Annotated in this window: 42 protein-coding genes and 18 pseudogenes (1 of these 60 running past the window's edge); 24 read left to right on the forward strand and 36 right to left on the reverse strand. The window is 65.8% G+C overall.

The window, feature by feature from the left end:
- Positions 1–190 precede the first annotated feature (190 nt).
- The 4 genes from AB0F82_RS32645 to AB0F82_RS32660 all read left to right on the forward strand — a co-directional run bounded on the left by AB0F82_RS32645 (position 191) and on the right by AB0F82_RS32660 (position 1,867).
- Positions 191–559 carry a hypothetical protein gene (locus AB0F82_RS32645; RefSeq protein WP_362634084.1) on the forward strand — a complete coding sequence of 123 codons (369 nt, stop codon included), beginning with the start codon at positions 191–193 and terminating at the stop codon, positions 557–559.
- Positions 560–1,072: 513 nt separating this feature from the next.
- Positions 1,073–1,207: a hypothetical protein gene (locus AB0F82_RS32650; protein ID WP_362634187.1), complete on the forward strand. Its 135-nt coding sequence runs from the start codon at positions 1,073–1,075 to the stop codon at positions 1,205–1,207.
- 74 nt (positions 1,208–1,281) lie between these two features.
- Positions 1,282–1,488: a helix-turn-helix domain-containing protein gene (locus AB0F82_RS32655; protein WP_362634087.1), complete on the forward strand. Its 207-nt coding sequence runs from the start codon at positions 1,282–1,284 to the stop codon at positions 1,486–1,488.
- A complete protein-coding gene (locus AB0F82_RS32660) occupies positions 1,436–1,867 on the forward strand; it encodes a hypothetical protein (RefSeq protein ID WP_362634190.1) in 432 nt (143 codons plus the stop codon). The genes AB0F82_RS32655 and AB0F82_RS32660 overlap by 53 nt, the downstream gene beginning before the upstream one ends.
- Positions 1,868–1,951: 84 nt before the next feature.
- Here AB0F82_RS32660 and AB0F82_RS32665 read toward each other — a convergent pair.
- Positions 1,952–3,014, reverse strand: a pseudogene (locus AB0F82_RS32665) (IS3 family transposase); the annotation flags it as partial.
- Positions 3,015–3,026: 12 nt separating this feature from the next.
- Here AB0F82_RS32665 and AB0F82_RS32670 point away from each other — a divergent pair.
- Complete coding sequence (locus AB0F82_RS32670) at positions 3,027–3,788, forward strand: transposase (protein WP_362634193.1); 762 nt, start codon at positions 3,027–3,029, stop codon at positions 3,786–3,788.
- A 77-nt stretch (positions 3,789–3,865) separates the two neighbouring features.
- Here AB0F82_RS32670 and AB0F82_RS32675 read toward each other — a convergent pair whose 3' ends face one another.
- The 3 genes and pseudogenes from AB0F82_RS32675 to AB0F82_RS32685 form a co-directional block, all read right to left on the reverse strand.
- Positions 3,866–4,306 (reverse strand): GNAT family N-acetyltransferase, encoded by a 441-nt coding sequence (locus AB0F82_RS32675; protein ID WP_362634089.1) that lies wholly within the window; start codon positions 4,304–4,306, stop codon positions 3,866–3,868.
- 168 nt (positions 4,307–4,474) lie between these two features.
- A pseudogene (locus tag AB0F82_RS32680) lies at positions 4,475–4,635 on the reverse strand (IS5/IS1182 family transposase); the annotation flags it as partial.
- A gap of 162 nt (positions 4,636–4,797) precedes the next feature.
- Entirely contained in the window at positions 4,798–5,922 is a 1,125-nt protein-coding gene (locus tag AB0F82_RS32685) for an SMI1/KNR4 family protein (protein WP_362634092.1), read from the reverse strand.
- Positions 5,923–6,091: 169 nt separating this feature from the next.
- Between AB0F82_RS32685 and AB0F82_RS32690 the strand changes: the two are divergent.
- A pseudogene (locus AB0F82_RS32690) lies at positions 6,092–6,256 on the forward strand (IS5/IS1182 family transposase); the annotation flags it as partial.
- Entirely contained in the window at positions 6,187–6,531 is a 345-nt protein-coding gene (locus AB0F82_RS32695; protein ID WP_436842227.1) for a transposase, read from the forward strand. The pseudogene AB0F82_RS32690 and the gene AB0F82_RS32695, both read left to right, overlap by 70 nt.
- Before the next feature lie 31 nt (positions 6,532–6,562).
- Here AB0F82_RS32695 and AB0F82_RS32700 read toward each other — a convergent pair whose 3' ends face one another.
- From AB0F82_RS32700 to AB0F82_RS32715, 4 genes are all read right to left on the reverse strand, one after another.
- Positions 6,563–6,850, reverse strand: coding sequence for a site-specific integrase (locus tag AB0F82_RS32700; protein WP_362634095.1), 288 nt, complete (start codon positions 6,848–6,850; stop codon positions 6,563–6,565).
- A 206-nt stretch (positions 6,851–7,056) separates the two neighbouring features.
- Positions 7,057–8,592, reverse strand: coding sequence for an alpha/beta hydrolase (locus tag AB0F82_RS32705; protein WP_362634098.1), 1,536 nt, complete (start codon positions 8,590–8,592; stop codon positions 7,057–7,059).
- An 887-nt stretch (positions 8,593–9,479) separates the two neighbouring features.
- Positions 9,480–12,014 carry an ABC transporter permease gene (locus AB0F82_RS32710; protein WP_362634101.1) on the reverse strand — a complete coding sequence of 845 codons (2,535 nt, stop codon included), beginning with the start codon at positions 12,012–12,014 and terminating at the stop codon, positions 9,480–9,482.
- Positions 12,015–12,041: 27 nt separating this feature from the next.
- A complete protein-coding gene (locus tag AB0F82_RS32715) occupies positions 12,042–12,815 on the reverse strand; it encodes an ABC transporter ATP-binding protein (protein ID WP_362634196.1) in 774 nt (257 codons plus the stop codon).
- 229 nt (positions 12,816–13,044) lie between these two features.
- On the opposite strand from AB0F82_RS32715, the gene AB0F82_RS32720 reads away from it, so the two are divergent.
- The 3 genes and pseudogenes from AB0F82_RS32720 (at position 13,045) to AB0F82_RS32730 (ending at position 16,053) form a co-directional block, all read left to right on the forward strand.
- Positions 13,045–14,325, forward strand: a complete 1,281-nt coding sequence (locus AB0F82_RS32720; RefSeq protein ID WP_362634103.1) for a sensor histidine kinase — start codon at positions 13,045–13,047, stop codon at positions 14,323–14,325.
- The gene (locus AB0F82_RS32725) at positions 14,322–15,005 is read left to right on the forward strand and encodes a response regulator transcription factor (protein WP_362634106.1); all 684 of its coding nucleotides are present in this window, start codon (positions 14,322–14,324) and stop codon (positions 15,003–15,005) included. Before AB0F82_RS32720 ends, AB0F82_RS32725 begins: the two co-directional genes overlap by 4 nt.
- A 183-nt stretch (positions 15,006–15,188) precedes the next feature.
- Positions 15,189–16,053, forward strand: a pseudogene (locus AB0F82_RS32730) (IS5 family transposase).
- Between the two features lie 19 nt (positions 16,054–16,072).
- Here the strand turns inward: AB0F82_RS32730 and AB0F82_RS32735 are convergent.
- The 3 pseudogenes from AB0F82_RS32735 to AB0F82_RS32745 form a co-directional block, all read right to left on the reverse strand.
- Positions 16,073–16,282: pseudogene (locus tag AB0F82_RS32735) on the reverse strand (helix-turn-helix domain-containing protein); the annotation flags it as partial.
- Positions 16,283–17,180: 898 nt separating this feature from the next.
- A pseudogene (locus AB0F82_RS32740) lies at positions 17,181–17,495 on the reverse strand (hypothetical protein); the annotation flags it as partial.
- 358 nt (positions 17,496–17,853) lie between these two features.
- Positions 17,854–18,171, reverse strand: a pseudogene (locus tag AB0F82_RS32745) (transposase family protein); the annotation flags it as partial.
- 855 nt (positions 18,172–19,026) lie between these two features.
- Here AB0F82_RS32745 and AB0F82_RS32750 point away from each other — a divergent pair.
- Together AB0F82_RS32750 and AB0F82_RS32755 are read left to right on the forward strand one after the other, a co-directional pair.
- Positions 19,027–20,682, forward strand: a complete 1,656-nt coding sequence (locus AB0F82_RS32750) for a hypothetical protein (RefSeq protein ID WP_362634111.1) — start codon at positions 19,027–19,029, stop codon at positions 20,680–20,682.
- Between the two features lie 99 nt (positions 20,683–20,781).
- Positions 20,782–21,994 (forward strand): annotated as a pseudogene (locus AB0F82_RS32755) (IS3 family transposase).
- 30 nt (positions 21,995–22,024) lie between these two features.
- Here AB0F82_RS32755 and AB0F82_RS32760 read toward each other — a convergent pair.
- Positions 22,025–22,408 (reverse strand): annotated as a pseudogene (locus AB0F82_RS32760) (helix-turn-helix domain-containing protein); the annotation flags it as partial.
- A gap of 255 nt (positions 22,409–22,663) precedes the next feature.
- On the opposite strand from AB0F82_RS32760, the gene AB0F82_RS32765 reads away from it, so the two are divergent.
- Positions 22,664–23,017: an HGxxPAAW family protein gene (locus AB0F82_RS32765; RefSeq protein ID WP_362634114.1), complete on the forward strand. Its 354-nt coding sequence runs from the start codon at positions 22,664–22,666 to the stop codon at positions 23,015–23,017.
- Positions 23,018–23,176: 159 nt separating this feature from the next.
- Here the strand turns inward: AB0F82_RS32765 and AB0F82_RS32770 are convergent, their stop codons facing one another.
- The gene (locus tag AB0F82_RS32770) at positions 23,177–23,560 is read right to left on the reverse strand and encodes a helix-turn-helix domain-containing protein (protein WP_362634117.1); all 384 of its coding nucleotides are present in this window, start codon (positions 23,558–23,560) and stop codon (positions 23,177–23,179) included.
- A 628-nt stretch (positions 23,561–24,188) separates the two neighbouring features.
- Here AB0F82_RS32770 and AB0F82_RS32775 point away from each other — a divergent pair.
- Positions 24,189–24,994: pseudogene (locus AB0F82_RS32775) on the forward strand (transposase family protein).
- A gap of 142 nt (positions 24,995–25,136) precedes the next feature.
- Entirely contained in the window at positions 25,137–25,388 is a 252-nt protein-coding gene (locus AB0F82_RS32780; protein ID WP_362634119.1) for a transposase, read from the forward strand.
- 132 nt (positions 25,389–25,520) lie between these two features.
- Here the strand turns inward: AB0F82_RS32780 and AB0F82_RS38800 are convergent.
- The 3 genes and pseudogenes from AB0F82_RS38800 to AB0F82_RS32800 all read right to left on the reverse strand — a co-directional run.
- A pseudogene (locus AB0F82_RS38800) lies at positions 25,521–26,459 on the reverse strand (IS110 family transposase); the annotation flags it as partial.
- A gap of 196 nt (positions 26,460–26,655) precedes the next feature.
- The gene (locus AB0F82_RS32795; protein ID WP_362634122.1) at positions 26,656–26,862 is read right to left on the reverse strand and encodes an integrase core domain-containing protein; all 207 of its coding nucleotides are present in this window, start codon (positions 26,860–26,862) and stop codon (positions 26,656–26,658) included.
- Between the two features lie 87 nt (positions 26,863–26,949).
- Positions 26,950–27,620, reverse strand: a pseudogene (locus AB0F82_RS32800) (IS30 family transposase); the annotation flags it as partial.
- 383 nt (positions 27,621–28,003) lie between these two features.
- Between AB0F82_RS32800 and AB0F82_RS32805 the strand changes: the two are divergent.
- Positions 28,004–29,587 (forward strand): MFS transporter, encoded by a 1,584-nt coding sequence (locus tag AB0F82_RS32805; protein ID WP_436842224.1) that lies wholly within the window; start codon positions 28,004–28,006, stop codon positions 29,585–29,587.
- A 22-nt stretch (positions 29,588–29,609) separates the two neighbouring features.
- Here AB0F82_RS32805 and AB0F82_RS32810 read toward each other — a convergent pair whose 3' ends face one another.
- The 5 genes and pseudogenes from AB0F82_RS32810 to AB0F82_RS32830 form a co-directional block, all read right to left on the reverse strand.
- On the reverse strand, positions 29,610–30,056 hold the full coding sequence (locus AB0F82_RS32810) for a transposase (RefSeq protein WP_362634125.1): 447 nt from the start codon (positions 30,054–30,056) through the stop codon (positions 29,610–29,612).
- Between the two features lie 203 nt (positions 30,057–30,259).
- Positions 30,260–30,919, reverse strand: a complete 660-nt coding sequence (locus AB0F82_RS32815; RefSeq protein ID WP_362634205.1) for a hypothetical protein — start codon at positions 30,917–30,919, stop codon at positions 30,260–30,262.
- 183 nt (positions 30,920–31,102) lie between these two features.
- Positions 31,103–31,306: pseudogene (locus AB0F82_RS32820) on the reverse strand (SigE family RNA polymerase sigma factor); the annotation flags it as partial.
- A gap of 24 nt (positions 31,307–31,330) precedes the next feature.
- Positions 31,331–31,477 carry a sigma factor gene (locus AB0F82_RS32825; protein ID WP_362634128.1) on the reverse strand — a complete coding sequence of 49 codons (147 nt, stop codon included), beginning with the start codon at positions 31,475–31,477 and terminating at the stop codon, positions 31,331–31,333.
- On the reverse strand, positions 31,477–32,106 hold the full coding sequence (locus AB0F82_RS32830; protein ID WP_362634131.1) for a hypothetical protein: 630 nt from the start codon (positions 32,104–32,106) through the stop codon (positions 31,477–31,479). Before AB0F82_RS32830 ends, AB0F82_RS32825 begins: the two co-directional genes overlap by 1 nt.
- A gap of 159 nt (positions 32,107–32,265) precedes the next feature.
- Between AB0F82_RS32830 and AB0F82_RS38805 the strand changes: the two genes are divergently transcribed.
- Positions 32,266–32,538: a hypothetical protein gene (locus AB0F82_RS38805; protein ID WP_436842231.1), complete on the forward strand. Its 273-nt coding sequence runs from the start codon at positions 32,266–32,268 to the stop codon at positions 32,536–32,538.
- Between the two features lie 183 nt (positions 32,539–32,721).
- A complete protein-coding gene (locus AB0F82_RS32840; RefSeq protein ID WP_362634134.1) occupies positions 32,722–33,024 on the forward strand; it encodes a site-specific integrase in 303 nt (100 codons plus the stop codon).
- A gap of 3 nt (positions 33,025–33,027) precedes the next feature.
- On the opposite strand, the gene AB0F82_RS32845 is transcribed toward AB0F82_RS32840, so the two are convergent.
- A complete protein-coding gene (locus AB0F82_RS32845; RefSeq protein ID WP_362634137.1) occupies positions 33,028–33,933 on the reverse strand; it encodes a tyrosine-type recombinase/integrase in 906 nt (301 codons plus the stop codon).
- Between AB0F82_RS32845 and AB0F82_RS32850 the strand changes: the two are divergent.
- Positions 33,881–34,587 (forward strand): annotated as a pseudogene (locus AB0F82_RS32850) (Tn3 family transposase); the annotation flags it as partial. The gene AB0F82_RS32845 and the pseudogene AB0F82_RS32850 overlap by 53 nt on opposite strands.
- A 41-nt stretch (positions 34,588–34,628) precedes the next feature.
- Here AB0F82_RS32850 and AB0F82_RS32855 read toward each other — a convergent pair.
- From AB0F82_RS32855 to AB0F82_RS32880, 7 genes and pseudogenes are all read right to left on the reverse strand, one after another.
- A complete protein-coding gene (locus tag AB0F82_RS32855) occupies positions 34,629–35,483 on the reverse strand; it encodes a hypothetical protein (RefSeq protein WP_362634140.1) in 855 nt (284 codons plus the stop codon).
- A 246-nt stretch (positions 35,484–35,729) separates the two neighbouring features.
- Positions 35,730–37,781 (reverse strand): WD40 repeat domain-containing protein, encoded by a 2,052-nt coding sequence (locus AB0F82_RS32860; RefSeq protein ID WP_362634143.1) that lies wholly within the window; start codon positions 37,779–37,781, stop codon positions 35,730–35,732.
- A 379-nt stretch (positions 37,782–38,160) separates the two neighbouring features.
- Complete coding sequence (locus tag AB0F82_RS32865; protein WP_362634146.1) at positions 38,161–39,699, reverse strand: purine-cytosine permease family protein; 1,539 nt, start codon at positions 39,697–39,699, stop codon at positions 38,161–38,163.
- Positions 39,665–40,024, reverse strand: a complete 360-nt coding sequence (locus AB0F82_RS32870; protein ID WP_362634149.1) for a hypothetical protein — start codon at positions 40,022–40,024, stop codon at positions 39,665–39,667. Before AB0F82_RS32870 ends, AB0F82_RS32865 begins: the two co-directional genes overlap by 35 nt.
- A gap of 316 nt (positions 40,025–40,340) precedes the next feature.
- Positions 40,341–42,095, reverse strand: a complete 1,755-nt coding sequence (locus tag AB0F82_RS32875) for a serine/threonine-protein kinase (RefSeq protein WP_362634202.1) — start codon at positions 42,093–42,095, stop codon at positions 40,341–40,343.
- A gap of 117 nt (positions 42,096–42,212) precedes the next feature.
- Positions 42,213–42,770, reverse strand: a pseudogene (locus AB0F82_RS38810) (transposase); the annotation flags it as partial.
- Positions 42,751–42,882 (reverse strand): hypothetical protein, encoded by a 132-nt coding sequence (locus AB0F82_RS32880; RefSeq protein WP_362634152.1) that lies wholly within the window; start codon positions 42,880–42,882, stop codon positions 42,751–42,753. The pseudogene AB0F82_RS38810 and the gene AB0F82_RS32880, both read right to left, overlap by 20 nt.
- 670 nt (positions 42,883–43,552) lie before the next feature.
- Here AB0F82_RS32880 and AB0F82_RS32885 point away from each other — a divergent pair.
- Positions 43,553–44,764, forward strand: a complete 1,212-nt coding sequence (locus AB0F82_RS32885) for a hypothetical protein (RefSeq protein WP_362634155.1) — start codon at positions 43,553–43,555, stop codon at positions 44,762–44,764.
- 632 nt (positions 44,765–45,396) lie between these two features.
- Here the strand turns inward: AB0F82_RS32885 and AB0F82_RS32890 are convergent.
- A protein-coding gene (locus tag AB0F82_RS32890; RefSeq protein WP_436842229.1) for an IS5 family transposase occupies positions 45,397–46,187 on the reverse strand; the annotation gives its coding sequence in 2 pieces (ribosomal slippage) (positions 45,397–45,869 and positions 45,869–46,187; 792 coding nt in all).
- A gap of 140 nt (positions 46,188–46,327) precedes the next feature.
- Between AB0F82_RS32890 and AB0F82_RS32895 the strand changes: the two genes are divergently transcribed.
- Positions 46,328–48,301 (forward strand): SMI1/KNR4 family protein, encoded by a 1,974-nt coding sequence (locus AB0F82_RS32895; RefSeq protein ID WP_362634160.1) that lies wholly within the window; start codon positions 46,328–46,330, stop codon positions 48,299–48,301.
- Between the two features lie 392 nt (positions 48,302–48,693).
- Here AB0F82_RS32895 and AB0F82_RS32900 read toward each other — a convergent pair whose 3' ends face one another.
- The 4 genes from AB0F82_RS32900 to AB0F82_RS32915 form a co-directional block, all read right to left on the reverse strand.
- A complete protein-coding gene (locus tag AB0F82_RS32900) occupies positions 48,694–48,846 on the reverse strand; it encodes a hypothetical protein (RefSeq protein ID WP_362634163.1) in 153 nt (50 codons plus the stop codon).
- Between the two features lie 620 nt (positions 48,847–49,466).
- Entirely contained in the window at positions 49,467–49,919 is a 453-nt protein-coding gene (locus AB0F82_RS32905) for a hypothetical protein (RefSeq protein ID WP_362634166.1), read from the reverse strand.
- Between the two features lie 1,071 nt (positions 49,920–50,990).
- A complete protein-coding gene (locus AB0F82_RS32910) occupies positions 50,991–51,908 on the reverse strand; it encodes an AEC family transporter (RefSeq protein ID WP_362634169.1) in 918 nt (305 codons plus the stop codon).
- Positions 51,905–53,059, reverse strand: a complete 1,155-nt coding sequence (locus AB0F82_RS32915; protein ID WP_362634172.1) for a pyridoxal phosphate-dependent aminotransferase — start codon at positions 53,057–53,059, stop codon at positions 51,905–51,907. Before AB0F82_RS32915 ends, AB0F82_RS32910 begins: the two co-directional genes overlap by 4 nt.
- A gap of 307 nt (positions 53,060–53,366) precedes the next feature.
- Here AB0F82_RS32915 and AB0F82_RS38815 point away from each other — a divergent pair.
- Positions 53,367–53,981, forward strand: a pseudogene (locus tag AB0F82_RS38815) (IS630 family transposase); the annotation flags it as partial.
- Positions 53,982–54,098: 117 nt separating this feature from the next.
- Here AB0F82_RS38815 and AB0F82_RS32925 read toward each other — a convergent pair.
- Positions 54,099–55,301, reverse strand: coding sequence for an ISAs1 family transposase (locus AB0F82_RS32925; protein ID WP_362634178.1), 1,203 nt, complete (start codon positions 55,299–55,301; stop codon positions 54,099–54,101).
- Between the two features lie 743 nt (positions 55,302–56,044).
- On the opposite strand from AB0F82_RS32925, the gene AB0F82_RS32930 reads away from it, so the two are divergent.
- Positions 56,045–56,596 (forward strand): hypothetical protein, encoded by a 552-nt coding sequence (locus AB0F82_RS32930; protein ID WP_362634208.1) that lies wholly within the window; start codon positions 56,045–56,047, stop codon positions 56,594–56,596.
- Between the two features lie 201 nt (positions 56,597–56,797).
- Here AB0F82_RS32930 and AB0F82_RS32935 read toward each other — a convergent pair.
- Positions 56,798–57,181: pseudogene (locus tag AB0F82_RS32935) on the reverse strand (transposase); the annotation flags it as partial.
- Positions 57,182–57,262: 81 nt separating this feature from the next.
- On the opposite strand from AB0F82_RS32935, the pseudogene AB0F82_RS32940 reads away from it, so the two are divergent.
- A pseudogene (locus AB0F82_RS32940) lies at positions 57,263–57,671 on the forward strand (IS5 family transposase); it runs 404 nt beyond the window's last position.

Consider the following 57,671-nt stretch of genomic DNA (forward strand, 5'->3'; position numbering starts at 1 on the left):
ATCCGCAGCGAAAGAGGCCTCCGCTGGGGCGGCAGACCCCTACCCACCGCGGCCTGACCACCCAACCCGGCGAACCTTCCCGGTCACAGCACTAGCGGGCCTGATTGATTGACAGTCACAGCGCCGCGTGCGATGAGAGTGAGTGGTCACTACTCAATCCGCCTGCCTGGACTCGTCGTAGGCTGGACGCATGAAATCAAAGATGCTGATAGCCGCCGCGGTGGCGACGGGCGGACTGGCTCTCGTGTCCATGAGTGCCGCTGGCAGCCAGGCCGCGGTGGGCACCGTAGCCGTACCGATCGTCGCGGACAGTTCGACAGTCATCCATTCCGGGGAGGCTTCCGCCACGGTCGCCTGCCCTGCGGGGCACCGCGTCACTGGCGGGGGTTTCACGGTCCTGTCGCTCAACCCAGCCGACGGCGCCTGGGTCACCGATTCCGCTACACATGTGCACTACTCCGCACCCACGTCCACGGGCAGCGGGTGGAACGCCAAGGTGGACAATGGGGTGTCGAACCAGCGATGGAAGCTCCGCGTTCACGCGATCTGCGAGAGCTGAGGGCTGAGAGAGCTCACGGAATTGACGGATTACTCTCACAGCCGAATCTGAGTCGATCACCGCTGCGGTGGGTCAGGAGACCATCGTGCTTCCGCCTCGCCGTGAGGCGTGCCTCCTGGCAGAACAGCGCGAGGGGGTACGCGCCATTGCCCACTGTGCTGGCCGCCGAGGGTTTCGATTACCGCAGTGAGAAGAACACGGTCATCGCGAAGGATCTGCGGGTCAGCATGCGTTCATGGAACGCTAGAGGCGGCCCTGGCGTGAGAACGGCACGGACGGTCTTCGTTGCTCCAGGCCGCGAAGGTAGGCGAGCGGGAGTTCTAGTGTGATGCACCGGAAATTGCGGTCTCAAGTCTGTAGCCTGGTGTTATGACTCGGGGTCCTCGTGCTGTCGATGTTGTCCTATCCGGTGACGAGCGCGTCGAGTTCCTGCGCTGGGCGGGCGGCGCGGTAGCGCCCCGCCTTGCCGAGCGGGCCCTCATCGTCCTGGCTTGCGCGGACGGGGCGCCGAATATGCGTGTGGCGGCGGAGCTCAAGATAACCGCCGACACGGTGCGCAAGTGGCGCTCGAGGTTCGCCGCCCGGAGGATCGCGCCTGGTAGACGAGCCGCGGCCAGGTCGGCGCAAGTCGGAGCTGGTGCTCAGTGATGACGAGCGGGCCCAGCTGAGGCTGGGCAAGGCGGGCGAAGACCGCCCAGTACCTTGCGCTTCGCGCGAAGATCGTGCTGCGTTGCGCGGAGGGCGAGACCAACAGGCAGGTCGCCGCCGAACTCGGGGTCTCCCCGGGGGCGGTGAACCGGTGGCGGGCCCGATTCGTCGAGCAGCGGCCGCCCCGGGCTGGCCGACGAGCCCCGCCCGGGGCGGCCGCCATCGATCCTGTTCGATCGGGTCGAGGGCGGCGTCGTGGCGACCCTGGAATCCGCCCCTAGCAACGACACGCACTGGTCACGCTCCTCGATGGCCGCTCGCACCGGACTGTCGAAGTCGACCATCGGGCGGATCTGGAAGAGGTCCGACCTCAAGCCGCATCTACAGGACTCCTTCAAGCTCTCCACCGACCCTCAGTTCGTGGACAAGCTCGTCGACGCGGTCGGGGCTTTATCACAACCCTCCGGAGCGAGCCGTGATGCTCCGCGTCGACGAAAAATCCCAGGTGCAGGCGCTGGACCGGTCGCAGCCCGTGCGCCGATGATGCCCGGCATGCCCGAGCGCCGCCCCCACGACTACCTGCGTCACGGGGTCCCGTCATCAGCGCCCTGCACCGGCGCCACCGCGCGATCGAGTTCAAGTGGTTCCTGGTCACGATAGACAAGGCCGTGCCGGCCGAGCTGGACGTGCACCTGGTGTGTGACAACTACGCCACCGGGCCTTGACCCCGGATGTTGAACACGTCTATGCGGCTTGGGCCAGGGTAGTTGCTGCCGGTTGGGCATCGTGCTCGTAGGAGATCGGGGACCGCTGGCCGAGGCGGGAGTGCCGGCGGCGGGTGTTGTATCGGGTGAGCCAGCGGAAGGCGTCGAGCCTGGCCTCACGCGCGCTCGATCAGGCCTTCCGGCCTTTGAGTGTCTCCCTCTTGAAGGCGGCGTTGAAGCTTGCTGCGGCGGCGTTGTCCGCGCTGGAGCCGACCGCCCCCGTGCTCTGCCGGACCCCTGCTGACCTGCAGATTTCAGCGAATGCCCTACTCGTATATTGCGAGCCGTGATCGGTGTGCATCACCGCTCCGGCCAGGCCCCCGCGGGTCCGCTCGGCTGCCGCCAGGGCGTCGATGACGAGCTCGGTGCGCATGTGATCGGAGATCGCCCACCCCGCCAGCCGGCGTGAGCACAAGTCGATGACGGTCGCGAGATAGAGCGGCTTCGCACCGCTGACCGGCAGGTATGTGGTGTCGCCGACGTACTTCGTGTTCACCGCGGCCGCGGTGAAGTCACGGCCGATCAGATCCGGTGCCTTCGCCGCGGACTGGTCCCGGGCGGTGGTGCGGTGCCGGCGGCGCAGACGGACTCCCTCCAGTCCGATGGTCCGCATGATCCTCGCGACGCGTTTGTGGTTGATCCGTTCGCCCTCGTCGCGGAGTTCGGCGGTGATCCTGGGGGCTCCGTAGATGCCGTCGGAGTCCTGGTGGACCTTGCGTATCCGGGCAGCGAGCACAGCCGCGTGACGCCGAATCGGCGCTGATGATCGTCAACGAACTGGCAGCGGTTCACCAGCGCGTCTCCCCTGCCAAATACCGGGCCGCCTTGCGGAGGATGTCGCGTTCTTCCTCCAGCTCACGGATCCTCTTCCGTGCCGCGGCCAGCTCCGCCTGAACGTCATCACCGCTGGGCCGGTCAGCGGCCGGCGGCGCGGAGTGGGCGCCGGGGCGGCGCCCGTCGGCGGCCCGGATCCAGTTCCGCAGCGTCTCGGTGTTCACCCCGAGATCGCCGGCGACCGACTTGACCGTCGCTCCCGGCCTCGACCGGTTTCCAAAATCCGGGGGTCAGGGCCCCCGTCTTGGATAGCCCCGTTCACTGGGCTGAGCCCGCGCTGTTTCGGGAAGCTGGTGACCGTGCTGCGACGCGAGGGTGCGGATGCGGTCCGCAAGGGCCGGCCGTGGAGCCTTCCGCTGGAGGACCGGGCCCTGCTGGTCGCGGCGTACTGGCGCACGAACTTGACGATGCGCCAGCTCGCCCCGCTGTTCGGGGTCTCCAAGTCGGCGGCCGACCGCATCATCGACCACCTCGGGCCGATGCTCGCGCTCCAGCCCCGCAAGCGGTTCGCCCAGGACACCGTGCTGATCGTGGACGGCACCCTGGTGCCCACTCGAGACCACACCATCGCCGCGCAGTCGAAGAACTACCGGTACTACACCAACCACCAGCTCGTCATCGACGCCGACACCCGCCTGGTCGTCGCGGTGGGCATACCGCTTGCCGGATACCGCAACGACTGCAAGGCATGGCAGGAATCCGGCGCCAAAGCCGCCGTCGGCAAGACCCTCACCATCGCCGACGACGGTGGTTACCCCGGCACCGGACTCGTCATGCCACACCGCCGGCGCAAAGGCGAAGAACTACCGGAGTGGAAGCAGGCGCACAACACGTCCCACAAGCAGGTCCGCGCCCGCGTCGAGCACGTCTTCGCCCGGATCAAGACCTGGAAGATCCTCCGCGACTGCCGCCTCAAAGGCGACGGAGTCCACCACGCCATGCTCGGCATCGCCCGCCTGCACAACCTCACCCTCGCCGGATAGGCAAGCCGACCACACAGCGGCCAGCCCTACCCGAGGCGACTCGAAGATCATTAACGGACAACCCTTAAACGCTCACTCTAGTCACGCTCCAGCTGAAACTGAGCCATGTGCAGGCCGGGGGCACGCTCAATCGTGCCAATGCGAGCGAAACCGAGACCTTCATACAGCGCAACGGCCGGACCGTTATCGGCACCAGTGCTTACTCGGGCATCCCCGCTGGGAGCCAGATCGACTAGAAGGTGGTTGATCAACCGTGACGCCAAGCCACAGCGGAACCACGCGGGATCGACACAGACGCGGTCAATGTCAACGATGTTCTCTCCGGCCGGACTCTTCCAGGCGACGAAAGCAGCGATCCGTCCGCCATCGGCGATCGCTCCAAGCCAACGCAACGGCTGAGCTCGCATCTCTTCCATGCTCTCCTGCAAGGCGGGGATGCCATCGAAGCCGATTAGTCCAGCCTCGACTGCATAAGCACGGCGCCCAACCTGATGTACGGCCGCCGCAGTCGTGTCCACTGCCAGGTCCAACTCACACACATCGAAGACACGGGCCCCATGCCCATTGGATCCAATTGACGAGATAGGTGACATTCGTCGATATTAGGTCTTCCGCTTTCAGATAGCGACCAGTATTTTCCGCTCCTCCAGCGCTCCTGCGGTTCTCAGACAGAAACTGAGCGCTTTTCATCCTCGGTCTGACTTGGCCAGATGCAAGTAGGGACGGCCTGAACCGGGGGGGGCGATGCGATGATGGAATACCGCAGGCTTCGCAGCCGCCAGCCCTTCAGCGTGGCCATGGCCTGCTCGCCCAGGGCCCGGATCTTCCCATGGGGGACGTTCACCGCCTACCGGCACCTTGGTACGCCTTGTCGGCGAAGCAGATCGCCTCCGGTTCGCGACTGGCCGCGCACCGAGATCGAAGAAGCCTGCCGTGGAGCGACAGCGACAGGGTGGGTTGTGCTGATGAGTCGGCTACCTACCCCGAACCGGACCGATGAGGCGGTGAGTTATTGGTCATTAGCGGCTGGTTCTGGGTCGTAGGGCTCGAATTCGATGTAGTCGAGGGGGTCTTCGTCGCGGCGTCCGAGCGGGGGTAGGCCCTCGGTCGCGAACCGACCGCGCAGCCACTCCAGCAGGGTTTTGGTGAGGTCAATTGGGAGCGATGGACCTTGGTCGGCATGGCGCGGTACAACGATCAATGGCCAGTCGTCCGGCGTGGCACCGTTGGTCAGCCAGCACAGTTGGTCGCCGTCGATGGAGTCGGCGAAGGGCAGGAATCCCCCGGGCTCGGGATAGACGGCCAGCGGGTGATACTCAGGGAACTCGGCTCGCTGCCCCTGGTAGGTCTCCGCGTACCACTCGGCCCACGGTGCGAGCGCGTACTGGTCCTCGTCGAAGGGGATATTGAAGCGCAGCCAGCCGCACCAGGAGCCGGCCCCGTACCGATCCATCAGTCGTACGTACTCGCCGGGCAGACGAGTGCCCAGCCGTTTGTACAGCCAGTCCCAGTTGTGCTTACCGAGCACGGGTATCTCCGGCGGCGGGACGAGCGTGATCAGAGTTTCCAGCCCGCTGCCTGTGGTGAGCGCCGCCCGCTGCTGAGCGGTTGGTTCCGGTCGCCGGGGCGGCGGTGTCCACGGGGTGTCCTCCAGGTCGGTTTGCATGCCACTTCGGGCGGCCACCGGGTGCATGCCGTCGGCCACGAGCTGGGCCAGCGTCGGCACGAGCGGGGTCGCGAAGCGCCGCCAGGGGTCGCGGCCCGCGTTCTCGTCGTCCTGACAGTGCATGACGACCGGCCACTGGTCGGGGTCGTCGGATGCTGTGGTGTCCCAATAGAGGGTGTCGGCGGTACGGGTGGCGCCGAAGGGAAGGACGCCGGGGGCGTTACGCCGAGTCTGCTGGACCCAGGCTCCGTAGTCGAACCAACCGCGGTTGACGCACGGCACGTGAAGCCAGAGCCGGGCGCCAATGTCGAGTGGGCCGTATGCGGCAGCGATGGCCTTGTAGTCGGCGGGAAGGGTCGTCCCCAACCAGGACTCGACTGCCGCCCAGTCGACAGGTACGTCGAAGTCGGCTGGCGGATCGCCGAAGATCTCGGCAAAGGCATTGACGTGCGGGTCTGAAGCATTCACGGGTCTGTAGACCTTTACCGGGAGCGAACGGATGTTGACCGGGAGGGCGGGGAAGCACGTGAGCACCCTCCAACCTTCCTCAAGGACAGGGCGGTTAGGCTGACAACGTGGTAAAGCCCCTGGTAGATGGGTTTTCGACCAAGAGAACCGTCTCCATCAGAGGCTTCGCATGCTTGTCTACCCGTCGGGTGTCGACGTGTCCAGTTCTGCCCTGCGCCTGCTGTCTACCCGTCTGCGGCAGCACCGTCACGCGATCGGCTCGCGCTGGCGGCGTCTGAGCGCTGGCCGCCAGGCCCTGCTCACGCTCGCCCACCTGAGGGTAGGACACACGTATGGGCCGTCGTCCCGTTCCTGCAGTTCGACACCGAGATACGGCGGATCGTCTGCACCACCAACGCGATTGAGTCGGTGAACGCCCGCATCCGCAAGGCCGTCCGCGCCCGCGGGCACTTCCCGAACGAGCAGGCCGCACTGAAATGCGTCTACATGGCCGTCATGAGCCTGGACCCCACCGGCCAGGGACTCAAACGCTGGACCCAGCGATGGAAAGCAGCTCTGAACGCCTTCGACATCACCTTCGACGGCCGACTCTCAGCCGCCCGCCACTGAACCCCTAACGACTCCAGAACCACCGTTAACTTTACAGACCCGGTGCTGCGTGCTCGTGGCCGACCTGCTCCTGGACGAAGTGCCGGTCCCAGCCGTCCTCGATCAGGTGGGTGACGTAGGACCTGCGGAGGGAGTGGAAGTCGAGTCCGTCGTCCAGGCCCAGGGCCTTGCGGTAGGGGATGAAGCGAGAGTTGAGCCGCTGGCAGCCGTTCCGCAGGCCCCGTTCGGAGGGCCAGGCCGCTGGGTTGTTGTCGGTGCCGAACAGCGGGCGGACCTCGGTGAACCACTCGTCCAGGACGTCCGGGGTCCAGTCGAACACGGTCAGTACCCCGCGGTGCTTGGGCGGCGATCCCTTCTTGGCCTTGCCGAACCGGACCTGGCACCGGCTGAACTCGCCGCCGTGCCGGTTGCCGCCGAATCAACAGCTTGATCCGCCCATAATCGACAGAGGCGCGAGTCATGCCGGGCCCGGAGACCGGGACACCCATGGCGGGGCCACGAAGACGGTAACGAGGGCACTTCAAGCTATTCGGAGCAGGTCTGATCGGCCGCGGGCAGATCGCCCGTGTCAAGGTAGGCGTTCACAGCCGCGTCAACACACCCGGAGCCCCGGAACAGGTAAACGCCATGGTCGCGGGCGCCGTCCAAGGTGATCATGCGGGAACCGTTGAGGGCCCGGTGTATGGCCTGGCCCATCTCCAGGATTGCGTTGACGTCACCGGCGGCCTGGACAACAAGGGCAGGCACGCTGTTGCGGATCCGGATCGGAGCTTCGCGCGGCGGGTTGGGCCAGAACGCGCACGGCGTGATGTTGCTGCCCAACGGGCCGAACAGAGGAGCTGCGGCGCGCCCAGCCTCGATGTCGCGCCAGTACGTCTCGACGTCGCGCGACACCGGCGCGTCGGCGCATTGCACGGCTGCCGCGGCGCTGCGCTGCGCGGAGTCCCGGCCGGTCAGTTGGCCCGCCAGCGTGCTCGCGAGGGCCTCTGTCGGCTCGGCGCTACCGGTGTCGGCCGCCTGCACCAGCACCCGGACGGTGGCCGCCAGCTCGACGGCGCTCTCCTCACTGTCGTCGACCAAGAGGTTGGCGATGACCCCAGGGATAATGGTGTCGTCCACCAGATACTGCCCCACCCGTAGTTGCGTGCGCGCGGCGGCCCGGTAGACCCGGTTCACCGTGCTCAGCACCTGCCCGGTCGTCGTGCCCAGATGAAACCGGTCATTCTGCGCCGCAGCCAGTTCGGCCCACTCCCGTAGCGCCGCCCCGCGCCGTGCGGACACCGTTCGGTCCGGGAAGGACGTAACACCGGGGCGGTCCGGATCGACGGCGCTGTCGAGCACCATCCGCCCAGCTCGCTGCGGGAACCGCTGCATGTACTGCGCGCCCAGGTAGCTGCCCTGCGAGTAGCCAAGAAATGACAGCTTGGACGCACCCAGCGCGGCCCGGATGATGTCCATGTCGCGGGCTGCGTTGGCCGTGGACCCGTATGGCAGCACGTCGGCGTTTGTGCGGGCGCACCGGTGGGCCAGGTCCCTTGACTGCGTCACCATGCGGTTGAAGCTCTCCCGGTCGGTGCCGGCGGAGCGCGGCAGCCAGTTGACGGGCCAGCCACAGTCGATCGGCGTGCTGCGCCCGGAGAAGCGGACGTCCATGCCGATGATGTCGAACTTGGCGCCGGTCGCGCCCAGCCCCTGCCTGGCAAGCGGCACGGTGTTTAGCGCCGGGTTGGCCGGGCCGCCCAAGTTGAAGATCAGCGGACCGGCGTAGTGGGCCGTGTCGGTGGCCTTGCTGCGGGCGATCGCGACCGTGATGGTGCGCCTGCCGGGCCGGTTGTAGTCCAGCGGCACGCGGATGTCGGCGCATTGCACGCCAGCTTCGTCCAGCGCGTGGCCGTCGGTATCGTCCACGCCATGCTGGCACGACTTCCAGCCGACGTGTTGATTGTGGTACGGGGCGAGTTTGGCGTCCTGCGTTGTGTCGGCATGTACGGCGGGTACCGCGGCGAGTCCCGCGGTTGTGGCCAGCACCGCGAGCAGCGTGCGCCGCCGTGGTTGGTTCATCGGATTCTCCTAACGAGGGTGCGAGGTAACCGGGTCATCCCGGTGGTGCAGTTGCCGCGCGGTGAGCCCTAGCGCGATTGCAGTGTGGCGGCAGGGCAGCCCGAACCCGGTCCATGGGCCGAGCGCGGGCGCGCCCCGGAGGAGGGAGCTGACGGCCGCGCCGACCGGATCGGCAGATACCGATCGCCTGGTCCAGGGCCGCTACCCGGTCATCCACGCTGCCGTAGACGTTCGGTGGGCCGGTGGCATGAGCAACGACTTCTACGGTCGGCCCTGGCCCGCAGGCTGCGGCGGGGAGGAGACAAGGGAACACTCTATTTGTCAGAGCCCTCCGTAGTCGGTGGCCGTAGCAACACCGAAAAGGTAGGCCAGGAAGGTGTGGCGGCGGATCACGCTCCGGAGCCATTCCGAATCCCGTACTCAGGTACGGTCCGCACCCTGTGCCACCCGCCGGACTCATACGCGGGTATGAGTCCGAACGTGCCTCTGTGGGGGTGAACCCGTGTCTGAGGCTGAACCTTTGGAGTGGACACCCTCCAATGGCTCTTCAGGTGCAGGAAGGGATGCCCAGGTGGGGCGTCAGTCTCCGTACCCGGACGAGTCTCGGAACGACGCCATCGCGTTGTACCGGACCACCGGTGGCAAGCGCACTCGTACAGCATTCGACCAGCAGGGTCCGACGCGAGCGCGGGGTCGGCTTCAGATCACGTAGAGGCCGCGGCAGTGCGCAAGGAACACTCTGGCGCATCCGGCGCTGTCCGTGCACTGGGTCGGCGCTCCGCAGCACGATCACACGCGCCCGCTCGTCGTCGCAGACCGTTCCGATGAAGATGTCCGCGAAGGGCGCCCCTGCAGGGGCGCCCTTCGCGGACATCTTCTCCCAACACCTACTGGGCTCTGATGGCCTGGAGCGTGTTGAGTGCTGCTGCACGGCGGGCTGGCCAGAAGGCCGCCAGGGTTCCGACGCCCGCCGAGGCCGCCAGGAAGAGGAGGATGCGCTCCCAGGGGATTTGCATGGTGTAGCCGCTGAGCAGTTTGGAGTGGGAGAAGACTGTGCCCATCGCCCATGCGGTGAAGATGCCCACGACGATGCCGAGCACCGAACCGAAGAGCGATATCACGATGGACTCCAGCCGGATCATCCGCTTGATGCCCTCCCGGTGCATACCGATCGCCCGCAGCGTGCCGATCTCTTGGGTGCGTTCGAAGGCGGACATAGCCATGGTGTTGACCACGCTGAGCACCGAGATGACAAGCGCCATGCCGAGTAGCCCGTAGACCATGTTCAGCAGGAGGGCGACGCTTCCGGTGACCTCCTTCTGCAGTGCTTGGTGGTCCTGCAGTTTGACCAGGGGGTTATGTAGGGCGGTCTTGACGCGTTCCTGCACGTCGGTGGCGTGACCGGCTGTGGCCTTGACCAGGATGGTGTCGTCCCGCTGTTCCGCCATGTGCGGGGCGAGGGTCTTTAGCGACATCACATAGTTGGACAGCAGTGGGTTGGCCTTGATGATGCCGCTGACAATGAGGGGCTGCTGTTTGCCGTCGGCGAAGGTCACGGTGACGCTGTCGCCTGCGCGGAGGTGGCCTCGTTCTGCGGCGGCCTCGGTGACCAGCAGGCCGGAGTCCAGGTGCGCGGCGCTTCCGGCCGTGTAGCGCAGCGTCAGAAGCCGGGTGATCACGGCGGGGTCGACCGCGGTCACCTTGTAGCCGGTAACCGTCCCGACGGACTCGACGGCGCCGGTACGGATCGGGGAGGCGTCGGTGACGCCGAGGATGGAGGAGACCGCCGCAGTGACCGAGGGGTCGAGTGGCTGGTCGTTGATCGTGCTGACCGTGAAGTCCGCCTTGAGACTGCCGGTGGTCTGCTTGGCAAGGACGGATCCGATCGAGGTGGCGATCACGGTGACCGCGGTGACCAGGGTCAAGCAGAGCATGAGGGCCGCCGTGGTGGAGGCGGTGCGCCGGGGGTTACGGCGAGCGTTCTCGGTGGCGAGCTTGCCATCGATGCCGAACCACTTGGTGAACGGCTTGTTGAGCAGTCCGAGCAGCGGCCTTGACAAGAACGGGGTGAGGATGACTAGCGCGATGTTCAGCAGCCCGGCGCCAGCACCGATGTAGTAACCGCCCGCGGTACTGCCAACGGCCATACCCCAGGCACCCAGGCCCACGCTGATCGCGGTGATCAGGAAGCCCACGGCGTTTCGGAGACGCAGGCTAGCTTGTGTGGGCGTGGTGTTGACACTGGTCAGCGCGGCGATCGGGGGGATCTTGGACGCCCGGCGGCCAGGCAGCCAGGCAGCCAGCACGGTGACGGCGGTTCCCACGAGCAGAGAGCCGGCGATGGTGCCGGGCGAGACCACGGTGTCGGTGCCGGGCAGACCGGCGTTCATGAGGTCGTTGAGCACGGCGTGCAGACCGCCGGCGATGAGGACGCCGAGGAGCAAACCGATGGCGGAGGAGATCAGGCCGACGATGAGTGCTTCGAGCTGGACGGCCCGGGTGACCTGGCGGCGGGTTGCACCGATGGCGCGGACGAGGGCGAGTTCGCGGGTGCGCTGGGCGACCAGCATGGTGAAGGTGTTGGCGATCAGGAAGATGCCGACGAACAGGGAGACCACGGCGAAGGCCAGGAAGACGTTGCTGAGGGTGTTGATACTGGAGGCGTTGGCCGCCTTCTCGTCGCTGATGAGCTTGGCGGCAGTGATCGCTTCGCTGTTCCTGCCCAGCAGGGGCGTGATCTCCTTCAGCAACTGCCGGTCGCTCGTCCCTGCTGCCGCCTTGACTACGATCCGGGCGTACTGGCCGGGGGACCCGAACAGCCGCTGGGCGGTGGCGGTATCGAAGAGGGTGAAGGTCGCGCCCGTGGTAGCCGCCGGCTCGGTAGTGGTGAAGACGCCGACGAGCTTTTCCGTCATGACCGGTCCGTCGACGACCACGCGTACGGTGTCACCTACGCGGAAGCCGGCCTTGGCGGCAGTGTGGGTGTCCAGTGCGATCTCGCCGGACTGCTGTGGGGCCCGCCCGTCAGTGAAGGAGCGATCGGGGTCCTTGCCGTCTGCATCGGGGGCGAAGTTGGCGCCCTGAGAGACGTTGCCGACGACGTCGCCGGACCTGTTGACGACATAGGTGTCACCAGAGACCTGACCCCGGGCGGAGGCGACACCCGAAAGCGCGCGGACCCTCTCGAGCACGGTGCCGGTCAGGCCCGAGGACTGTCCGTGCTGCTGGGCCTGCGCGGTGGCTCTGACGGCGACGTCGACACCGACGTTGTCCCTGATGGCCTGGTCCTGATAGCCCTTGCTGACCGTGGCGCTGAAGATCAGAGTCGCGGCCACGAAGGCGACACCGAGGACCACGGCGAGCATGGTCATCAGCAGCCGGAGTCTGTGGGTGGTGATGTTGCGTACGGCAAGCCGGAACATGACGTCCTCCTTCCTCGTCCTGCCAGGTCAGTTGGTGCGGGTGCGGGCGTCGAAGCGCTTCATACGGTCCAGGACCACGTCCGCCGTGGGCTGCGCAAGTTCGTCGACGATCCGGCCGTCAGCCAGGAAAAGCACGCGGTCCGCGTAGGAGGCCGCCACCGGATCATGGGTGACCATGACGATCGTCTGTTCCAGGTCGCGCACCGAATCACGCAGAAATGACAGGATCTCCGCTCCTGCCCGCGAGTCGAGGTTGCCCGTGGGCTCGTCGCCGAAGATGATCGCGGGCCGGGACGCCAAGGCGCGGGCGGAGGCGACACGTTGCTGCTGGCCGCCGGAAAGTTCGGCGGGGCGGTGTCCCAGCCTGTCGGCCAGGCCCACGGTGGCCACAATCCGGTCCAGCCACGCCTGGTCCGGCTTGCGGCCCGCGATGGCCAGCGGCAGCGTGATGTTCTCTATCGCGGTGAGCGTGGGGAGCAGGTTGAACGCCTGGAAGATGAAACCGACCCGGTCGCGCCGCAGCCGGGTCAGCTGCCGGTCCTTGAGGGTACCCAGCTCGACACCGTCGATCTGCGCGGATCCATCAGTGAGCGAGTCCAGGCCGGCCAGGCAGTGCAGGAACGTGGACTTGCCCGACCCCGAGGGGCCCATAATGGCGGTGAATTCACCGCGCCGGAACTCCGCGGAGACCTGATCCAGGGCCACCACCCGGGTGTCCCCGCTGCCGTACACCTTGGAGAGCCGGGTGGCACGAGCAACGACATCTCCGGCCGGCCCGGGGGCCGCGGCAGGGGTGGACATGGGGTACGCGGTGGACATCAGAGCACTCCGTAATCGGTGGCCGAGGGAACACCGAAAAGGTAGGCCGGGAGGGTGGAGCAGCGGATCACCCTCCGGAGCCAACCCGGTCCCGTACTGGGGTACGGCCCGCACCGTGCGGCACCCGCCGGGCTCATACCGAGGTATGAGCCCGAACATGGCTCTGTGGGGTGACGAGGCCGTTGGGTCAGCCGCATACGCTGGCCATGCTATGAACCCACGTCACTGGCCACGCGCCCTGTTCGTCTCCGAACAGCCAGCCCCCGTGTCTGCCGCCGCCTCCCGCCACGGCCGCCAGCCCATGCTCCAGTACAGCGCTGCAGCGATGTTGACCGCTCTGATCGGCGCGCTGGGAATCCGGACCATGTCCCACGGATACGGCGTCGGTGTAGCGTCCGCCGTGGTCCTGGCCGCCGTCCAGTCCGCCCCACTGCTCCTGGCAGTCACCCGCCCGTTGCAGGCGTGGTGGATCATCATGGCTGCAGACATAGCATCCTCCGCTGTGCTGTTCCACGCTCCGAGGCTGGAGGGAAATAGCTGGCCTTGGCCCCCAGCCGTGATCCTCGGACAGCTTGTGCTGCTGGTGGCCGTGGCCCGCCGGGAACGGCGTCCCGCCCTGGTGGCTGTCTGGGTGGTCCTCACCGCCTCCGGCCTGGCCATCGCGGCCGCCTCACCGCACAACCGCGACAGCAGCGACGTGCTGCTGGCCGTCCTCGGCGGCGGGATCCTGCTGGTGGGTGGGGTACTGCGCGAGCGGCACGAGGCATTGCAGCGGCTGGGTGAACAGCAGTTGATCGCCCAGTCGGAACGGGCCCGGCACACCCTCCTGGAGGAGCGGGCCCGGATCGCCCGAGAGCTGCACGACGTCGTCGCCCACCACATGTCGGTGATCACCGTCCAGGCCGACAGCGCGCCCTACCGGATTCCAGGGACGCCGGCGGCTGCACAGGAGGAGTTCGCCGCGATCGCCGTCGCCGCCCGCCAATCCCTAGCCGAGATGCGCATGCTCCTCGGCGTGCTGCGCAGCGAGGACTCAGACGACGAGCGTCGTCCGCAGCCGGGCCTGGACGATGTGCCGCACCTGGTCGAGGCCATCGCCCGGGCCGGTGTCCCGGTGAACCTGGTTCTCGACGACGGTGTCGAGGAGCTCAGGGCGCTGATCCCGCCGACGGTGGAGCTGTCGGCGTACCGGATCGTGCAGGAGGCGCTGGCGAACGTCGTGCGGCACGCGCCGGGAGCGCGGACCCGCGTCGAGGTGAAGCTGCTGCCCGACCGCAGCAGCCTGACGGTCCTGGTCGCCAATGCCACTCCGCAGCAGTACTCGGGTGCCTTGGAGACCAGCAGTACCGGGCACGGCCTCGTGGGGATGCGCGAGCGAGTACGCCTGCTCGGGGGCGCCCTGAAGACCGGTCCGACCCTGGACGGTGGCTTCCAGGTCACCGCCCGACTTCCCCTGCCAGCCCTTCCCCGCAAGGAGACCCCCAACACGTGACGATTCGGGTAGTCGTCATCGACGACCAGGCCATGGTCCGCGCGGGCTTCACCGCCGTGCTGACCGCGCAGAGCGACATCGACGTGGTCGGTGAGGCCGCCAACGGACGCGAGGGCATCCAAGTCTGCCGCGACCTTCAGCCCGACGTGGTCCTCATGGACGTGCGTATGCCGGAGATGGACGGTCTGGAGGCCGTCCGCCAACTGCTCAGCCCACCGCCCGGGGCCACCTACTGCCCCAAGGTGGTGATGCTCACCACCTACGACATCGACGCCTACATCTACGAGGCGCTCAGAGCCGGCGCCAGCGGCTTCCTACTCAAGGACGCACCCATCACCGATCTGACCCGCGCGGTCCGTGTAGTCGCGGAGGGCGACGCACTCCTGTCACCCTCGGTCACCCGCCGCCTCATCGCCGACTTCGCCAGCAGTCAGCCCATAGCGCATGCAGACGCAGGCGACAATGTTCGGCTGGGCAGCCTGACTCCACGGGAGACCGAGATTCTCCGGCTCATCGCCCGCGGCCAGAGCAATACGCAGATCTCCCAGAACCTCGTCGTCGCCGAGCAGACCGTGAAAACCCATATCGGCAACATCTTCGCCAAGCTCGGCCTGCGCGACCGCGCCCAAGCAGTGATCTTCGCCTACGAGTCGCGGCTGATCACCCCCGGCGACCGGTAACTCGTCGGCGCTTCTCAGTTGCCCCGGGAGAACCTTCCGAGGGGGTGCAACTGCGGACGGGTCGCACTGCATTGTCCGGCCCATGACTTAAACGGTCCTTCTCCATAAGAGCTCGTAACACGATCTTGTTGAAGTGTCCTGGTTGGGCGTGACCGGTGTGGCGATTCCGCCGTTCCGGAGAGTGTGAGTACTCGGCCGTGGATCGTGGACGACGACTTGTGGGCACTGATCGAGCCGCTGCTGCCGCCCTGGCCGAAGAAGGCGCCCGGGCCGAAACTGGTGGATGACCGGTTGTCCCTGCAGGGCATCCGGTACGTGCTCTACAACGACATCAGCTGGCAACTGCTGCCGCATGAGCTGGGGTTCGGATCCGGACAGACGTTCTGGCGCCGGCTGGGCCGGTGGCACGAGGCCTGCGTCTTCGACCAACTGCACCGCCTCCTGCTCGCGAAGCTGCACGCGGCCGGCGACCTCGCCTGGTCGAGAGCATGCGTTGATGCCTCCCATATCCGCGCGAAAATGGGGGCGAAGCCACCGGCCCGTCGCCGGTCGACCGCGGGAAGACGGGCAGTAGCACCACCTGATCTGCGACGGTAAGGGCCCCCCGTTCAAGGTCATCACCACCGCCGCCAACCTCAACGACGTCACCCAGACCCTGGCCGTGGTCGACGGCATCCCGCCCGTGGCCGGCAAGCCCGGCCGTCCGCGCCGCCGGCCTGATGCCCTGCTTGGTGACAAGGGATATGACAGCAACCCCAACCGGCACGAGCTGCGCAGACGCCGGATCCTGCCGGTGATCTCCCGCAAGGGCGCCCCCAGCATCAAGGGCCTGGGCAAGCTCCGCTACGTCGTCGAGCAGACCTTCTCGCTGCTGCACCACTTCAAGTGCCTGGCCGTCCGTTGGGAAAGACGCCTCGACCTGCACGACGCTCTCGTCTCACTCGCCTGCGGCCTTCAGCGGTGGACGCTGGCCAGGATCAAGACGCTGATCGGCCAGCGGTTCCACAAGAGCATGACGCTGTCGGGCATCCCCGTGGGATGTCGATGACGAGTTACGGGTGGTGGTCGAGCCGCGGACGCGACGCCGGGCCGCGGGAACGCACCGCGTCCTGACCGGCCTCCCGCCAGGCCCGACGCCACCGCTGAACCGACCGGACGCTGACCTGCAACTCTTTCGCGATCTCGGTACTGCCCCGCCCGTCGGCGAACATCCCGACCGCATCCATCCGGACCCGCTCACGGAACGCTTACCTCTCCGCGGTCAGACCCCCCTGGATACCTCATACCTCTGGCATACCGCGACGATCACCAACCGTCAGCCCCTACGACAAGACGACTTCAAGGTCAGTAACGAAAAGATCAGTCTCCTGCACCGGAGATCCGTTGGCAGAAACGGGCGAGTGAGTCGAGGATCTCATCGGCAGTTTTGGTCCAAGTGAAGGGTGGGACTGGCGTTCCACTCCTTGGCCCAGGCGCAGATGTCGGCTTCCAGGGAGCGCCCACTTTTGTGGGAACACCGAAGCGCAGCGCGGCGCCGATGCTCAGCAGCCCCAGCGGCATCGAGGCGGCTCCGAGTGCCTGGAGCGTCGGCTCGATGCCGGGCGGCAGGTGCTAATCGAGGGCCTGAAGGAGGATGCCTCCACCGCAGGCAAGGATGAGAGGGTTGGTCACGAGGTGCGCAGCCACATTCAAGCTGGCCGTGACGCTTCACCGAACTCCGATGGGCATGGTCGGCCAGGAGGGCATGGTGGGCCGGCTCGCAGTCTCAGCAACTGTCAGGCGCTGCGGCAAGAGGTGTGACGTCACCGGCCACAACGCGGACACGGCAGGCGAGAACGTCCATTGGTCGAGGGTAGCTGGTCCCCCACGACGCACGTTGAAGCGGACCGCGCGGAACCCCCCGCAGCAGCAAGCATCAAAACCTCGCGACTGGCATCGCCTTCCGTCTCCTCCCCCGGTCGGCAGTCCAGGATGCAGTGATGTTGCAAAGTCGCGTGATCTTGTAGGTGTGCTGGTCAGGTGAGGCCCAGTAGGTCGAGTGGGCGGGTGAAGGGCTCGTAGGAGGTGTGCCGGAGGCCGGAGGCGATGTTGCGGTGCCCGGCAGCGCGGTAGCTTGTTGATCGCAAGGTTGCGCAGGGTGGCCATGTTCTCGAGTCCGTGGCCGGTGCGGATCTTCGAGGCGTCCTCGCGGAAGGCGGCTTCACGGACGAAGTGCAGCCGGTTCTCGATGGTCCACTGCGACCTGGCGAGCTGGCCGAGACGCTGGGGTGATGCCTGCTGCGAGGTCAGATCCGTGGTTACGTAGGACGGTCTGACGGGTGAGCGGTGCTCGTCTTGAGGTCGGTGCGGTGGCGCAGGATGCGGACGGCCTGGAAGGCCTGGGGGAAGTCCAGGTCGAGGCCGGTGACGGTGAGGACGCTGGTCACGCGGGTCTCCTTGCGGCCGTGGCCGATCTCTCGGTCGTAGCGGCGTGCGGTCACGTCCTTCCACGGCAGTGACCGTAACTGCCCGTGGAGCATGGGCTGGTTGGCCTTGACCACCAGCAGGTAGTGCGCCCTCTTTTCCTCCACCAGGAAACGCGCATGGCCGCGCTGCGTGTGCAGGGCGTCAGCTGTGATGGTGACCCCGGTCAGTTCGTAGGGCTCCAGCAGCCGCGAAGCAGGTGATCTCGTTGGTCTTGTCGGGAACCCGCAGCTAGGTGACGGTCCGGCCGTCGCCGGTCATCGCGGCCAGGAGGTGGGCCGCAGGCGTCTGGCCGTTGCGGGATCCGCGGGCGGTCTTGTCCTCCACGGCCATCGACTCGGGCGCCGCCGGGATCGGTGCCGGTCAGGTCGGCCAGGCCGCCGGGGCAGACTTGGCCGATGACCCGCCGGATCGTGGCGCTTGGTGCGACCCGCAGGCCCATCGCGCCCACCACGCGGGCGCCAAGCCGGGCCAGAGCGTGCTGCGGAGCGTTCGCGGACCACTGTCCGATGGCCGCGTACGAGCGCGCGCCGGCGATCACCGCCGAGGCGGCAACCAGCAGCACCGCCACGAACGGGTGACGCACCCCGTGCCGCCGACGCGGATCGCGCAGCACCCGCAACCGATCCACGAGCGGGAGTCCCGCTACACCCTCCAGCGCGGGCGACTTGACGAGGCAGACGGTGGCAGACTGGCGGCACATCGAAACTCCGGTGGTTCAGGGCGAATTGGGAAGGTCACCCCGTTCAACCGAAGTTTCGTTGCGTTCGTGACGGTCCTACCTGCACTCCTCGTACCGCCATGACCTGCGGATCCGCGTGATCAGCGCGACTTTGAACGCCCCTGCCACCGTGATCGATTGAGCAACGGCTTCTGAGATCTCCATTGCACCTTGGACGGTTCAGAGCACGGACACCGGAAAAGCGGAGTACTGACTACTCACGCGCCGCCATGCCATCCACGTTCACCCTCTCTATTGTAACACTACCTAACAGGTGAAGTACGGGAGGTGGCTGTAGGAAAGATAGCGAGCAAGTCTATATTTCCGTGGACTACAGCCGCAGATCTTGAAACCGTGATCGCGGCCGGTCGATAACGGTTATGAGCTGGGCTCGGGCATCGTTGCCGGATGGCCGGCACTGCGATCGTCGCCCCGCAACGGTTGCTTCGGCGGATACGCTGACAAATTCGATGACCCGCAAGCCCGCACTCGAATGACCGACCCCTATGCCGATACCACCTCCACGTCCGGAAGGCTTTCTCGATGGCGCAACCTCCAGCTTCCCAATCCGACCCGGTCTCGCGACGACGATTCGGCACACTCGCTTTTGGGGTGCTTGGTGCTGCTCTCCCCGCAGCGGTGCCTTCTGTCACAGCGTCGGCAGCGTCCACAGGCCCTCAGGTGACCACGATTGCCGAGCTGCGGGCACGATCGAGACCAGCCCCATCAGTAGAGGGCTTCGCGCAAGTGACGGTCCAGGGCTATTGGGCATCAAATGATGGCGGCGGGGGCACATTTCGATGGTATCCAGACTCGACCGCCCCCGATGACGGTGGCATGGTCATCGCCAGAAATTCAGACGAGGGAGTAGCGGGTCGATGGCTTAGGCAACCGACCTCTCCAGAAATTTCCGTGCGATGGTTCGGCGCAGTAGGGGATGGGCGGGATGATACCAGCGCAATAGTTCGCGCGCTTTCTGCAGCTGCGCGGAGTCCCGAAAAGGTCATCTACTTTCCTCCATCGGCTAGAGCCTATGCGATTATCCAGCCTATTATCATTACGAGTCATGGAATTTCAGTCAGGGGGGGTGAGGGAGCCGTCATCGAACAGAGGACGTGGGGGCCGCCGGTGTTTGATATCTACAACGCAGACGATGTGACAATATCGGACCTGTCACTCGTCATGGAGGGAGGCGACCGCAGCGAAATTCCCACTACTACCGTGGGAGTCAACGGCCCGACCTATAATGCCGGTGTCTCATCTTCTGGGAATCGCACCATCGTCCGCAATGTGTCTGTCAGGGGCTTTCTCTCTGGCGTCAAGCTGACTACCTACGACCGAGCCACCCGAACGTACAGCGGTACCCGCGTCGGAAACATCATCGAGGATGTTCAGGTGAGTGAAGTGGCGTTCGGACTGCTCACAACAGCACAGGACGACCTCGTCGTGACCGGACTGACTGGCTCTTACGAGCTTTTCCCCTATTACCCGGCGCCTCCGCACCTCATCTACATGTCTGGTAGCAGTACCACGACGGCTATGACACTCTCCACCAACATCACCATCCGGGACTGCGAAGCAACGAATGGCCGCGGCGGGAGTGCCTTCCAATTCGGCGGAATCCGCGGGGGAAGGGTCACAAACTGCACAGCCGATGACTGCGACTCGCTCCTCTCCACCGGTGACTGCCGGGACATGACGTTCACGAGGATCAGCTCTATCAACGATGCCAACCTCTACGCCGGGTCGCTCGCTGTACCCGATGACGCATCTTCAAACATCATATTTCAGGACCTGACCATGGAAATGTCGGAGACGAACGGAAACAGGCTGATACTTCTTGGTGGGGTTGACTGCCGTATCGAGAATGCCGACCTGCGGGTGCGGCGATCGACCTTCCCATGCGGGCCGGACATTGCCGTTGTCGGAGAACGGTCGTCACTGAGGAACATTCGCATCTCTGGTATCGATTCCGCCGGCGGGTCCACCGGAATTCTCTACTATGAGGGCAGTGGGCACAGCCTGGACGCTGTAGAAATGGCGGGCATGGGGATAGGTATTCAGGTAGCAGCTAACGTTCGCGATTCAGATCTCAGCTATAATCCAAATCTCATCACGGTCAACCCGCTGCTGGGAGCACCAGCACGGCGGGTCGGCATCAATGAACCGTCAGCGGGTGTCGATCCGGGCATCCACGTAAAGCGGTCCGAGCGCCGGGTACCGTACGCTTTTTCCGGCGGGATTCGGGTAGAAGCCGGATCGGTTAGTCACGCTCTAATCAGTGCTAGCGGGCCCGTGCAAATTCTGGATACCCGAGATCAGACTGCAGGCATGGATCTCACGTTTGAAATCACCAATATTACTACGAGGAGCCTTCCCATTGTATGGGACAGGTCTTTTAGGTTCGCCAGCCCACTCTTGACTGTTTCTCCTGGCGCGACCGTCTCGATCTCCTTCACCAGGACGGCAGACCACATATGGCAGGAGCGCTGACCGTTGAGCTCGTAACAGGATCTTGTTGAAGTCTGAGGCTGATCCTTCGGAGTGGACACCCTGACAATGGATCTTGATGGTTCAGGGAGGGATGTCCAGGTGGGGCGTATGTCTCCGCATCCGGAGGAGTTCAGGAAGGACGCGGTTGCGCTGTATCGCGCCGCGGCCGGCAAGCGGACGTACGCTGCGGTGGCCGCGGATCTCGGTATCACCGCGGAGTCGCTGCGGACGTGGGTCCGCAAGCCCGAGGCCCAGGCCGTGCCCCAGGGCCGCGGCGGTGCGATCGAGGCAGTAGAGCTGGCCCGGCTGCGGGCTGAGAACGCCCGCCTGCTCAAGGCTGAGCAGGAGTGGCGGCTGGAGCGCGAGATCCTTCGCCGGGCGGCCGCCTATTTCGCCCGGGAGGTGAAGGGTGAAGTGAGTCCCAGCCGCTGGGCCTTCATCTCCGACAACCGCGCCGATTTGGGCGTCAAGCGGATCTGCCAGGTGCTCGGGGCATCTCGCCGGCTACTACCGGCATCTGGCCACCGAGGAGGACCGCGCCGAGCGACGGGCCGAGGAGGCTCGTACCGTGAGCGAGATCCGCGCCGTCCACCACTAGCACCACGGCGCCTACGGCGCCCCGCGCGTCCATGCCGAGCTGAGGGCGAGAGGGCGCAGGATCAACCGCAAGCGCGTGACCCGGCTGATGAGGGTAAACGACATCGTCGGCCAGCACTTGCGGAAGAGGAGGCGGACGACGACCGCGGACAGGACCGTGCCGCCCGTGCCGGACCTGGTGATGCGCGACTTCACCGCGGATGCCCTGAACACCAGGTGGTGCGGCGACATCACCTACACAGCCGTCGGGTCGGCGTGGCTGTATCTCGCCACGGTGATTGATATCTGTTCGCGGCGGGTGGTGGGCTGGTCGATCGCGGACCACATGCGGCCTCGCTGGTCACCGACGCGATCGAGATGGCCGTGGCCACCCGCGGTGGCCGGGTGCGCGGTGTCGCTTTCTACACCGACAGGGGCACCCAGTACAGCGCGGCCGCCTTCACTGACGTCTGCCGCCGGCATGGCATCCGCCGCAGCATGGGCCGGATCGGGTCGAGCTATGACAACGCCCTCGCCGAGTCGTTCTTCCAGGGCCTCAAGCGCGAATTTGCTCCACGGACGCCGCTGGACCTCAAAGGCACAGACCCGGCTCGAGCTGTTCCGCTGGCTTTCCTACTACAACCGGCGCCGTCGCCACTCCGCGCTCGACTACCTCACACCAGCAGAGTTCGAACAGCGACTGATCATGACACGTACGCTGTCACTCATCGCATGAAAACCGGTGTCCACTCCCCGGGAGCAACCTCACCTGCACGTTCACCCCGTGGCGGCGGTGGTTGTGGGAGAAGTCGGTCCGACTGTCGCCGACCCGGTCGCACTCGGCGAGCGTCCCGTCGAGCAGGACATGATCAGGATCGGCCTCCCGCAGGACCCGCAGCAGTCCGGGCGCCCGCTGGGACAGATGATCGACGACGGCCGTCACGTAGGCGTGGGCGGTGCCGACCGATATGCCGAAGCCGGCGGCGATCTGCCCGAGCGAGTCATGCCGGCGCAGGTAGACCAAGCCGACGAGAGCACGCTGGTGAGGCGGGAGCTTGCAGCGACGGTCACCCTCACGGGTGACGATGAGCATGGTTACCCACTCGATCAGGGCGTGAGGCAGGTCGAGTGCGGCAGGATGCGGAACCAACGAGGCTCCTGCGCTGATGAGTTGAGACGTCGAACACCTCTCTCAACGGCACAGGAGCCTCGTGCGTTGCGGGAAGCCGGCCCGTCACCCGATCAGTGACCACTCTGAAACGCTCGCTGAACGCTCCACCCACAACGACTCAGCCCGCAAATCCACAAGTGAGTAGTTCTTACTCAAGCGCTGAGCGCTTTACCTGATTAAAACTCCTTCCAACGTATGGGCTGCGGGCCCGTCGACAAGGCTTTGGGAGTACCGATGAGTGCACATGGTGACGTAGACATGGGTCATACGGTGGCCGGGTGGACCGGAACCTACATCGCAGTGGTCGGGTTCAGCGTCGCCGGCTTCGGCATGATTCTCGCCTCTGGGCTTGTGATGGCTGCAGGCTGCGCCGTCATCGCCCTGGCCGCAGTTCTCACCTGGGCACTTCATCTGGCAGGCTGGGGCAAGCCAAGCGGCCCTCGTCCAGCCGATCAGTGGGACTGGCGCGTAAAGGACCCCACCGCTCGTCGCGGGCACCCCAACTGTGTCGGCTGCCGCATGGCCGGACGGCGGGCAGTATCGGCTGCTGGTAGGCCGCTCCCCGAAGCAGTTGGTGCTCAGCTGTAGAGCAAGGATCTCGCCGGGGTCAGCTCACGCCGTCTCATCGACGCACTGCAGATACCAGGCTCCTCGGCGGCGAAGATTCTTGTTTGCGTCGACGGCGCCGAGGCCACCCACGATTTCCTCGCCCACCTGAGGGGCTGAACACCGCCCAACGCGCGGTCCCTAGCGCCGGGGCGGCGTGTCACTGGGGCCGGTTGCCCTGCCTCGCACGTGCGTCCGGCGTCCCGTGGCGGGCCGCCGGACGCGGATTTCGGTGCCGTCGATGATCCCGGTCTGCCCGCTGGCTCCGAGGTGGTCGATGACCTCGGCGAGGGTGCGGAGCCGGACGTCGAGGGCGACGCTGCAGCCGCGCTCAGCCAGGAGTGGCCGCACCTCGCCGATCGCCCGGGTGATCGTGGAGCGATCGACGCCGAACCAGCAGGCCAGCACGTCGTGAGTGGTTGCGTGGCGAAGGTGGACGAGCGTGGCCAGGAGCCGGTCAATGAAGACCAGCTGGTGCTTCGCCCCGGCTACGGCCCGCTTCCGCGGCCTGGACCTCAGTCTCACCTGATGCCGCTGGTTCCATAACGGACCTACCTCGGCGACAACTTCGGCGATCACAACGGCTGACAGCCCTGTGATCCCCTGATCGCTGCACGAGTCCCGTTCCCCACCACCCGAACATGATCAGGGATCACGATGCAGCGTCACACCGCCAACCATGCACCAGCTAGAGGCTGTCCCGTAACTCGGTGAGGAGGCCAGTGAGCCTCTCCTCCTGGATCGGTTTGTACCTTTATGTTGCAGATCATGGGCTTAACAGCATCCCGTCAGAAAGTGACAAACCGGTCGCTGGCGCGGGTCGATACCAACGAAGCCAATAAGGGCGACACACCTCGCCGTGAGGGGAAAGTTATGGCCATGTACGTTGGCACGGGCGCTGCATTTATCACTGCGCTAGTCGCTCTCCAGCGCGCCGAGGGCGTCCCCCTCGAAGAAGCATTCAAGCGAGCCGAGGAGATACACGAAGAGCGCTGTTGGCGAGCCGGTAACGATTCCTTTAGCTCCTCTCAGCTGATTGCGCACCTACGCCTCTTGGTGAACTCTGGTCAATGAGCCTCTTTCATCCTGTGCTGGAGGGTGAAAGAGGCTGCTCAGCGGTTGTGGTGACGAGGCAGGGCCCCTCGTCGTTGGCGTGGTGATTCCACTCATCACACCGGCGACCGAAGGGGCCCTGTTGGTTCGGTATCCTGCCATGCTCGACGTCCCGTACGAGCTGGTCGAGCATGTTTCCTGGTGCTGTACGAGCACCGCTGGGCCCTCAACACCCGCTGACGCAAGCTCGGTTGCTTCAAGCAGGCGCTGCTCGCTCTTGTCCATCTGCGCAAGAATGAGACGTTCTCGCAGCTCGGAGCCGGATTCGGGATCTCTCAAGCCACTCCCTGGCGGTACGTCGACGAGGCCCTGGACGTTCTGGCCTCCTGGGCGCCCGGCCTCCATGAAGCCCTCACCGGCCTCGATGAAGGCGACCACGTCATCGTTGACGGCACCCTGATCCCCATCGACCGGATCCGCGCGGACGAGCCGTACTACTCGATGAAACACCGCCGGCATGGGATGAACGTGCAGGTCATCACCCGGCCCGACGGCACACCGCTCTGGTTTTCTCGCGCGACACCCGGCCGCACCCACGACCTGACCGCGGCCCGGGCCCACGGCATCATCCAGGCCTGCCTCACCAGAGAGATCCTCGTTCTCGCGGACCGCGCATACCAAGGCGCCGGCGCCACCGTCCGCACTCCGTACTACCACCACCGCGAACAGCCCGAGCACTACCAGCAGTTCAACCGTGACCACACCCGGCTGAGAGCTCCGGGCGAACGCGCCTTCGCCCAACTCAAGACATGGCGCATCATGTGCAGAGCACGCTGCTCGACGCGACGTATCAGCCGCACCGTCCAAGCGATCCACACCCTGCTCACCTGCAGCTATTCAGGATGAAAGAGGCTCAACGAGATTGCCGGAACTGTAGTGACTCCCCATAAAGAGCTCGTAACAGGATCTTGTTGAGATGCCCTGGCCGGGCGTAACCGGTGTGATGATTCGGCCGTTCGTGAGTGCGTGAGCACTCCGGCCGTGGATCGTGGATGACGACTTGTGGACTTTGATCGAGCCGCTGCTGCCGCCCTGGCCTACGCGGTCGCCGGGGCCTCGGTCGGTGCCGGACCGGTTGTGTCTGCAGGGCATCCTGTACGTCTTGCACAACGACATTGCCTGGCAACTCCTGCGCTGGAGCTGGGGTTCGGGTCCGGGCAGACCTGTTGGCGGCGCCTGGAGCGGTGGCAGCAGGCCGGGGTCTTCGACCAGCTGCACCGGATCCTGCTCGCCTGGCTGAACGCAGTGGGCGAGCTCGACTGGTCCAGGGCATGCGTGGACGGCTCCCACATCCGCGCGAAAAAGGGGGAGCCGACACCGGTCCGTCGCCGGTCGACCGGCGGAAGACAGGCAGCAAACACCCACCTAATGTCAGCGCGGAGGTATAAAAGACTCGTTGGAGGCCGCGGTGGTAGCGTCGGGGCCGGTGCAGATTGCCGCTGACATTGCCGCAGTCCTGGGGCACCGGAGCGACACCCGCGAAGCTGGCGAGGCAGTCGGAGCTGCCGAAGCGGCTCATGTCGCCGGCGGTGGCCGCCAGGAACTCGGCCCCCAGCAGCGCACCGATCCCGGGCATCACCTCGGCGAGCTCGTGATCGTGAAACCGAGCCGCAATGAGCTTGTAGATCTCCGCGATGTGTTCGTCGAGGCCGATCACCTCCTTCGCCAGGGTGTGGATCACCTGTGCGGTGATCTTCTCCCCAGGGACAGCGGTGTGCTGACGCCCGGCTGCCTCCAGGGCTGTCTCGGCGAGGGCATCGGCGCCGCGGACCTTACGGTTCCTGAGCCACGTCTCCAGCCGGGTGCGGCCGGTGCGGCGCAGGGCAGCCGGGGTCTGGTAGCCGCTCAGCAGGATCAGCGGGCCGACGTTGCCGAGATCGAGTACGCGTTCCAGCGCAGGGAACCCCAGTGAGTTGGCCGCGAAGGCGGTTGATCCCACGTGTGCGGTCCGCGTTGAGGTCAGAGCGGCGGTCAGTGAGAATCCTGAGCTCGACGACATTCTCTACGTCAGCCGCAGGACCGTCAGGTCCCGGCGCATCCGGGCTTGATCGGCAATGACGGTCGCGTCCTTGACGTCGGTCTTGCGCATCCCCCGATGGCCGGCCGATGCCCGATTGACCGCCAGGCCCGGTATATAGACGAGCCGCTGCCCATGATTGAAAGCACGTTGATCCACAGTGCTGCGATGCCGGCGGCGACGTCGATCGCCCAGATCACGTCTTCGGCAAGGGCCAACACATCGCCGAGCAGGACCAGTAGTTCCGGTTCGTCGTTCAGAACCCGTCCGCTTGCCCTCGGCGTCCAGAACCACACAATGATGGTGGGTCTTGCCGTGTCCGTATGCCTATATCTGGACCACCAGTTCCTCCGGTCGTTCGACAGGCGCCGTGCTCCCCGACGACCTCGCCAGCGTGGTCCTACTCAGCGATCACCCGCAGGGGCCCGCAGCTCCTAATCAGCGGCCGGGTCGTCGTGAGACGGGCCTTGGCCCCGGATTTTGAACACGTCTATGCGGCTCGGGCCAGGGTAGTTGATGCTGTTTGGAAGGCGTTCTCGAAGGCGATCGGAGAGCGCTGACCGAGGCTGGAGTGCCGGCGTCGGGTGTTGTAGCGGGTCAGCCAGCGGAAGGCGTCGAGTCGCGCCTCGCGCTCGTTCAACCAGCCTTTGCGGCCCTTGAGCGTCTTGCTCGCGAAGGCGGCGTTGAAGCTTTCCACGGCGGCGTTGTCTGCGCTGGACCGACCCCACCCATACTCTGCCGACCCCTGCTGACCCGCAGACTCCGACGAAGGCCCGACTCGTATACGGCTCGGTGCCCAAGCCTCCCATCCGAGGCAGGTGCAGCAGCATGGTGAACCGGTCGTGCGCTCGACCAGCGTGCCGATCGCGGACTTGCCGGTGCCGATGATGTGGTCGTCTTCCCAGTGTCCCGGGACTGCCAGGTCCTCGGCTTCAGCCGGTCGTTGGCTGATCATCACCTCGGGTGACGTGCCCGTTGGCCCGCCGTCGAGCTCGGGCGCGGGGAACCCGCAGCGCACGCCCGGTACGCAGACAGCCGACCAGCTCACGCTTGAGGGCTCCGTGTCCCTGGATGTAAAGCGCCTGATAGATCGCCTCGTGCGAGATGCGCATGGAGTCGTCATCGGGAAGTCTGCTCTGAGCCGGCCCGCGATCTGCTCCGGACTCCACGCCGTCGCCCACCGCCGGTCCCCTGACGGTGAGGCTTTTCCCATCCCTTCCACCGTGGCGTCTTCGGCCCGGTAACCTGCGTTCCGTCCGGACGCCGGACCTCCCCGACGAGCCGGTCCTGAACATACTCGCGCAGCCGTTCATCAGCCACGAGCTTCGGCGTCTTCGGGCGCCGCGCCGCCAGTTCCGCCTTCCACTGCGCGATCGAGGCCCGGTAGTCGGGCTGCCCGCCGCGGGTGGCCGCGTTGCGTCGCAGCTCCCGCGAGATGGTTGACGGATCCCTGCCTCTACCGAAGCCGGAACGGTTCACCCTGCCGTCACGGTCTGAGACATAGGGCGGCCTGACGCCGCGGTCACACAACCTGAGCCAGCGCATACGAGGACTGCCTTCGGCTGACATCAGACCGCGAGGAGTGCCAAGAACTCACAGCGCCAAGATTAGACAAACACACTCAGCTCGTCATGAGTAATCGCTACTCAACATGTCGACCCGCTTCCTTACCTTTATCCCTCCATCCTAGTCGGAATAGCTGCACATTTGCTAGGTTTTGCAAAAACTCCCTAAGGGGCATATCGTCCACTGCCTGGTTGGGGGCGGACGCAAGCCGTCGGCGCCACCCCCTATGCGCCAGTGCTCTTTTCGCTCGATCGACCCGATAAGGAGAAAGCGTGAATCAGTCAACCTCTGACGAGATTCGTTCAGGGGCGCATGCGCCTCAGCGGAGAAGCGGCCTACGAGGCCACGCGTGGCTTACTCTGCTCACCGTGGCGGTCGGTGTGATGATGGTGGCTCTCGATGGCACCATCGTGGCGATCGCCAATCCGGCGCTGACACAGGACTTCGACGCCTCACTGGCTGATATCCAGTGGGTCACCAACAGCTACCTGCTGGCTCTCGCAGTCTTTCTGATAACTGCAGGCAAGATCGGAGACCGCTACGGTCATCGCAACACCTTCCTGGTAGGCGCAGTCGGCTTCGCGGCGTCGTCGGCGGCTATCGGCTCCGCCGACAGCATCAGGGAAGTTATCGCCTTCCGCGTGCTACAGGGCTTGTTTGGCGCGCTTCTCCAACCTGCGGCGCTCGGCTTGCTGCGCGGCGTTTTCCCCCCAGACAAGCTCAACATGGCGATCGGCATTTGGGGCGGTGTGATCGGTGCCTCCACCGCGGCCGGCCCTATAGTCGGGGGGCTGCTTGTGGAGCACGCAGGATGGGAGTCGGTATTCTTTATTAACGTCCCCGTCGGAGCAGCAGCATTGGTGCTGGGGCTGCTGATCCTACGTGACGTGCGAGTCGAAAATGCCGTCAGGTCCTTCGATATCGGCGGTATCCTGCTGCTCTCCGCCGCCATGTTCCTTCTGGTTTGGGGCGTCATTAAAGCCCCGGATTGGGGTTGGGGCGAGGCCAGCACGCTGGCGTTCCTGCTCGGCGCATTGCTAACCGGGATGATCTTCACTCTGTGGCAGACCAAAGCAGAAGAGCCACTCATCCCTCTAAATCTGTTCCGCGCGGTTTCGCTGTCTGCGGGCATCATCTTCATGATCCTCATGTCGTTCTCCTTCCTGGGTGCGATTTTCTTCGTCACCTTCTACCTGCAAAACATCCACGGCATGTCACCCGTCGAAAGTGGCATCAACTTGCTTCCCATGACCGGCATGATGATTGTCGGCTCACCTATTGCTGGCCTGATAATCGGAAAGATCGGCCCACGTCTCCCGATCGTTGGAGGCATGGCGTTGGTGACCATCTCTATGATTGGGCTGTCCACGCTGAAGACCGATTCGGGCACAGGCACCCTGTCTCTGTGGTTCGTCCTGATGGGTCTTGGGCTGAGCCCGGGTATGGTCGGAGCCACCGAGGTGATCGTGGGCCACGCTCCCCTGAAGCTGTCAGGTGTGGCTGGTGGTATGCAACAGGCTGCTATGCAGGTGGGTGGCAGCCTGGGTACTGCTGTCCTCGGCGCGCTGATGGCCGCCAAGGTAGACGACGTTCTCCCAGGCAACTGGGCCAAGGCAGGGCTTCCGCCCTTGGAGCCCACGCAATATGAGCAGGTCAAGCAGGCCATTCAGGTGGGGGCCGCCCCCGTCACCGAAGACACACCCAGCCAGGCGATCCCTGTTATCACGCAAGTCGCCCACGACTCGTTCATGGCTGGCATGAACTTGACTTTTGGCGTCTCCGCAGTAATAGCAGCAGCTGCGGGAGCCTTGGCTATGCTCACCCGTCGGCGCAGCACCTCAGCTACGGGCTCGTGACCGGCTCGCAGAATGGACGACATCAGTCGCGAATGCCCTGAGCGTGACGCGTCGTTGGCAGTGTAGAAGGACGCTCGGCTGGGCTTCTCCAGCCGAGCTCCCGCCCCAGCTGCCTGACCGCCGCTGGACCCATGCGCTGTCCCGTAAGTCGCCGGGAGATGACGGGGAGGATCCAGCGTTTGTGCAGCTCTTCCCGGTTGAGGTTGGAGTCGTAGCCCTTGTCGCCGAGCAGGGCGTCCGGGCGCCTGCGGGGCCAGCCGGGACGACCTGCGACCGGTGGGATGCCGTCGAGGAGGGCGAGGGTCTGGGTGACGTCGTTGACGTTGGCCGCGGTGGTGATGACCTTGAGCGGGGTGCCGCGTCCGTCGCAGATCAGGTGGCCATACTGTTGTTGCGTGGGTAGCCAGTCGTAAGGTCCAGAGACGCAGGGTATGGCTTTCAGGTGGTTGCCCTCGATGGTTCCAAACACCTCGCCGCCCGGTGTCTCCCGACGCCGACGTCCCGTCGGAGTCAGCCCGCCCCCACCCGCATATCTCACACACCACGGATACAGTCACCCACCCACACCCATCAGGGACTTCACAAAGATTCACCCCGCCGAGCTGAAGTCAGTAAGAGGAAACGGGACACTCGTACGCTCGACGACCAGTCGCAGAGCGAAGTGCTGACCAGCTAGTAGGGCTTGGTCAGCGACGCCAGGATCGTGCCGTCCGCGCCTTGGACGGTGATGGTGAGGGCAGGCGTGCTCTTGGCTCCTGCCTGGGTGTCGTCCGCGTAGAAGGCGGCCCACCCCGGAGAGTCGGCCAGCCTGATGACCTGCGTGTTCAGCGTGCTGTTGCCGATGGCCGCGGTGATCCTGGTCGCCTTACCCGGGCCGCGGTAGATGCCGGCGTAGAGAGTGCCGGAGGTGTCCCCGGACGCGACGGCGGAGATCTTCCCGCTGGGTACCTCGGCCGCGTTGAGAACGGACTCTTTGGTGGTGCCGGAAGACTTCGGCGTTAGCAGGAACATGCCCTGCCCCGTCAGCCACATCGTGCTGGCCCGGCCCAGCGCGACCTTCTCCCCCGAACTCACCACCTGCACTTGCGTTGATGCTGCTGTCGAGGCGGCGGGGACCGTGGGTGTACCAGAACCGGACGAGCCCAGTGACGGGGCAGCGACGGCGGAGGCGGGAATGAGCACGGCGGCGGCCAGTGCCGTAGAGAGTGTTGCCTGGCGGCGTCGGCGCATTCTCCGTCCCAGGCGAACGACCATGTCCACGGGGGCCGGTCCCTCCGGCAGGTCGGCGGCTGCCTGCTTCAGTGCTGCGGCCAGGTCCTCGTCATGGTTCATCGGATTGTCCCTTTCTGCGGGACGGGACGTCGAAGCCCGGCTGGGGGTGCTACGGGTCGCTCGGCCAGGGCAGCCAAAACGCCGTCCTCCCGCAGTTTTGCCAGTCCCCTGGTGATCTGGCTGCGTCCCGTGCTGGTCCGGGGTGCCCAGGGCTGCGGCCACCTGGGCATGGGTCATGTCCTCGAAGTAGCAGAGCACCACCGCAGATCGCTGCCGGGCCGGCAGTCGTCTGAGCGCGTCCATAAGCGCGCTGCGGCGGTCGACGTGGGCAGTCTGATTGGCCACCGGAGTCTCCGGAAGACGTGGGGTGAACCACTCGCGCACAGTCCGTCTGCGAAATCGGTCGGCGTGAGCATGGATCATGATCTGGCGCACGTACGCGGCCATGTCGTCGCTGTGCCGTACGTGGTTTCACTTCACATACGCGCGCGCGAGTGCGTTCTGCACCAGATCCTCGGCATCGTGGTGGCTACCGGTCAGCAGATACGCCGTGCGCAACAAGCTGGGCCACCGGCCTGTCATGAAGTTGTGAAATTCGTCATCACTGGCGTTACTCATCAGACCTCGCCCAGGTTCGGCGTCTGGCCAGCCTGCGGTGTTCCGCGGCATTTGTCACGGCTGAACCTCGGCAGGGAAGAGACGGGCGGCACGAAGAGACGTATGCAGCTGCCGCTGCCGCCCCATCCGGGGACGGCAGCGGCAGTTGTAACTAGCTCTGGACGGCCAGGCTTACCAGCAAGCGTGACAACCTTGGCCTGAAGAGTCCTGGACCCGAGCTTGATGGTGACCTTGGTCGTCGCCGTCACCGGACCGCGGTAGATCCCCGCCCACAGCACACCGGAAGCGTCGCCACAGGCGATCGTGGACACCTTTCCAGAAAGAACGTCTGCGACCCGCATGACATCCGGCTTGTCAGCACCCGAAGCCGTCGGGGCAACAACATTCAGGCCCTCCGCCGTAAGCCACAACTTGCTGTCGGCAACAGCGATCCGCTCACCCGGCGAAACCACCTGCACGCCGCCGGCTGTAGAGGCGGCCTGGAGGGAGGCGACCGTGGGTGCTGCCGACACCGGCGACGCGCTTATGGACGAGGCGACCGCCACCCCCGTGCCTGTCACGAGTGCCGCAGCACTTGCAACAACAGCCAGCCATCCGCGCTTCCGCCTGTGCGAGCCAATGGAAGTCATCAATAACTCCTGTAGATCAAACAGCACCGCCTCCAGCCACCGGGACCGGAGCAGACAGGCCCTTTCGTCCCATCCACCTCCCAGACAGCGCCCGTGCTGCAGAAAGCTGCTTCCTTGGGCACGTCACTACATGTGGCGCTCGTCACACGCACCAACCCTGTGGTTCTGCTGAACGTCGACAAGCTCGGCGCGCTCGGCGAGCCGAAGTCCCTGACCTGGCTGCGCAAGCGGGTCGAGAAGATGCTCCCGAAGATCGACCTGCCGGACCTGCTGTTCGAGGTGAATGCCTGGACCGGCTTCCTCGACGCCTTCGTGCACCTCGGCGACGGCACCTGGGACCGGGCCATGATCGCGTTTTGGGTCTCCAGCGGAGTCCGGGCCTCGGAATTGATCGGCGTCCGGCAGTGCGACGTCGACCCGGCCAGGAGCTGATCAGTGTTGTGCGGAAGGGCTCTCGGGCACGGCAGCAGGTGCCAGCCTCGGCAGATGCGTTCGTGTGGCTGCGGCTCTACCAGCAGGAGCTGCACGGGCGGGTGCCGCGGGGCCGGGCGCAACCAGTGTGGGGGCGTTGCGGCGTCCGTTTCAGCCGCTGACCTACCACGGCGCGCCCACCGCATGTTCGAGCGGGTAAACGCCACCTTCGGCGCGGACTGGACCCTTCACGACCTTCGTCACAGCGCCGCCGCCCGCATGGTGCGCGACCCGGCGCTGACGCTGACCGACGTGCAGTGGGTCCTCGGGCACGCGCATCTGACCACGACCGAGATCTACCTCGCGCCGCGCCAGGACGAGGTCGTGGCCGAGGTGCTGGCCTACCACGCCCGGCGGGCAGACCAGCACGCCGAGCCAGTGCCGCCGCCTCCGGCACCCGGCTACGACCCGGAAGCTATGGACGGTCTCTTCGAGCGGTCTTCATGACCATCACCACGAAGCACTCGACGCGCCGACAGCTGCAGACCGCGAATGCGACAGCCGAACAGGCCCGGGCGCGGAACAGCGCACTGCCGGAACGGTTCCCGTCCCGCTCTGCGGAGGCGTGGTGGCCGGCGACAGCGCAGTCCGCGGACGACGTGCTGCGTCGGCTGACCGCGCCACCGTTCTTGCCAGCGGCCAACGCCACCCGAGCCGGGCGACGGCGTGGGGTCGCCAAACTTCTGCGCTGGCTGTCCAGCCTCCCAGGGGACACCTGGCAGCAGCGTTGGAAGGCCAGCCGCGCCGAGGAGATCCCCGGCGCGGCTGGACGGATCTCGAGAACGGAGCGGGCTGAGGGTCCTCACGGCGCCGGGCCTGGCGGGCGTGGTGCGCGAGTGCACTCTCGATCACCTCGTCGGCGCTGGGGGTGGTGTAGATCTGCGTGGTCATCAGCCGGGCGTGAGCGAGGACCCACTGCACGTGAGTCAGCGGCATCTCGGGGTCCTCGGCCATCCGGAAAGCAGCCGTGTGCCGCAGGTCATGGAGGGTCCAGTTGGAACCCAGCAGTAGGTTGGCCCGCGTGAACATCTGCAGGGCGGCCGGGTAGTTCAGTGGGCGCCAGGGGTGCCGCAGCGTCCACCACAGCGGCTCGTCACGTCCGTGCGGTGCCCCTTTCTCCCAGATCTCGTGCTGATAAATCCGTAGCCGGACGAACGAGTCGCTGGAAGCTGGCAGCAGCTGGACATCCCCAGTGCCCTTGCGGGTCACCGAGATAATCTGCTGGCCCGGCAGCGCGTCGCGCTCAACCGAGTCGAGGAGTTCGTCCGCCAGAGGGGTCCGAAACGATCGGCGTCCAGTGGTCAACTTCAGCCCGCGGTTCCGCGACCTGGACAACCAGCGGTTCTGGCGGGCCACGATGCCCGGCGTCGAGACCGGAACGTACGGCGTGGTGGAGGACCTGGCCCGCAACCGCGTGAACCTGAACAAGGTGATCACGCACTGGCCGGACATGCTGAAGGTCGCCGGTTCCCTGGTCACCAACCAGGTCCGCGCCTACGACCTGCTGCGGATGTTCGGACGTGACGGGCGCCCGACGCTGCTGGGGGCGGCGTTCGCGGAGTACGGACGGATCGCCAAGACCGAGCACTTGCTGCGGGTGGTCGATCCGGTGGACGACATCTACCGCAGTCAGATGAACCGGCAGCTTACCGTGCAGGAGTCCCGCCACAAGCTGGCCCGGGATGTGTGCCACGGCAAGCGCGGCACCATCCACCAGGCGTACCGGGACGGGATGGAGGACCAGCTTGGCGCGCTCGGCCTGGTCCTCAACGCCATCGTGCTGCGGACCACGAAGTACATCGACGCTGCCGTCCAACAGCTCCGCGCCGAAGGCCACGAAATCCGTGACGAAGACATCGCCCGACTGTCCCCGTTCAACACCGCATCCTGAACCTGCTCGGCCGTTACAGCTTCACCGCCTCTACCCCAGCCGCCGGCGCCCTGCGCCCGCTGCGTGCCCCAGACGCTCCAGACCTTGACGAGAACGAAGACGAGTCGCCCGCCGGCTGAAGCGCCCGCGCTTCTTGAGCCCTTCTGGGCTGATGTTCCGGTCAGGAGGTGGCCAGTGAAATGGAGTAAAAGTGTATCTCTGTCTCGATGAGCGCCCCGCTAAAGTTGCCGTCGTACGCCTTGAGGAAGAAGCCGGTGATGGGGTCGAATGCTCCTGGTAGGACGGCTTCGCCGAAAGTGCCGTGCTTGCGGCACAGCGCGGACAGTGGCTGGAGTTCTTCGTCAATCTCCTCCGCCATGGCGTGGCGCAGCAAGCTGCCACGACGTATCTGGGGTATGCGGTTAAGCCTGTCCAGCTGCTTTTCGCGGATGGCCTCGATGTCCTGATGCATCAAGTCGGGTTCGACATTGGTGTAAATTGTGGGAAGCAGCATCGAGCCGTCCACCGCTGGGGCGTCAGCACCGTCCGTCCTTGGGACGGGACGGCCCGGAAGTTGAACTGACCTCTCCACTCTGTCCCACCGCAGATCGCCGAAGTTCGAGAAATCCCACAGCACTTCGACTGGCGCACGGTAATAGGGAAGTGACTTGACGTAGGAAGCCGCCTGCTCCGCCGTCAGCATGGCCGCCAGTCGTGCCACGTGATGCCTTTCGCGGAAGTGGAAACGCTTTGGGGCGTTCTTGGGATCCACATACCAGTACAGTGATTCGCGCAGACAGTTGGCGATGAACAGCTCGAAGCTTACGTCCCGGGCGTTCTTCCGCTCCATGCAGATGACCTCGAACTCGTAGTCTCCGGGAGCTTGGACGGGCGCAGCGTTGCGGAAGGCCTGGACTTCTGGGTCCTTGTGGATGAAGCTTCTACAGGAGCCGGACATCCACGGGGCGGGGAGCGTCACCGCCTCGAAGTCCTTGTCCATAAACGCCTCGGCATCCAGCACATGTATCGCGCTCATTACACCCTTCAAAGATCGACTACCGCGAGTTTAGGCACAGGGGCACGGTCGTGACCCCGTAATCCTTACCCCAGCCCACTGGCCGGAGGGAGAGGCTGCCTGCTGCTTCGCAGTTGGCAAGGGCAGCGTGTCTCACGCGTGCTTTCGCAAGGTGGGCTGTCCCAGGCGTGATCGTAAAGATGAGAAGTGCTCATGCCATTGGGGGTGGTTTCCGAGACACCCCCACGGAGTCAGATCGGAATCAGATCAGATGGTGCTGGAGCAGGGAGCCAGCAGGGCGATTTCGCGTCCGAAGGAAACCAGGACGCGTCCTTCAGGGGCTGCCTTGATGGCTGTCACCATCCATGGGAATGTCAGGTCGGGGCCGGCCGGCTGCCCGGTTCGCAGGTCCCGTATCTGCACTGTGCCTGTCAGATCGTCTTGCTGCCCAGACCCCGCGACCGCGAAGGGTCGTCCATCGATCGTGACCGCCGCGAACAGGTACGGTTCCCACTCTTCTCCATCCTTGAAATGGAAAGTGAAGGGGTCACCGAGAGGATTTCCCGTATGGAGGTCCCATGCCTGCACCAGGTCGCTCTTGTCCACTGTGGCAGCCACAAGGCGGTCGCCTGTCACTGTCACGGTGATTTCCTGGATTTCGGTGTTGCATTCCGTGATGGCACCAATCTGTTGACCTGTTGTGAGGTCCCACATCGCCATCGATCCCTCAGCGCTGGTCGTGATGACCACAGCCCTGCCGTCCACGATGGTGGCGGCGCGGGGCCTGGCACCGGAAGTCCCGTGGATGAGTCTTGTCTGCTGTTGCGTGGCCAGGTCCCACACGGAGATCTGGCCCGATTTTTCGCCAGTGATAGCGACGGCCCGACCATCCAAGATAGTGGTGACAGGACAGTGGCTGGCGGGAAGCCGCCCGAGTTCGCGGCCGGTGACCACGTCCCATAGATCAACTGTGCCATTTTGTGAAACTATGGCGACTGGCCGGTCATCAATGTTGACTGCCGCTCCGTCCACGTCCCAGGACCTGCGGGCGTGGAATGGCTCGGTGACACGCTGGCCGGTTTCCAGGTCCCACGCCATCACGGTTGCCATGTTGTAGCCGATACTGACGGCGATGGGCTGGTTGCCCTGTCCGACGGTTGTGTCGATGGCGGATACCATCCAGTCAGCGGTGTGTCCCCTCTGGGGATTTGCCAACTCGACGTGGTTTTCCAGGTCCCATACGAATGTCCTGCCGCCTTCGTCGTTCGTGAGGGCAAACGGCCGACCGTTGACCACGGCTGTGGTCGTCTGATAGATGGGACGGGAATCGTGGGTGTAGTTGTAGCGATGGCCGAGGATGGGCTCGTCAACCACTAGACCGGTCGCAAGATCTACCATAAAGACAGTCTCACCGTCCGCGGTTATGGCCACAGGCCGGCCATTAATCACGGCTGTTGAGATCTCGTCGCACATTTCGTCTGTCACGAACTCCGAGACGAGATGCCGATCAACCAGATCCCACACCTGTATCTTCCCCGTGCAATCACCAGTGGCCGTCACCACGACGGGACGGTCGTCGACCTCCGCTGTAGCCACCTTCCAGAAATAGACATCCTCATCGTCAGAGGTGAAGGGCTCGTCTACTTGCTGTCGCGTAGTCAGTTCCCATACACGTACGGTCTGGTCGCAACTGCTGCTGATGGCCACCGGTCGACCATCCAGCATGGTCGTGATGACCCTCATCGCTTCGCCACTGTGTCCGGTCAAGGGATCGCCGACAGGCTCGCCGGCCGCGAGATCCCACACCCGCAGGGTTCCGTCGTCATGGGCAGTAACCGCCATCAACCGACCCTCTACAACGACCGTCTCTACATCATTTGCAAGAGGCATGTGGACTTCGAGCAAATGCACGCGGCTGGATAGGTCCTGAATCCGCAGTACGTTGACAGCTTCCTCGCTGGGTTCACTGCTGACGATGACAACGACTGGGCTGTCGTCGCGCATGGCGGTGGCCATCGCGCGAATAGGACCATGACCAGTTAGCGGATCACCGACTTCTTTGCCGGTTTCCAGATCCCACACCCGTGCTGTTCGGTCGTTCTTCTCTCCGATAGCAACAGTCCGCCCATCCACCACGGCAGTGGCCATGGGGCGGGGATGGACCCAGCCCTCAAGCAAGCAGACAAACCGCTGGTCAACCCAGGAGCCAGTGGCCCACTGCACATCCCAGCAGGAGCCCGGCTCGCCGTCGACGTCCACATCCATCAAACGCGCAGCTAGGTCACGGTGTCCGAACCGTGCAGCATCGAGCGCCAGCACACGTTGGCGCCCCCCCTGGAGTCAGCGTCTTGTGCAACGCCGCCGACGCCCGATGAACAGCCGCCACCAACTGTGCCTGGGGGCTGCATGCCCTGCCTGCGAGACGCAGCACATGAGCAGGGTCAGCCGACACCACAAAGCTCAGATCCGTCAGCAAGCCATCGGTCCCCGAACCGTTCTCATGGATGCCACCTGACTCCTCATTCATAAGTTAATCGCTCCCTGTCCTGAATGGCCGCCTGCGAGAATCGAAGATCATCCATCCCTCGATTTCCGCCAAAAGTCACGGCAGCTGCAATTCGTTACGCACGATCAGCCGGATCCGGCGTTTGGCAGGCCTGTCGGCCACCCGCGGTCTGCGGCGCGTGGGCTTCCGACTTCATCGGTCGTCCCCCGCACCCGGAATGCCGGATTCACGCTTCCCGGCCAGCGCGGCGTAGAGGGCGCCGGACACAACCAGCCCCACGGCAAAGGAGACATCGGCGCCGTCCATGGCTTCCGACAGCGGTCCCCGGTAGTAGCTGGTTGAGATGAAGGGGATCATCGCTGCCAGGCCGATGAAGTACGAGGCAAGGCCGCGCCAGGACCATCGGCCGTAGATGCCCTGGTCGTCGAAGATGTCCCGCAGGACGTACCGGCCCTTGCGGATGAGATAGAAGTCGACCAGGTTGACCGCGGTCCAGGGGACCAGGAAGTAGAGCATCAGTAGGATGAAGGTGTTGAAGCTGTTCAGGTAGTTGTGCGGCAGGGAGAGGGCCGCAACGAGCACTACGGCGCCGATGGTGATGACGACGGCTGCCCGCAGTCGGCTTGTCGGCTGTTCTTGCCGAAAAGCGTCCAAGCCGCTCACTGTCGTCAGCATCGCTCCGTAGGTGTTGACGCCCATGATGCTGATCAGGGCAAACGCGGACACCAGGACGACCACAGGGCCGAAGCCGGGGGCGATTTCGTTGCCCGCCTGGAGGAGCCCGGTGACGGCGTCGGTGCCGGGCAGACGGCTGCCGAGGAAGGCACCCAGGGACATCAGCCACACCGCCGAACCGGCCGCGCCGGCGTAGGTCCACCAGATGACCCGGCGGGCGTCGGCATCCACGGGCAGGTACCGGGAGTAGTCCGACACGTAGACGGCGTAGCTGATCTGGTAGCCGGCCGCCGCCGCGAAGGTCGCCAGGAACGACGTCCAGGGACTGCTTGCAGCCGGAGCTGCGGCCGGCAGGTCCCACCACAGGATGACGGTCCCCGCGGTCAGTACCCCGAACACGGCAATGAGGATCCAGGTCAGAGCGCGCTGCACAGCATGGATCAGATCGTGGCCCACCAGGGCCAGCACCACGGACACGACCGACAGGACGGGGTACCAGAAGCGGGGTCCTCCGGCGATGACGCGCCCCAGTCCGTCGGCGGCCAGGATGACGTTGAAGACGTTGAAGCCCACGTAGACGAGGACGACGGCCGCAAAGGGCACGACGGCTCCGCGGACACCGAACTGGGCTCTGGACTGGATCATCTGAGGCAAACCCATGCGCGGCCCCTGATTGGCGTGGACCGCCATGAAGAACGTGCCGAAGCAAGCTCCCAGGACCACAGCCGCGACCGACCACCCCACGCTCAGGCCGGTCGACGGGCCGATGAAGCCGATGACCAAAGTGGTCAGGACGAAGTTTCCGGAGAACCAAAACGGTCCCTGGTGCCAAACCTGCCGTGGCGTTCGTCTATGGGTACATGGTCGATGGAACGCGTTTCGGGCGCGGCGAGGCGGGGGCGACTGCGAGGAGGGGACTGGGGGTGGTGCACGGGATCCTCTGTAGTTCGGGCGTGAAGGAGCGGGATGTGCGGGACGGTACGGCTGCCCTCGTGGGGGCCTCGCTGCGAGAAACGGGTGCCTAGCGGCAGGTGTAGGTGAAGGTGGCCGCGGCATCGGCGCGGTTCGGCGACAGCACCTCGAGTACAGCGGTGGCTTTCATGGTCCCGGGGCCGTGGAAAGCCCAGCGGAGTGTGATCTCGGTCTGCCGGGTTCCCCGAGGGATGCGCTGTCGCACCGGGCCGGTGACCGCGCCGTCACTGCGACGCCAGCGGTAGCTCACCGTTCCACCTTCCCCGTTGGTCCGGAGCGTCCCCAGCACGGTCATGGTGCTGTCGCAGCCGGTCCCCGTGGAGTTGGGGCGGGCGGTGGCTCCCGTCACCGACAAAGGTTCGTCGACCCACGGCCAGGCGAGGAAGGCCCCTGCCGCGAGCGCGGCCACCGCCGCCGGCAGCCATCCCCGGAGCGGGCTCCTCGGCGTCGATGCCGGCGCTGTCCGCCGTCGGTGTACGGCGCCGCCTGAGTGTGCGGGGACGGTGCCATGCCACACCGACGTGAGGTGCCCCAGGTCGGTGGACGGAGGGCAGGCGGAAGGGAATGTGGTGGAGGTGGTAGTGGAGTTCACGCCGTCAGTGGCGGCGGGCATGCCCCAAACCGCGGCGTCCAGGAGGGTGGCACTGGTCGCCTCGTCGGCTGGGTGCGACAGGGGGAGGGAGACGGTCAGTTCGTCGTCGTGCGGTCTGCGTTCCACGGTGGGCTCAGAGAATCGGGTTGCAGTCGTCGGCGAACAGCACCTTGTACATGCCGGTGCCAGTTGCTGCCGCCGGGTCGCTCGACACCCGGACACCCCAGTACGGGTACGGGTCGCTGGTCCCGAATGTGTGGGCGTACCGGCCGCTGAAGGCGGTCTGCCCGGCAGGGATGGTGATTCTGTCCGTCGCCACGGTGGGGCCCACGCCGCGGGTGTTGCTGTGGAACCAGGTGAGGATCAGCGTTCCGCCGGCGGCTCCGTCGGATTTCACGGACGCGACGCTCTCGGTGCCGAACTTGCCGTAGCAGCCGAACTGGGAGAGAGACACCGCGAGCACGCGGAGGGTGGGGGGCGTGTTGGGCGGTGGAACGGGAGCGATCCCTGGGGGCGCGGGGGGCGTCGGCCGAGGCGCGGGGTCCGTGGACGTGGCGGCCGAAGTCGATGGGACCCCAGCGGTTGCAGAACCCGGCAGTGCGGTATTGGTGCCGGACTGCCCAGGGGCGGGGGAGGCGGTGGAGGCGGTGGAGTGCGGCCTGGTGGTGCCGGTGCCAGTGCTGGTTTGGGAACCGGGCATGGAAGGCGAACTGGGCGAAGCGCCCGCGTCGTCATGCGTGTCGGCCGAGGTCGGGGTGGAGCCCGTGGCGCTGGCCTTGGAGTGGTCGTCAGTAGTGATCGCCGACAGGGTGAAGGCCCCGGTGAGCAGAAGAGCGGCAGACACGGCGACGACGGTCAGCTTGCTTCGGCTGACAACGCCGCCTTGGGCTCGCAGCCGACCGGATGGCGTTGCCGAGGCATTTGCGGTTGTTGTTCTTGTCGAGGCGAGGGTAGTGTCCGCGAACTCCGTCGAGCCGCTCATGACGTGGCTCTGGGGCCGCACCAGCAGCGACGGCAGGAGGGCGAGAAGCGCCGCAGCCAATCTGCGCTGCCCGCGAGTCTCCCAGTCCTCGCCGTACGTGGTGATCGCCAACGCCTCCAGTTCTCGGGCGAAGGCGTCCGCACTCGGCGGCCGTTCGTTTGCCTGTTTGGCCAGACCGCGACGGATCAGCGGCCGCAGCGCCTCAGGCACTCGGTCGTCGGGTATGGGAGCCTCGATGTGCTGCACCGCCAGTTCCATCGCCGTGGCGCCCGGATACGGCTTGGAGCCGGTCAGGCACTCGAAGAAGACGGCCGCGGCGGCATAGACATCAGTGACGGGGGCGACCGGCTGCCCGGTCCACTGCTCCGGGGCCATGTAGGGCGGGGTGCCCGCGATGTCGGAGGCATCCCCGCTGGGCACGGCGATCCCGAAGTCCACCAGCTTGGAGCAGCCATCGACGCTGACCAGAACGTTCTCCGGCTTGTAGTCGCGGTGAACCACTCCTGCCCGGTGCGCTGCGGCGAGGCCGAGCAAGGACCCCTTGAGCACGGTGAGGGCCGCCTCCGGGCCTGTGGGGCCCGCCTGGCGGAGCAGGACTCTGAGGGAAACGCCGTCCACCAACTCCATGACGATGGCGGCGCCTTCGGCATGCTCGACGTACTCGTGTAGTCGCGCCACGTACGGCGACCGCAAGCCCAACAGCAGTCGGGCCTCGGCACGGAATGCGGTCCGCGCGCCATGGGTCAGGTACTTGATCGCCACCGGGGTGCCGGAGTCCTCGTGCAGGGCTTCGACCACCCGCCCGCTGGCTCCCGCACCGAGTTCCCCACCGTGCCTGTATCCGGGGATCTCCCAGTGTCCGTTCCTGCTCATGGTCCCGCCGTTCATTACTGCCCTCACGTGCATCGTTCCCGGTGCGCGTCGTGGGAGCCGGCCTACGCCGCGCTGGCAGCCGGTGGCCGACTGCCGCGGCACAGTCAACCGGCCGACCGCGTCGGGGCGCATGAGCAACTCCTACTTATCCCAACGGGCTGAGGCAGTCCGATCGCCGTCGAATTCGTCGATGACGGGCAGCTGGGCCGCGGCCCAGTCGTAGACGTGCGCGCCTTTCGCGCCGTTACCGCAGGAGAGCCGTTCCAGTCGTCGTCGGGTGCCTGGGGCGGGCGAAGTCGATGCGCGGCTCATGGTGTAGACGTGCTGGGACCTCGGCACGACCAGAACGTAGCCGACGTCGGCCTCCTCCAGCAGGCGGCGCAGCCGCCATTCCTTCGCCCTTGGTGGCGAACTTCCGCTCGTCGGGGATCCTCGCCGCCCGACAGCGATCCCGGTCGGGCATGGCAAGGCTTGGGCAGGTACAGCTCCCCGTCCACCAGTGCTCGGACCTTGGATGAGGCTTTGGTGGCGAAGACGCCTATCTGGCCAGTTCTCGGTGCCGCCGGCGGTACCGGAGCACTGGCGCTGCACTCGGGCCGAGATAGTGCCCTTCTTGAGGAACCCCGTGTCGTCGGTGATCAAAAATCCAGCGGGGTCCTCGAGTTTCACGGCGACGTATTCCTGCAGGTCATCGCGTGCCTCTGAGGGCGGAGGCCAGCGCGTGCAGCGCCGGGCCGGCGGCGGACAGTGCAGTGCGTCCGTCCCGGGAGAGCGTCGCTGGCGAGTCCGCGAAGATCTCGGCCCAAGCCTGCTCGATCATGGCCATGCCTTGCATGGCCCCCTGGTCGGGAGGAGCTGGACGGCGCGGCGGTCGTGCGGGTCCGGCTCCCACCGGATGAGCCCCTGGGCCATCAGGCCGCGCATGGCGCCTTCGTTCACACGCAGAGCGTCCCGACGGCCAGCCCGGATCGGTGATGCGCGACCTGGCCTCGACGTTGACAGCCAGGGCCCGCTCCAGCTCACCGGTGCCCCAGCACAGATTCTGAGTGCGCTCCATCGTGATGGCTGCGCGATCCTCGTCCGAGGTCGCCATCCGGTATGCCTCTGCCAGCCTTGGTGCACGGCGCGCCACAGCCTCGTCCGGCCGGCGTTCCGGTCCGCACACGGAAGTTGAGTAGTCGCTACTCTGCCCCTTCCGCAGGCGGGACAGGGACACTCAGGGCCCGGGCACACGGCGCGTTGCCAGGTGGGCGCAGGTCCGAGAGTGTTCTTGTCCCGGTGGGCCGGGGCCATCGCCGTGACCCGCCGCCTTCCGCGGGTGGCGAGGGTTGCGCAGGCGGCTTCGGGATCCGGCGCACCGCCGACGGGCCGTGCCTGCCGCTTCCATGACGCGGACTCTTCGTGATTCGCCGGGGGCGCGGCACCGGGCAAGCCGTAACGGACTGGCTACCCCACCCCCCTCGACCCTACAGACAGGGATTTATTCACCGATGCACCTCTACAGCAGGTTCCGGCGCTCGCCGGCTCACCTCGCCGTCGCGGCGAGCGTCGCGGCGAGCGCGCTCGTGTCCCTTCCCGCTCCGGCCGCCGCGGCGGGATCGGCGCCCCCTCCGCGCGTGTCGGTCTTCGCCGTCGTGGCGGGCAACGAGCCGGCGGGCGTGTACAGCGACCTGTCACCGACGGCTGTCCACAGCAGCGTCACCGTCGACATGGCGCATGTACGCCACGACGCCACGGGGCGGTACTCCGTCTTCTTCTCCGGTCCCGACCTCGGCACCGATCCGACCGCTGGCCTCCACGTGCGGGCCATGACCGACGGCAACTGCATGCCCTTCGACGGCACCACCTGGAGCCGTCACCCGGGTCTGCATATCGACGTGGCCTGCTTCGACAGCGCAGGACGTCCGGCCGACCGCCGCTTCACCATCGCGTACAACGCCCGCGGCGCGGCACACGGAGCGCTGGTGACCACCGCGACCGCGCCCGGTGCCGTGTCCTCCGACTGGCGGGTCGCCGAACCGCAGGACACCGGCGGTGCCACGCGCGTCACCTATACCCACCCGTCGCCGGGCCTGTACACCTTCGATCTGCCCTATCTGCCGGGAACGGAGCCGGAGTCGTTCGCCGTCACTGCCCTCGCCCCCATCGCCGAGGCCGGTACCGGCCGGATCCCGGACGTGGTGTGCGGAACGACGGGGCGGGCACTGATCCCTGGGGACGCGGGTCCGGTCCGGCAGATCTCGGTGACCTGCCGGGACGCGGTTACCGGGAACATGGCTCCGGGCGGCACCCGGGTCCATGTGGGATACACCCGTGGCGTCAACCTGGCGGGAGCGTCCGGGGTCAGCGAGGCGTATCTCACCGCGCCCTGGATCTCGACCAACTCCCGCGTGGTGCTGCCCGACAGCGCCGTCCACGCCCCGGGCACGGTCACGACCGGGGCCGTAGCCCTACAACGCCATGCCGTCGGCCAGTACACCGTCGACATCGCCAACCAGGAACACGCCATCGGCTACGCGAGCCTCGTCGCCACGGCCAACGCCTCCACCGCCCTCTGCCGCGCGTCGGTGCCAGACCCGGACCGGCCGGGCCATCTCTCCGTCGTCTGCAGGAACCACGCGGGACTGATGGACACCAGCTTCCACCTGCACTTCGTCTCCAAGAAGCTGCGCCTGCGGTTGACTTCCCTCCCAGCGACGTAGGCCACGGGAACATCGGCGTCCACCACCGGGGGGCCGGCCGCAGGGTCCGACGACATCTGGGCGGGGAGCCGGTCCCAGCGTCGTTCAACCTTCGCCGACCACGGGGATGGCTCGCATGCCCGGTCCCGGGGAATGCGATCAGAACAGCGACTCTCTCGCGACAACTAGCCATGCTTAGACGGTCGTTGAGCCGACAATGACGTTGGTGTCCGTTTTGGGCGCTTCGGCTTACAGGAGAAGCAACTGATGCAGCGCCGTAGAGGCCGTCTCGTCAAGACCGTCGCCGCTCTCGCGATGGCCACATCAGCGATTATGGGCACCACAGCAGCCGCCACCCGGGAGGGGCCGCCCGCACGGCCGCGGTGCGGGCGTTGCTGCCGCTACCGCCTGCGCTCAACGTCACGGTCAGCAATGCCGCACGTACAGGATGCCCTGCAGACACAACCGGTCCGCTACCGGCCGAGGCCCTGGCGACTTCATCGGCCAGGGCGGCAGCAGAGGCTCGATCAGTGCCCCCACGTCGTCCACGATCCACGGTCGAGTGCTCATACACTCACGAACGGCCGAATCATCACACCGGTTACGCCCGACCAGGGCGTTCAACAAGATCCTGTTCCGAGCTCTTAGAGGTCCTAACAAAGGCGTTGGACGTGTCGGTGAGTGATGAGGCAGGTGGCGAGGCCGAGGAAGGCTTCGTGGATGTCGTCCCGTCGTTCCCATCGGATGCGTAGGCGGCGGAAGCCGTGGAGCCATGCGATCGTCCGCTCCACGACCCACCGGTGAACGCCGAGGCCGGAACCGTGTGGGACGCCGCGACGGGCGATCACGGGTTTGATGCCCAGCGCCCAGACCAGGCGGCGGTATTTGTCGTGGTCGTAGCCGCGGTCGCCAAGCAGGCTGTCGGGCCGCTTCCTTGGCCGTCCGACCAGGCCGGAAACCGGTGGGATCTTCTTCAGCAGCGGTATCAACTGGGTGACGTCGTTGCGGTTTCCGCCGGTCAGCGAGACGGCGAGTGAGATGCCCTGGCCGTCGACGATGAGGTGGTGCTTGCTGCCCGGACGTGCGTGGTCGACCGGGCTGGGCCCGCTTTGGGGCCCCGTCGAGCGGCCCTGACGTGGGAGGAGTCGATCACCGCCCGCGACCGGTCCAGCTTCTTCGCGATCCGCAGCTTCTTCAGCAGCACCAAGTGCAGTTGGTCCCAGACGCCGGCATCGTTCCACGCGGCCGGACGCCGCCAGCAGGTCATCCCGGAGCCGAAGCCCAGCTCCTGCGGCAGGTACTCCCACTGGATCCCGGTATGCAGCACGAACAGGATCCCGCAGAGTGCCTGCCGGTCCGGCACCCGAGGGCGTCCCTCCACCTGCTTCGCCGCCGGCTCAGGCAACAACGGCTCGATGAGCGACCACAGTTCATCCGACACGATCCACGGCCGCGACTGACGTTTCCCACGGCCAGACCAACGACCATCCGAACCGAAAGTCACATGATCAACAGCTTCTGTTAGGACCCCTTAGTAGAGACTGTGACGAGGGTGACAGGCTGGCAGAGACCGGTGGAGGCTTGATGACAGAGACCGACCCAACCGCCCTGATCGATGATGTCCTCTCCCGCATCGTCCACGGGCTGAAGGCGTTCGCCCCCACAGAGCTGCGCATGGCTGCGGAGCGCACCAACGTCAATGTCGGTGAATCCTACGATGGCCGCACATGGACTGGAGGCGTCTGCCCGTTGCTCCAGCGGTACCCGACGGGCAAGGCGTTCATGGCTGCGCTCGCGGCCGGCAGCCCCGATGCGCTCCATGCATCCATCGAGGTACTCGCCGGCGTCGCTCCTTCACGGGCGATGTCCTATGCCCTCGAGATTCTACAGATCGATCTCGGTGGCTTCACGTTCAGCCACAACCGTGTCCCGTTCGAACTTGTTGTGCGAGGACGCGCCCAAAAAATCATAAAGCGAGAGCCTGAATCGGCTCCCTCTAGCATTCTTCTCGACATGCTGCGCCGCAGGGTTCTGTCTCCGAGCGAGATCCCGAGAGACAAAATCGCGGGAATGCCGATAGGCGGCCTCATAGCCGCCGTGGGCGCAGGCGAGATCCGCCTCCACGAAGCCGAATGCGCAGATCTCCTCAGCGGGCATCCTGCGCTCCGTGAAGGTGCTGGACTTCTCGACGCGCTCATCAAGACCCGGTGGTTTACTGAGGCAGACGGCCATGACGGAGGCCTGGCGGTATTGCTCACACATGGACTTGCTGCCACATCCTATGCACCCGCCGTTCCTGCATTGCGCGATCTGTTCGCCCGGCCATATAAGTTTCTTCCCGATGCCGGCTTGAGCCTGCTCGAAATAGGCACCCCGGACGCCCTCGACGCAGCGGCCTCTGCATTCTCCATAGAAGGTGTCCCGATCAACGACTATCACGGCTACGAGCGACAGGCTATCGCGACCGAAGCGCTCCTTCGCGTCAGCCCGTCGCGGGCATTTGACGAGTCCACGCCGCTGTTCACGGAGCAGGGACTCCGGACCGCTGACGCCAAGATGGTGTCAGCGAGCACTGTGCTCGAGAAACTCACACCATCTCGGGCGGTCGCAGAGCCCCGCTGGATCGAGAGGTGCTTCCGGCTTTTGAAGAACCGCACACTTGGCGACCAGGCACGTACGCTCCTCCGACAACTCGATCCCACGATGGTGGCTGAGGCCGCGACGCGCGTAAAGAAGAGCGAGCGAACCGCGGCCCGGAGGCCGGTTAAAGCCACAGACGACCTCCTCCACCGCTACTGTGCCGGCGACCACGAAGGCGTCTGGCAGGAGTTGCGCACGCTCGATCCGAAGCCGCTGACAGCTCTTGCCGCGCAGGCTGAGGCCGTTGCCACCGAGACGATGGAGCGAGTGCGGCTCAGCCTTGCCGCAATCGTTGAAAAGCTGCGCGCCGAATCGTACCCATTCAACGCGCCAGCAAGCGTCCTCGTTCCACCTGCTCCAAACGCACCTGACCGCGTTGCAAAGCTCGAGCGTCTCCTGGGCATCCGCTTGCCCCTCTCGCTGCGCGCGTTCTATCTCACGGTGGGCGCCGTCGACCTGTCAGGCAACCAGGACTCCTTCTTCTCGTCCCTGAAGGACCAGCCCGACGACGAGCCCGACTTCGTCGACGTCTCGGAAGAGTATCCATTCGCATATCTCCCTAATTTCGACCCTCTTGTAATCATTCCGATCGACTTCGCTATCGCCGAGGCGGAAACCTTGCAGGCTTCCAAGGAGGAGGAGCGCGGCCTAATCAGTACCCCGCACTACCTACAAATCAGCCCTCCCATGTCGTTCAAGGTGTGGCCCGAGACTGCACCATTTGAGCCGTGGGACGCGGTATGTCTCCCTGGCACCTTCGCCGATGCGGAGCTCCATCGCGGGAACGGTGAAGTAGTCCCCTTCCTCGACCATCTACGAGACTGCCTCAAGTGGGGCGGATTCCCTGGCCTGGCCGGCGTGAGCATCCGGCCCCAAGTAGCCCTCGACGCGCTCGCCGAATATGCCCACCCCTTTTGACTCTTCGTCAATGCTCCGATCGGCGATAACGGCATCAGGCAGCGCCGCCCCACACGTCAGCCGATCACCGCAAGCCCGCAATCGGGTTCTTCCCGCAGATGGTTGTAGCGGTCCGACCACTCCAACAGGGCCGGACGGACCTGGTTAAGGGAGAGCCAGACCGTGCCCTCCCTTCGCGGGAGACTGCGAGGCCGCCGTCGCGCAGGACACGGGTCCAGCGCTCGACTTCCGAACGGATACCCGGTGCGAGCCCTTCCAGGCGTCCGACGAGCCAGCGCTCGAAGGAGGGTTCGCTGTCGTCCTCGAAGAGCCCCATCTCCTCTAGGACCTGACGACGTGGCCGACGGGCAGGTCCAGGGCCCGTAAGGGGGAGAAAATCTCCGTGTGCCGGATCACGTCGCCTCGACGTGGCCGGTGAGGACGACGGCCAGGCCCCGGTTGACGGCGAAGCGGATGTTGCGTCCCCAGCCGCGGGCCTCGGCGAGCCGGTGGGCGAGGTACTTCGCCCAGGCCAGCCACGGGCTGGCCTGGTCGGCGTCGGCCAAGTCGAGCCGACCGAAGTCCCGGGGGATCTGCTCGAGCAGCGGCGGCTGCCGCCAGCCGGGGTCCGGACGCCAGGCCGGCGCGGGAGGCGGTTTACGCGGGGGGCCACGCCGTCCTCCCTTCCGCTGGGCCGGTGGCGTCGGCTTCTGCGTAGTGCATCGCGACGAAGAACAGCTGTTGGTGCCGGACGGCACCGAGCCGCTCCCGCACGCCCGTTCCATCCGAGGGATGGCCGTCGGCTGCCTTCGCGCCGAAGCGGGCCTGGCACCAGCACAAACGGCAGTAGTCCCACTTCAACGGCTGGACGCGATGGCAGCCAGCGCACACTGCCGCGTCGTGCCCCCGGCCGAACATGTACCAGGTGTGGCAGAGCCGTCCGCGGAAGTCGCCCCAAGCGAGGCAGCCCGGGCAGGAACTGGTGGGCTTGACGTAGGCCTTCGGGAAGCGTGCCACCAGCTCACTCCGGCGGCAGCGACCGGCCGTCCTGGCGCTTGGGGATGACCTTCGGCGTGGCGGTCCCCGAGCTGACAATGGCCCGAGCCGTCTCTTCTTGGCCGGGGCGGTGAACCTCGGCGTGCGCAACAGCGGCGACCGCGGATCCGGGCCATCCTCCTCGCCGGAGCTACTTCCTGTCAGAGGCTGAGACGGCATCCCACCCACGCACGCGGTGGATGTGAGCAGTCTTCGGGTAGGAGGTGTCGGTCCCCGTTCGAGGGCCGATCTCAAAGAGGTCGATCATCAAGAAGAGCGGGTAGCCGGGAGACTGAGGCATCCGTTTCACAATCATGCCCTCGCAGCCGATGAGCGTGCCTGATGGTCCCCAGATCGCTGTCCAGGTGTGGGGCTTCGACGTGTCCAAGGGAAGGACGACTTTTGTCATGTCGGTTGCCAGCCGCGCGTCTGAATGTGCTTTCAATCCGCATCGGGCGTGGCTCTTCCCCTCGCCGACAGCGTCGGCGTCGATCTCGAAGATGCAGATCTCGCCGCTGTCCCTTTCAGACAGATGCTCCGTCCCTACAAGCCACGCTGCGAGCATGCACCCCTCATCCACACTCGCGCTCACAGTCACGTCCACACGTCCAGCGGTGGGCGCCCACAGCAAACGCTCTGTTGTCTCCGTGCGGACAACAAGTCCATCCGAACGATGCCGGTGTGTTCCTCGCCGAGAGCCCGCTGGACCAGAAAAGACCCCGGTTTGCAGGTTGGACACGCGGAGCAGGGCGTCTTCCTCTCGCCAATCCAGCTGGTCAGCGTCGATACGGAGCCTCAGCCCGAAATCGTTCATGTCATAGCGTGCCTGAGACCGCTCGGGTGACGTCCAATGCGGAAGATAGTGATCGACCCAGCGATCTTCCCTGAGCTGCGGAGCGGTGAAATCTTCCTCGAAGTTGGGCTCATGAGACGGAGGTTCAGGCAGGCGCTTAACATTAGCCATCATGAAACCATCCTGTCAGCCGATGGCGCCCTGCAGTTACCATAGTTGGCCGGGTTGCTGGTGTTCTCGGCTGATACTTCCGGTCCCGTCGTGGTGATCGAGGCTCGTCGGTCGAGCATGAAGTCGAGCTCCAGTGCGCCAACCTCCGCCCACAGGCCAGCCTGCAGGACACAGCCTCCCTTACCGTTCTCGCTGCCAAGGAGCCAAGAAGCAGTTCCCTGGTCACAGTCGGCGGACGGGTGCGCCCGCTCCTCACGATACCTGTCGACGAGTCCGGCCAGCGTTCGGACGTGATCCGCAAGCTCGCTGTCGTTGCGCAGTCCGCTCCATCGGATCCGGACACTGCCCTCCCGTCGAGCACTGGATGGATTGAGGGAACTCATCAGGCTGCCCCGCTCGAACTACTCGTCCGCTGTGATCCCCAGGCGAACCGAGATCCCGCTGGCGCTGACCGCTCGGCCCGTGATCCGGATCGATCCGGCCGACCACTTCGTGACCTGCGCAGCCAGCTGCATCGTCAAGTCCTCTGGCACCGTACTCACGATCGCAGGCCAGCCCGCGGTATGCGAGCACTCCTCGGGCTCCCACATGCGCGGCCCAGAAGCCGGCCGCAGCGGTCGCCGCACCTATTGCTGAACGCGCTGCGCCAACATCGATGCGGTCCGCCGTCACCGCATGAAGCGGCGCGAGCGTGCATCCCGGTTGCAGGCCCTATGTCGAGACCAGTGCCAGGACGAGCGGGACGGTTGCCATGCCCAGAAGTGTCTGCGTCGCAGTGATCCCGGCCATCAGCGGTGCGTCGCCGCCGAGTTGCCTCGCCATGATGTACGAGGACGATGCCGTGGGCAGAGCCTGGAAGAGCACGGCGATGATCAGCGCCTGGGAGCCCAGGCCGACCATCTGAGCCGCCAGGAAGGTCGCGGCGGGCATGAGGGCGAACTTGACGGACGACGACGTGAGGATCGGCGCCGCCCACGACCGTGCCGCACCGAAGCGCAGTGCGGCGCCGATGCACAGCAGCCCCATCGGCATCGAGGCGGCTCCGAGTGCCTCGAGCGTCGGCTCGATGCCGGGCGGCAGGCGCAGATCGAGTGCCTGAAGGAGGATGCCTCCCGCGCAGGCGAGGATGAGCGGGTTGGTCACGAGCTGTTTGACGATGCCCGTAAAGCGCAGGCGTGCGCTGCAGAACTGCGCGAAGACCAGCACGCACAAGACATTGACCGTGGGCACGATCGCCGCGTTGCAGACCGCGGCGGTGGCGACGCCCTGGGTGCCGTACAGGCCGGCGGCGATGGTCACGCCGATGTAGTTGTTGAACCTGACGCTCCCCTGGAAGACTGAGGTGAAGCCGTCGTCCTTCAGTCGCATCATGGGTCTGCAGGCGATGACCAGCACGGCGACTGCCACCGTGGAGGCGACCAGAGTGCCTGCCAGGGCCAGCACCGGCAGATCGTCGGTGTCGGCCGTCGCCAGGCTGTGCAGGAACAGAGCCGGCAGCAGCACGTGATAGCTGAGGCGCTCGGCTTCGGACCAGAAACCCTCGGCCGTGATCATCGATCGCTTGAGCGCGTAGCCCAGCACGATCAGCAGGACGACCGGAATCAGCGCCTTGACGGTCAGTGCGATCACGCCGGTATCCCCTCCAGGGTGGCGACGATGATGCGGCAGCCCTCTTCCAGGGTGGCGATGTCGGTGGCGAAGGAGAGCCGCAGGTGTCCCGGCGCACCGAAGGCGCTGCCTGGGACGGTCGCGCATCCCGCTTCGAGGAAGGTGTCCGCTGCTGCGAGGTCATCGCTGGTATCAAGGCGGGGAAAGAGGTAAAACGCGCCGTCGGGTACCACCGTGTCCAGGTGCCGGCTCTGCCGCAGAATCGCCAGAGCCGCATCGCGCCGTTGGCGGTATGTTTCACATCGCTCCGCCAGAACCTCCTGAGACCCTTCCAGGGCGGCGACAGCGGCGATCTGGCTCACGGTCGCCGTCTGCGTGCAGTTCTGCGCCTGTACGGCGGAAATACGACCGACAAGTTCGGACGGCCCGAACCCCCAGCCGACCCGCCAGCCAGTCATCGCGTACGCCTTGGAGACGCCGTCGACGAGCAGGATCCGCTCGCGCAGGTCAGGCGCGACCTGCGCGATGCTGAAATACTCCCCCTCGCCATAGCGGATGTGGGCGTAGATCTCGTCCGAAAGGATCATCGCCGAGGGGTGCCGTCGCAGGACCTCGGCGAGACCGGCCAGGGTGTCATGGCCGTAGGTGACGCCCGAGGGATTTCCGGGTGCGTTGAGTACCAGCCAGCGCGTGCGTTCGGTTATGGCCGCTTCCAGGGCGTCGGGAGCGAGTCTGAACCCCGATTCGGCCGAGCAGGGAACGAACACGGGCACGGCGCCGCACAGGCGAACCATGTCCGGATAACTTGCCCAGTAAGGCGCCGGGATGATCACCTCGTCACCCGGGCCGAGGGTGGCGAAGAGCGCGTTAAAGATGATCTGTTTGGCACCGCAACCCACCGCCACCTCGGCATCCGTGTAACTCAGGGCGCGGTCTCGTTCCAGCGCATGCCGCGCGGCACGGCGCAATTCCGGTATCCCGTTGGGAGGCGTGTAGCCCAACGCGCGGGCAGCGGCTTCCCGAGCAGCAAGAGCCGCGTGCTCAGGCGGGGCGAAGTCGGGCTCGCCGAGCGTGAGATCGATGATGCGACGGCCTTCCGCGCGATACTCGGCCGCGCGGCGCGCCATCTCCAGGATGGGTGAGCCGGAAGGTGTCACCGAGTAGGCAGTCACCGGTCAGCCGTTCCGAAGCGGGACGGAACATCCGTAGAACTGGTGGCCGTTCTGTCTCGCTGGTCGGGATGGGAAGAGTCGGTGCCCTGGGCACTGGGCGTCGAAGAGTTCATGCCGACAGGCTGATGTAATACCGCGAGGCATGACAACCATTACAGGGTTTCCTGAGAGGACTCAGCAGGCCGGACTCTCCGGCGCCCCGAAAGCAGGGGCTGTGGCTGTGGTCATCACGAGCGTCACGGCCGCACGCGCGAAGTGCTGACGCAGGCCCCCCTTCAAGCTTGCGTGACGACGCTAATGCGGACCTGTGGAGGAAGGGGCTCTGGCCGCGGGTAAGAGCAGCGCGGCGGCATGCGACGGATGGATCCTCTTCGAGGACGAGGCTGGTCAGTCGCTGAGGCCGCCGCGAGCCAGGTCCTGGGGCCGCCGGGGCTGCACCCCGATGGTCCGCGTGCGGGGCCGGGGCTCGGGCTGGGTATCGATGGCAGGCATGACCGGCTACAAGCCTGGCGAGCGGTCCCGGCTAACCTACTCCGTCCGCGAGTACACCGGACGCAAGGACCAGCCCAAGGGCTTCAGCTGGCGCGACTTCCGCGACCTGCTGATCCGCGCCCGCATCCAGCTCGGCGGCCCGATCGTCCTGGTCTGGGACAACGTCCGCCTCCACCTGACCAAGTCCTTGCGGGCGTTCATCGAAGCGAACGCGGACTGACTCACGGTCTTCCAGCTGCCCACCTACGCGCCAGACCTCAATCCGCAAGAAGGCATCTGGTCGCTGGTCAAGCGCGACGTCGGCAACCTCGCCGCAGCCGACCTCAGCCAGATCACCCGTGCCGTGAAGCACAAGCTCAAAATGCTGCAGTACCGACCGGAGGTCATCAATGGCTGCCTCGCTGGCACCGGCCTGGTCCTGGAAGCGTGAACACGCCGACTGGCCGATCGGCGAATAGGGCAATGCACGGTCGAAATCTAAAGTCGCTGGTCAGATACGGTGACGAGATGAACGAGAGCCTGCCTGCCGACGTAGCCCAGGGCTTGATCAAGTTCCGTAAGTGTCCGGATCGTTAGTGATGCCCAGGATGGGGAGTGCTCGTTCGGGCTGGTCGCGGATCGCCCGTGTGGTCTTGGCGATGTTGTCGGCTCCGAGCGTTTTCAGCACGCCGATGGCGAGGTTCCGGAAGGCCGCCATCGCCCGTGGCGCGGTCCCGGTGTGGACGGTCGAGGCGCCCTCGGCGAAGGTGACGTCCCTGATGTGGTGCGAGGAGTTCTCCACTCCCCAGTGCCCGCGAATCGCGGCGGCCAGATGGGCCGGGCCTGCCTGGTGGGTGTCGAGGCTGGTGACGGCGTAGACGCTCTCGCGGGTCTCGCGCTTGCCGGTCTGTTTGCGGCGGCGGTGGACGCGGATGGCCAGGCGGGCGTGGGGGAAGGCGATCCCACCGAGTTCGTCGGCGATCGAACAGGTCTTGATCGAGCGGGACTCGCGGCGTCCGTGTCCGGTCCCGGAGGTGGTGTGCTGGACGGAGATGTCCCGCCACGGCAGGGCCGTGAGCTGGCTGTGGGCGGTCGGCTGGTTGGTCTTGATCACGGCGATGTAGTGGGCCTTCTTCGCCTCGACCAGCCAGGAGATGTTCGCCTTGACCGAGTGCAGTGCGTCGAAGGTGACGACGGTGCCGGCCAGGTCCAGCGGTGCCAGCAGCGGCTGGACGTGCGTGGTTTCGTTCGTCTTCGCGGCGACTTCCACCTGGGCGAGGGTCACGACGGTGCCGTGGGTGACCGCCGAGAGCAGATGTCGGCGCGTCGCGGTGAGGCGGGCCGATCCTTTGAGTGCTTTGCCGTCGACCGCGATCACGCGCGGTCGCCCTGGGGCGGAAGGCGCCTGGGCGGGTGCGGTCGCGGCGCGGTGCCGGTCGGCGAGGTAGGCGCCCACCGCCCGGTCCAGGGCGTCACCGTCAACAGCCCCCAACACGCGACCGATCGTGGCTGGCGAGGGAGTGCGGCGCCACTTGAGCAGATGGCGACGGATACCGATGGCCGCCAGCAGCGTGCCCGCGGCACGCTCGCCCCATTCGGCGAGCTCGTCGATGCTCTTCGCTCCGGAGACGACCGCGCAGGCGCACACCAGCAGGACCGCGGTCAGCGAGTACCACCGGCCCCGCCGCGAGCGCGGGTCGGGAACTGAGTCGAAGTAGGGGCGCAGGTCGCCGACTTGGCCGACGTCCAGCGGACCCAGCTTCACCAGCACGGCCGGGATGGGAGAAGATGCAGCAGCAGGCACGGGCCACCTCATGATCATCGGGACACCACAATGATCACGAAGCCCGTGCCTGCCCTGCTTTGCACCCCAACCGGTCACTACCCGACCAGCCGCGCACCCCCGGAACTTGCAACCGCCCTGGACGTAGCCGACGTGCTTGCGGCAGTCCTGAACGGGGACACCCCAATTCATATCGCGCTCCAAAGGCAGGTTCCTCACCTGAGTGTGTGACCCCGCTGCACATGCGGGTGCGGCACCGCCTGCTTCGAGCTCGACACCAGGAAGGTGAACCCTGCACCCACAGGCCCCGGCACGGTCGTGGCGGCCGAAGCGCAGCTCGTCACCGAAGCCGACGAGTGCCCAGGTGAGGTCCTTGGCTTCACCCAGGGCGGCTACCTGGTCCTGGCTGGAAGTCTGTTCATGGAGCGACGACATCGAAGTGACACTGGCCGCTGCGCGTCACTGGTTGCAGATACGCTCGTGATCCCGAACGCCCAGCGCCCAACGGCCTCCGCGACACCGCCGACATCACGAATGCAAGCTCAGTAGCCGCGACTGGGTCGGTTGGTAGCGGACTCCATGGGCGTTGAGTGAGTAGCAGATGCTCTGCCCCAGGCGCTCCCCGCCTCGCAAACTTGCAAGAGCCGGAGGCAGGTCCTGGGGCCTCAAGGATGGGCACGGATTGCCTCAGATTTCCAGGACGGGAAAGACGGAAGAGAAAAGAGATCGAGGTGCTGAAACGCATCATGGCCATCTGCGCTGCCGCGGTGGTCGGAGTCATGCCTCTCGCCGGCCAGTCATGGGCTGCCCCGGGCGAGACCACCGCGCCGAACGGTCAACTGATCGCGCGATGGGTCTCGGAAAAGCCAATGGTGACCAAGGCGGTTGCACCGGGTTGGACTCGGCTGGCCAGTGCGTCCGCGACGACGGACTGCTGGACGGTTGATCACCCGGTGAGAGCCCTTAGCTTCCTCGGGACCACAATCTACGTTTACCACCAGAAGCTCAGCTGGTGCGAGGATGGGAGCAGGATTACGAACATCTACGACAGGTTTGACTACATCTCTGAGAAGTCGTCCGTCGCCTTTCCGTCTGATAACCGGGCGGTGGACATGCAGTTCGCATCCGGCAACGGATCAGCATCGCAGATGAGCCGCCGTATCGACCTGTGTGTGGTCAATGGTGGCTGCTACGCCTCGAACCTGCCCTGGAGCAAGATCACGGTGTACCCCGAGGCCGGCCGCTCCCCTCGCTACCAACTTGAGGGCAACGCCATCTCCTAGTCTTCTGAGTCGGGAATTCCGTTCAGATGTATAGGCTGTGTCTGCGGCACGTACTGGGCGGCCGAAGGCCGAGTTGATCCTGTCCGGCGAGGAACGGGCTGCGCTCGAGGGGTGGGTGCGGCGTCGTTCCACGCCGCAGGCGTGGGCTCTTCGGTGCCGGATCATCCTTGCCTGCGCCGAAGGCGCTTCCAACAAGGAGTTACCCCGGTCCACGGGGCTTGGGCCTGTGAGTTCGCCCCTTTTGGCCCGTACGTGGGCGGAGTCGAGGACGGCTCGGGAGAGGTCGAGGAGGCCGGCGTCGTCGAGGCGGTGCAGGATCTCCTCGTGCAGCCGGCCCCAGACTCCGGCCCTGGACCAGATCAGGAACCGGCGATGGGCCGTCGACTTGGATAAGCCGAAGCAGGGCGGCAGTGCCCGCCAGGCGCAGCCGCTGACCAGCACGTAGATGATCGCGGCGAACAGCGTCTCATCAGGCGTGTCCTGCGTTCCGCCGCCCTGCGGCCGCACCTTCGACGGCAGGATCAGCGGCTCCGCGATCTCCCACAGTCCGTCCGGAACAATCCAACTCCACGTACCCCGCCCCATGACGAACCCAACGACCGCCTCGCCACATAGGACACGGTCTAAGACCGTTTCCTACATGGTCAGTTGGCAGTTGTACGGGTCATGGGGAGTGGACGGTGGGGATGGATCGTTCCGGACGGTTTGTGGGAGATAGCGAGGCCGTTGCTGCCACCGGCTCGGGTGCGGCCGCACGGGGGCGGGGTCGCGAACATCGATGATGAGGCGGTCTTCGCGGCGATCGTCTACGTGCTGGTGAGCGGGTGCGCCTGGCGGGCCTTGCCGCCGTGCTTCGGGGCGTCGAAGTCGACGGTGCACCGCCGCTTCGTCATCTGGTCTCGAGCCGGGGTGTGGGGTCGGCTGCATCAGAAGATTCTCCAACTCCTGGATGAACGGGACCTGATCGACTTGTCCCGGGCGGTCCTGGACTCCGCGCATGTCCGCGCTGAGAAGGGGGCGAACGTGCAGGTCCCAGCCCCGTGGACCGGAGTAAGGCCGGTTCCAGGATGCACGT

The organism is Streptomyces virginiae (genome assembly GCF_040638905.1).
Classification (GTDB): Bacteria; Actinomycetota; Actinomycetes; order Streptomycetales; family Streptomycetaceae; genus Streptomyces; species Streptomyces virginiae_B.

Coding starts and splice junctions, on each gene's coding strand:
- AB0F82_RS32645 (WP_362634084.1), top strand. CDS start 191: ATGAAATCAAAGATGCTGATAGCCGCCGCGGTGGCGACGGGCGGACTG.
- AB0F82_RS32650 (WP_362634187.1), top strand. CDS start 1,073: ATGCGTGTGGCGGCGGAGCTCAAGATAACCGCCGACACGGTGCGCAAG.
- AB0F82_RS32705 (WP_362634098.1), bottom strand. CDS start 8,592: ATGAACCAACCACGGCGGCGCACGCTGCTCGCGGTGCTGGCCACAACC.
- AB0F82_RS32710 (WP_362634101.1), bottom strand. CDS start 12,014: ATGTTCCGGCTTGCCGTACGCAACATCACCACCCACAGACTCCGGCTG.
- AB0F82_RS32715 (WP_362634196.1), bottom strand. CDS start 12,815: ATGTCCACCCCTGCCGCGGCCCCCGGGCCGGCCGGAGATGTCGTTGCT.
- AB0F82_RS32720 (WP_362634103.1), top strand. CDS start 13,045: ATGAACCCACGTCACTGGCCACGCGCCCTGTTCGTCTCCGAACAGCCA.
- AB0F82_RS32750 (WP_362634111.1), top strand. CDS start 19,027: ATGGTCATCGCCAGAAATTCAGACGAGGGAGTAGCGGGTCGATGGCTT.
- AB0F82_RS32765 (WP_362634114.1), top strand. CDS start 22,664: ATGAGTGCACATGGTGACGTAGACATGGGTCATACGGTGGCCGGGTGG.
- AB0F82_RS32815 (WP_362634205.1), bottom strand. CDS start 30,919: ATGAACCATGACGAGGACCTGGCCGCAGCACTGAAGCAGGCAGCCGCC.
- AB0F82_RS32825 (WP_362634128.1), bottom strand. CDS start 31,477: ATGAGTAACGCCAGTGATGACGAATTTCACAACTTCATGACAGGCCGG.
- AB0F82_RS32830 (WP_362634131.1), bottom strand. CDS start 32,106: ATGACTTCCATTGGCTCGCACAGGCGGAAGCGCGGATGGCTGGCTGTT.
- AB0F82_RS32840 (WP_362634134.1), top strand. CDS start 32,722: ATGTTCGAGCGGGTAAACGCCACCTTCGGCGCGGACTGGACCCTTCAC.
- AB0F82_RS32855 (WP_362634140.1), bottom strand. CDS start 35,483: ATGAGCGCGATACATGTGCTGGATGCCGAGGCGTTTATGGACAAGGAC.
- AB0F82_RS32865 (WP_362634146.1), bottom strand. CDS start 39,699: ATGCCGCGGCCACCTTCACCTACACCTGCCGCTAGGCACCCGTTTCTC.
- AB0F82_RS32875 (WP_362634202.1), bottom strand. CDS start 42,095: ATGCACGTGAGGGCAGTAATGAACGGCGGGACCATGAGCAGGAACGGA.
- AB0F82_RS32880 (WP_362634152.1), bottom strand. CDS start 42,882: ATGATCGAGCAGGCTTGGGCCGAGATCTTCGCGGACTCGCCAGCGACG.
- AB0F82_RS32885 (WP_362634155.1), top strand. CDS start 43,553: ATGCACCTCTACAGCAGGTTCCGGCGCTCGCCGGCTCACCTCGCCGTC.
- AB0F82_RS32895 (WP_362634160.1), top strand. CDS start 46,328: ATGACAGAGACCGACCCAACCGCCCTGATCGATGATGTCCTCTCCCGC.